The organism is Arthrobacter melezitosi, from assembly GCF_054511055.1.
In genome coordinates this window covers 165,916-223,586 of sequence record NZ_JBTNDJ010000001.1, presented here as the reverse complement: position 1 = coordinate 223,586, position 57,671 = coordinate 165,916, and the positions used below count along the sequence as shown (strand labels likewise).

Genomic DNA, 57,671 nt, shown 5'->3' with positions numbered 1-57,671 from the left:
GGGGCAAGCGGCGTCAATGGTAACTCAGCAGCCTTCGTGGCTGAGGGAAGAGCGGAGTGGGCTCTCCCGCCTCCTGGCGGGCGTGCGCGACTTCCTAGACGGGTTTGCCAACAGCTCCCCGGCGCGCCTGGCCCTGACCATCTTCGTCGCGGTCATCCTCCTGTTCACGGGCCTGCTGAGCCTTCCCGCGGCCTCGAGCACCGGTGAGGCGACCGCCCTGCACGACGCCTTGTTCACGGCTGTCTCGGCGGTGTGCGTGACGGGGCTGACCGTGGTCTCCACGGCCACGCACTGGTCCTTCCTGGGCCAGCTCATCATCCTGCTGGGCATCTTCATCGGTGGCCTGGGCACCCTCACCCTGGCCTCCCTGCTGGCCCTGGTGGTGAGCCGGCGCCTTGGCGTGCGGGGCAAGCTCATCGCCCAGGAGGCGCTGAACAACGCGGGCAGGCTCGGGGAGATCGGCACCCTGCTGCGCATCGTCATCACCACGTCGGTGGTGATCGAGGTCGTCCTCGCCCTGGCGATGATCCCCCGCTTCGTCGTACTCGGGGAGCCATTCGGCCAGGCGGTGTGGCACGGGATCTTCTACTCCATCTCTGCCTTCAACAACGCCGGGTTCACCCCGCACTCCGACGGACTCGTCCCCTATCAGACCGACCTGTGGATCCTGGTTCCCCTCATGGTGGGGGTGTTCCTCGGCAGCCTCGGCTTCCCGGTCATGATGGTCCTGCTCCAGACCCGCTGGCGGTACCGGAAATGGAACCTCCACACCAAGCTGACAATCACCGTGTCGCTGGTCCTGCTCGTGTTGGGCACCGCCGCCTGGGGCGCCCTGGAGTGGGCCAACGCCGACACCATCGGCGGGCTGAGCACCAGCGACAAGCTGATCCATGCGGTGTTCGCCTCGGTCATGACCCGCTCCGGCGGATTCAACCTGGTCGACCAGGCGGCGATGGACTCCACGACGATGCTGCTGACCGACGCGCTGATGTTCGCCGGCGGGGGTTCGGCCTCCACGGCGGGCGGTATCCGGGTGACGACCATCGCCGTGATGTTCCTGGCCATTGTGGCCGAGGCCCGGGGCGACTCGGACGTGCGGGCCTGGGGGCGCACCATCCCCCAGGGCACGCTGCGGGTGGCGATCTCGGTCATCTTCATGGGCGCCACGCTGGTCCTGGTGGGCTCCGGCGTGATCCTGGCCATTTCCGGCGAGGGCCTGAACCGGGTGCTGTTCGAGGTGATCTCGGCCTTCGCGACGTGCGGCCTGAGCACCAACCTCAGCGCCGAACTGCCCCCGTCGGGCAAGTACGTGCTCGCGGCTTTGATGTTCGCGGGCCGGATGGGCACAATTACCCTTGCCTCAGCCCTGGCCCTGCGCCAGCGCAGCACCCTGTACCACTACCCCGAGGAAAGGCCCATCATTGGCTGACAGACCAGCACACAACGCCCCGGTCCTGGTGATCGGTCTTGGCCGGTTTGGTGCCGCAACAGCCGAACAGCTCGTCAAGCAGGGACGCGAGGTCCTGGCGATCGAACGGGACGGACAGCTGGTGCAGAAGTTCGCCGGCACCCTGACCCACGTCGTGGAGGCGGACGCGACGAACCTCGATGCGCTGCGCCAGCTCGGCGCCCAGGAGTTCACGGCCGCCGTCGTCGGCGTTGGCACCTCCATCGAGTCGAGCGTGCTGATCACAGCGAACCTGGTGGACCTGGGCATCGACCACCTGTGGGTGAAGGCGATCACCCCCTCGCACGGGAAGATCCTCAAGCGCATCGGCGCCAACCACGTCATCTATCCCGAGGCCGACGCCGGGCAGCGCGCCGCGCACCTGGTGGGCGGCCGGATGCTCGACTTCATCGAGTTCGACGACGGCTTCGCGATCGTGAAGATGTACCCGCCGAAGGAGACGCAGGGGTTCACCCTCGCCGAGTCCTCCGTGCGCTCCAAGTACGGGGTCACCATCGTGGGAGTGAAATCCCCGGGTGAGGACTTCACCTACGCGCAGGCCGATACGAAGGTCTCCGGGCGGGACATGCTGATCGTGTCGGGCCACGTGGACCTGTTGGAGCGCTTCGCCGCCCGCCCGTAGCTCCCGCGCCGCCGCCCGCGGCGGCCGGAGTGCCGCCGGGCTCAGCTGTCGCCGAGTTCCCGCGTGATCTCGGCGGCGCGCTCGGTGGCCGCGCGGGCGCCGCGCGCCACGATCCCCGCCAGGTCCTCCCGGTCGAAGGCCTCAACGGCGCTCTGCGTGGTCCCGTTGGGGCTGGTGACGGCGCGGCGCAGCGCGGCGGCGTCGGCGCCGTCCTCGGCGAGCATGAATCCGGCGCCGGCGACCGTCTCGTTGGCGATCAGCCGCGCCAGGTCCGCCTCCAGCCCCAGTTCCTCGCCCGCCGCGGCCATCGCCTCGGCAAGGTAGAACGCGTACGCCGGCCCGGAGCCGCTGACCGCCGAGAGCGCGTCCACCAGCTCCTCGGGGATTTCGACGACGGTCCCGGCGGCGGAGAGGAGGTCCCGGGCGGTGCGCAGGTGGTCCGGCCCCGCGGAGGCGCCGGCGGAGATGGAGAGGACACCCCGGCCCAGGCGTGAGGGGGTGTTGGGCATGGTGCGGATGACGGCCTGCCCGGCCGGCAGCGCCGATTCGATCATGGCCGTGGTCACCGCCGCGGCCACACTGATCACGAGGGCGCCCGGCCGCAGCGAGGGCGCGATCTCCCGTGCCAGGGGCAGCACGCCGGCGGGCTTGACCCCGACGATGACGACGTCCGCCGCCGCAGCAGCGTCCCGGTTGGCATCCGGGCTCTCCCCGGAGGCGAGGACCTCGATGCCGTACCGGCCGCGAAGTTCGCGGGCCCGGTCGGGGCGCCGGACGGTGGCCGTGACCGCGGCGGGGTCGAGCCCCGCGGTGAGCAGTCCGCCGAGGATCGCCTCGTTCATCGATCCGGTGCCGAGGAAGGAAAGGTGCGGGGTAGTGGTGCTCATGGGTCAATCCTGCCACGGAGCACTCCCAGCGTTCTCCCAGCGTATTCGCCGGGGAGTCACATGATGGGCCGGTAGCGTTCTTGGTACCTCATGAAGGTGCGAGTGATGAGGACCGGATTCTCCTGATCCGGTCCGGCGCCGCTGGTAAGCCAAGTGTTCCCCCAGTACTTGGCCACACCGGCGGCGTCACTGCGTTAACCGGGGTTTCCGCGGCCGCTGGCCGGCCGCCGGTGGTGCCGGCGCTCAGCCGCCCAGGTGCTCCCGGGCGAAGGAGAGCGTCTCGGCGAGCCACTGCTCGCGCTCGCCCGCGCCGCGGGCCTTGCGCGTGCTGACCTCCACCGCCACCACGCCGCCCCAGCCGGAATCCCGCAGGTGCTGCAGCGCCTCGGCGCACCGCTGCTCCCCCTGGCCCGGCAGGAGGTGCTCGTCCTTGCCGTTGGCGGTGCCGTCGGTGAGGTGGACGTGGCTGAGCCTGCCGCCCAGGCCCCGCATCTCCGTGAAGGAGTCCATCCCGGCGATCGCGGCATGCGAGAAATCCCAGGTAACGGCGTCGTAGGGTTCGGGAACCGGGTTCCAGTGCGGCAGGTAGGCCTTCGCCTCGCGCCCCCGGACCTTCCACGGGTACATGTTCTCCACGGCGATCTTAATGCCGTACTCGGCGGTGACCCGGCGGATCCCCTCGGCGAAGTTCTCCGCGTAGCCGGTCTGCCAGCGGAACGGCGGATGCACGATGACGGTCTTCGCGCCCACCTCGGCGGCCATCGCCGCCGACATTTCGACCTTCGTCCACGCCCGGCCCCACACCTGCTGGGTGAGCAGCAGCGTCGGGGCGTGGATGGCCAGGATCGGCTGCTCGTATCGGGCGCTGAGGCCGCGCAGGAGGTCCGGGTTCTGGCTGATCGAGTTGTTGGTCACCATCACCTCGACGCCGTCGTAGCCGAGGTCCTGCGCCATCGCGAAGGCGTCGTGCACCGACAGCGGGTACACCGAGGCGCTGGAGAGGGCGACGGGAATGGTGGACCGGGAGTCCTCGGGGGGCGTCATTCCGACCGGCCCTTCCCGCGGGCCGGACCGATGCACGGTGCCCACGCCCGTCTCCAGCCCGCCTCCACGCATTCTTCCGCCATCCGTCGAGCCACTCATCCTGTCCATTGTGGGCACCCGGCGGCACCTCCGTGCCGCTGCGGGCCTACTTCCCCGCCGCTACCTTGCGCTTGGCCGGGGCACGCCGGGTCGTCTTCTTCGGAGCCGGGCCCTTGGCCCGCTTCTCCGCGAGCATGTCGATCGCCTGCTCCCGGCTGAGCTCCTCGAGCGCCATCGAACCCGGAACGGTGATGTTCGTGATGCCGTCGGTGATGTACGGGCCGAAGCGGCCGTCCTTCACGACGATCGCCTTGCCGCTCTCGGGGTCGTCGCCGAATTCGGCCAGCGGCGGGGTCGCGGTGCGTCCGCCGCGCTGCTTGGGCTGGGAGTAGATCTCCAGGGCCTGCTTGAGGGTGATCGTGAAGATCTCCTCCTCGGACCCGATGGAGCGGGAGTCGCTGCCCTTCTTCAGGTACGGCCCGAAGCGCCCGTTCTGGACGGTGATTTCCTTGCCCTCGGCGTCCTCACCGAGGACCCGGGGCAGGTTCATGAGCTTGAGCGCCTCCTCCAGGGTCACCGTCTCGACCGACATCGACTTGAACAGCGAGCCGGTGCGGGGCTTGACCTTGGCGGGCTTCTTGGGCGGCTTCGGCTTGCCGTTCTTGTAGTACTCCACCGGCTGGGCCGCGAGCTCCGCCTCGGTCGGCTCCGGGATCAGTTCGATCACGTAGGGCCCGTAGCGGCCGTCGCGGGCCACGATGGTGCGGCCGGTTTCGGGGTCGACGCCGAGCACGCGCTCCTGGGAGACCGGGGTCTCCATCAGCTCGACGGCCTTCTCGGCCGTCAGTTCATCGGGGGCGAGGTCCTCGGGGACGTTGGCGCGCTGCGGCTCGGTGCCCTCGGGCGCGTCGGCCGGCAGCGGCTTCTCCAGGTAGGGCCCGAACTTGCCCACCCGCAGGGTGATGCCGTCGGCGATCTCCACCGAATTGATGCGGCGGGCGTCGATTTCCCCGAGGTCGTTCACGATGGTGTGGAGCCCGGTGTCCTTGCGGTCCCCGTAGTAGAACCGGTCAAGCCATTCCACCCGGCCGGCCTCGCCGCGTGCGATGCGGTCGAGGTCCTCCTCGAGTTCCGCCGTGAAGTCGTAGTCGACGTAGTCGTTGAAGTGCTCCTCGAGCAGGCGCACCACCGAGAACGCGATCCAGCTCGGCACCAGGGCCTGGCCGCGGACGCGCACGTACCCGCGGTCGACGATCGTGGACATGGTGGCGGCGTAGGTCGAGGGCCGTCCGATGCCGCGCTCCTCGAGGACCTTGACCAGGGACGCCTCGGTGTAGCGCGGCGGCGGTGAGGTCTCGTGTCCGAGGGCCTCGATCGCCTCGGCCCCGAGCGCGTCGCCCTTGGCGACGTTCGGCAGCCGGGTTCCCTGGCCGGCGTCGTCGTCCCCGTCCTGGTTGCGGTCCGCGTCGCGGCCCTCCTCGTACGCGGCGAGGAAGCCGCGGAAGGTGATGACGGTGCCCGAGGCCGAGAATTCGGCGTCGCGCCCATCGGCGCTCACGGCGCCGAGGCGCAGCGAGGCGGTCGAGCCTTTGGCGTCGGCCATCTGCGAGGCGACGGTGCGCTTCCAGATCAGCTCGTAGAGCCGGAACTCATCGCCGCGCAGCGACTTGGCGACCTGCGCCGGGGTCCGGAAGGAGTCACCGGCGGGGCGGATCGCCTCGTGGGCCTCCTGCGCGTTCTTCGACTTGCCCTTGTAGAGGCGCCGGGCCTCGGGCACGTACTCCGCCCCGTACAGCTCCGAGGCCTGCCGGCGGGCGGCGTTGACGGCCTGGTCCGAGAGCGCCGGGGAGTCCGTACGCATATAGGTGATGTAGCCGTTTTCGTAGAGCCGCTGGGCGACCTGCATGGTGGTCTTCGAGGAGAAGCGCAGCTTGCGGGCGGCCTCCTGCTGCAGGGTCGACGTCGTGAACGGCGCGGCGGGGCGGCGGGTGTACGGCTTGGTCTCCACCGAGCGCACGGTGAAGGCCGCGGCCTCAAGGCCTGCCGCGAGCGACCGGGCGGACTGCTCGTCGAGCCGCACGACGCCGGAGGCCTTCAATTCGCCGCGGTCGGTGAAGTCCTTGCCTGAGGCGATGCGGCTGCCGTCGACGGAGACGAGCTTGGCGGGGAAGGCGCCGCCCTTGGCGGCGTCCTCCGGGGTGAAGGTGCCGGTCAGGTCCCAGTAGGAGGCCGCGCGGAAGGCCATGCGTTCGCGTTCGCGCTCCACCACGAGCCGCGTGGCGACGGACTGCACGCGCCCGGCGGACAGTCCGCGGGCCACCTTGCGCCACAGCACCGGCGAAATCTCGTACCCGTAGAGGCGGTCGAGGATCCGGCGGGTCTCCTGGGCGTCGACCATCGGGATGTCGAGGTCGCGCATCTCCAGCAGGGCGCGCTGGACGGCTTCCTTCGTGATTTCGGGGAAGGTCAGCCGGTGCACGGGAACCTTGGGCTTCAGCACCTGGAGCAGGTGCCACGCGATGGCCTCGCCCTCGCGGTCACCGTCGGTTGCGAGATAAAGTTCGTCGGCGTCCTTGAGGGCGGCCTTGAGCTCGGCCACCTTCTTCTTCTTGTCGGAGGACACGACGTAGTACGGCTCGAAGTCCTTGTCGATGTCCACCGCGAACTTGCCCACCGAGCTTTTCTTCATCTCGGCCGGGAGGTCGGAGGGCTGGGGGAGGTCACGGATATGGCCCATCGAGGCGGCGACCTCGAAGCCCTCCCCGAGGTAGCCGGCGATGGTCTTGATCTTGCCGGGTGACTCGACGATGACGAGCTTTTTTCCGTGCTTTTTGTCCGATGCCTTAGTGGGCACTTCTCTCCTCGATACGGGGGTGCTGAGCCAGTCCGTCAATGGCGCCCGGCGGGGGTTCCGCTGCTGGCCCTACCCCACCCAGTATGCGGTATGCGTACCTGCATTAGGGTAGCGGCAGAATTCAGGGGGCCGGAATCAGGAATCCGTCGAGCACGAGCCGGCGGGCCATCGCGAGCAGCTTCGGGACGAATTCCGGGTCGTTTTCGCCGAGGAGCACCGCGAGCGCACCGGCGATCTGGCCTGCCGTGAGATCGCCATCGCAGGCCGAGGCGAACCCGGCCAGTTCGGTACTCAGCAGGGTGGTGCGCCGCAGGCCGGCGCCCTGCCGGAGCAGGATCACGCCGGGGTGCTCGGCCCCGGGCCGCTGGTGGCGCTCCTCGGTGACGTCCCCGGCCACCAGGAGGTATTCCCAGGTCAGGTCCCTGCCGTCGGTCCCGTCCTGGGACGCCGCGGGGGATGCCAGCCAGTCGCCGCGCCCGATGGCCGCCCCGAGGTGGGGGCCCAGGGGCTGCTCGACCTCGTGGGTGATCTCCTCGCACCGCACCTGCGCCGGCGCAGAGTCCGGGGTGCGGCGCAGCCAGATGTAGCCGAAACCGACGGCGTGGACCCCGCGGGAGGCGAAGTCGCCGAGGTAGTCCGCATAGCGCCGCACGTAGCCCGCGCGGTCCCGGTTCTCGGCGGCGTCGCGCAGCCACGTCTCGGCGTACTGCAGCGGGGACTGCACCTCCCGCTGGATGATCCAGGCGTCCGTTCCCTCCGGCAGCCATCCGCGGATCCGCTCGTCCCAGGCCCGGCCGGCGGGGATCTCCCAGTTGCCCAGCAGCTGCGCGGTGCCGCCCTCGGTGAGGATTCCGGGCAGGCCGGCCAGGAGTCCGGAGACAATGTCGTCGCCGGGCAGGCCGCCGTCGCGGTAGGTGAACTGGTCCTCGGGGGACTCCGCCGCCGAGCGCGGTGTGATCACGAACGGCGGGTTGGACACCACGAGGTCGAAGCGTTCCCCGGCCACCGGCTCCAGGAGGCTGCCCAGCCGGAGCGAGACCCGCGCCTCAAGGTCGGCGGGGTCGATCCGCAGCGGCCCGGCGTTGAGCAGCAGGTTGAACCGGGTGAAGGCCAGGGCCCGCGGCGAGATGTCGGTCGCGGTGACGTGTTCGGCGTGGGAGAGCAGGTGGAAGGTCTGGATGCCGCACCCGGTGCCCAGGTCCAGGGCCGTGCGCACCCGGGGACGTACGGTGATCTGCGCCAGGGTGAGGGACGCCCCGCCGATGCCGAGCACGTGGTCGTGGCGCAGGACGCCGGGGCGCTGCAGGGCGCCGAGGTCGCTGGCCACCCACAGGTCGCCGTCGGCGTCGGAGGAATAGGGGCGCAGCTCGACGGCGGCGCGCCGGGGCGTGTCCGGGCCCGGGGCGTCCACGGGCTCGATCAGGCGCAGCGCCTGCAGCCCGTCCGCGCCGGTGCCCGGGAAGGCCGAGTCGAGCTGGTCCTGGGTGGGGGTCCCGCCGGCCAGCCACAGCAGGATGGGAACCACCAGCGGCGAGGGGGCCCCGGTGCGCAGCACCTCCTCGCAGGCCAGGAGCACCGGCACCAGCTGGTCGCGGTTCAGCGCCGCGTAGGCCTCCTCGCCGACGAAGTCCGCCACTCCGCCGACCGTGTAGTCCAGGGCGGCGAGGTCGGTGGCCAACGACTCGAGCAGGCCCGGGTGCAGCGCCGAGGGCGCATCCGCCACGTCCTTGTCGAAGCTGCCCACTATGCCGCCCCGGCCGCGGTCGCCTCCGCCTCGTCCGTCTCGCAGCCCTGCGGGCAGCGGAGCGTTTCGGGGCGCGATGCGCAGTCCGCGCAGTACAGGGTGAGGTTGCGGCAGGCGGAGTTCGAGCAGTTCTCGAACTTGTTCGTCGCGGCCGTGCAGCGCGCGCATTTGCCGATGGTCACGGCGTCGCTGCTGAATTCGAGGTGCATCCGCTTGTCGAAGACGTAGAGCGATCCCTCCCACAGGCCCTTGTCGCCGTAGGTCTCCCCGTAGCGCACGATGCCGCCCTTGAGCTGGTAGACCTCGGAGAACCCACGGTTGACCATCAGGCTGGAGAGGACCTCGCAGCGGATTCCGCCGGTGCAGTAGGTGACGACAGGTTTGTCCTTCAGGTCGTCGTACTTGCCCGATTCGAGTTCCGCCACGAAGTCGTGGGTCGTCGAGACGTCGGGCACGATGGCGCCCTTGAAACGGCCGATCTGCGCCTCGAGGGCGTTGCGCCCGTCAAAGAACACGACCTCCTCGCCCTGGCTGCGCTTGGTGTCGATCAGTTCGTGGAGTTCCTCCGGCCGCAGGTGCGTCCCGCCGCCGATCACCCCGTCCGGTCCGACCTTCAGTTCACCGGGTGCGCCGAAGGAGACGATCTCGTCGCGGACCTTCACGCTGAGCCGCGGGAAGTCCTCCGCCCCGCCCTCGGACCATTTGATGTCCATGGTTTTGAAGGCCGGATACTCGCGGGTGGCCTTCACATACCGCTTCACGGCGTCGAGGCTCCCGCCGACAGTGCCGTTGATGCCGTCCTTCGAGATCAGGATGCGCCCGCGCAGCCCCAGGCTTTCGCACAGGCTCCGCTGCCACAGCCGGACCGCGTCCGGGTCCGGCAGGGGAGTGAAGGCGTAGTAAAGGACGATCCGGTTCAAAGGCACGGGTTAAAGGGTACGTTGTGTCTCAAAATCGTCACTGTCCTCCGGCGCTGTGTTTTTTGGCCCCTCCTCCATCTATCGTCAGTGCATGGGCACACAAGGAAGCAACGATCTCCTCTCCACCTGGATCACCGGGTGGGCCGCCTGCCGCGGCTACGACCGGCAGGATGACGGGCGCACCACCTCGGTGGTGCTCACGGACAAGGACGGGCGGGACGAGCATTTCCTCTACGAGCCGTCCGAGGAGCTCCTGCTTCAGGTGGCCGCGGAGACCAAGGCCGACCCGAACCGGGTGCTGACCGTCGCCACCAACCGCATGGAGGAGCTGATCGCGGTGACCCAACCGCTGGAGCTGCGCGTGGTGGACCGGGCGCAGTGCCTGATGAGTGCCGAAATGGCCGACCAGGACGTCGAGGACCCGAAGGCCCCCGATGGGTACGTCCTGGTGCGCCGCGACGAGCCGGGCTGCCGCCGCGTGGAGGTCACCTTCGAGGGCCGGCCCGCGGCCCGCGGCGCTGTCTCGGTCGTCGGTGACTTCGCGGTGTATGACGGCATCGCAACCGAACAGGAATTCCGCCGCCGCGGCCTGGCGAGCTTCGTCATGCGCGCCCTCACCGCGGCCGTGCTCGAGGACGACGTGCGGATCGGCCTGCTGATGGCCACGGCCGACGGGCGCGAGCTCTACCAGTTTCTGGGCTGGCAGCAGCTGGCCGACGTGTTCGTCCTAAGGGGATAACCGCCGCCCGCGTGCCGTCCCCGGCGGGCGGGTGGAAGAATTGTGGGGTGGCACTGCACGATTCCCTCATCCCGCTGCTCGGCGGAGGAGCACACCCGGAGCAGCTGCTGCATGTCCGCGAGATTCCGGCGCGCCGGGCCGGGCACGAACCGTGGCCGGGCTGGGCGCACCCCGACGTCGTGGACGCCTACGCCTCCCTCGGCGTGCACGAGCCGTGGCGCCACCAGGTCCGCGGGGCCGACCTGGCGCACTCCGGGGCGCACACCATCATCGCCACGGGCACGGCCTCGGGAAAGTCCCTGAGCTACCAGCTGCCGGTGCTCGATGAGATCCACCGCAGCGAACTCGCTGACCAGTCGACCCTCGCCCCCGCCGGGTCCGTGGCGCTGTACCTGGCGCCGACCAAGGCCCTCGCCGCCGACCAGCTCTCCGCGGTCGAGGCGCTGAAGCTTCCGACCCTCCGGGCGGCGACCTACGACGGCGACACCGATTCCGGGGCCCGCCGGTGGATCCGCGACCACGCCAACTTGGTGCTGGCCAACCCGGACATGCTCCACTACGGCGTCCTGCCCAACCACACCGCCTGGGCACGCTTCTTCCGCAGGCTCAAGTACGTCATCATCGACGAGGCGCACAGCTACCGCGGGGTCTTCGGCTCACACGTGGCCAACCTCCTGCGCCGCCTGCGGCGGATCTGCGCCAGCTACGGGTCCTCCCCCGTGTTCATCGGCGCCTCGGCGACCTCGGCCGAACCCGCGGCGTCGTTCGGCAGGCTCATCGGCGCCCCGGCGCAGGCTGTCACCGAGGACTCCTCCCCGCACGGCTCCACCACCGTCGCCTTCTGGGAGCCGCAGCTCACCGAACTCCGCGGCGAGAACGGCGCCCGGTCGCGCCGCACCGTGATCGCCGAGACCTCGGACCTGCTGGCAAACCTCGTCTCGGCGCAGGTCCGCACCATTGCCTTCATCAAGTCCCGCCGGGGCGCCGAGAGCATCGCCGCGACCTCGCGGCGGCTGCTCGAGGAGGTCCATCCCAGCCTGCCGGGCCGGGTGGCGGCGTACCGCTCCGGCTATCTCCCGGAGGAACGCCGGGCGCTCGAGGCCTCCCTGCGCAGCGGCGAGCTCCTGGGCGTGGCCAGTACGTCGGCCTTGGAACTGGGCATCGACATCTCGGGGCTGGACGCGGTGCTCGTGGCCGGCTGGCCCGGCACGAGGGCGTCCCTGATGCAGCAGATCGGCCGCGCCGGGCGCTCCGGGCAGGACGCCCTGGCAGCGTTCGTCGCCAGCGACGACCCGCTCGACACCTATCTGGTGCACCACCCCGAGGCGGTGTTCGACGTCGCCGTCGAGGCGACGGTGTTCGACCCGTCCAACCCCTACGTGCTGGGCCCGCACCTGTGCGCCGCGGCCGCCGAACTGCCCCTGACCGACGCCGACCTGGGGTTGTTCGGGCCGTCCTCCTTCGGCCTGCTCGGGCAGCTGACGGCCCAGGGCTACCTGCGCCGCAGGCCGGCCGGCTGGTTCTGGACCCACCCGCAGAGCGCCGCGGGGATGGTCAATCTCCGGGCGGACGGCGGTGGGCCGATTAGCATCGTGGAGTCGGGCACCGGAGCCCTGCTGGGCACGATGGATTCCCCGCAGAGCCACTATCAGGCCCACCCGGGCGCCGTGTATGTGCACCAGGGGCGCACCTACGTGGTGGAGAGCCTCAACGAGCAGGACCACTGCGCGGTGGTCTCCCGCGCCAGCCCCGACTACTACACCCAGGCCCGTGATGTCACCCAGATCGAGGTGCTTGACCGCGGCGAAGCCGAGCAGTGGGGGGACGTGCTGGTGAACTTCGGGGACGTGTTGGTGACGACCCAGGTGGTGTCCTTCCAGCGCAAGGCGTTCGCCTCCAACGAGATCCTGGGCGAGGAACCGCTGGAGCTCGGCGCCCGCGACCTGTTCACCAAGAGTGTCTGGTTCGAGATCGACAACGAGCTGCTGCAGAAGGGCGGCATCTCCGCCGAGGAGCTCCCCGGTGCGCTGCACGCCGCCGAACACGCCGCGATCGGCCTGCTGCCCCTCGTCGCCTCGAGCGACCGCTGGGACATCGGCGGGGTGTCCACGGCCCTCCACGCCGACACCGGGCTGCCGACGATCTTCGTCTACGACGGCCATCCCGGCGGGGCCGGGTTTTCCGAGCGCGGATTCCAGGCCGCACGGGTGTGGCTGACGGCGACCCGCGACGCCATCGCCGCCTGCGAATGCTCCGACGGATGCCCTTCCTGCGTGCAGTCCCCGAAGTGCGGCAACCGCAACAACCCGTTGAGCAAGGCCGGTGCCGTGACGCTGCTGACCCTGATCCTGGCCGGGTCGGCCGCGGCGCCGGTGGAGGCCCGGGCGGCGGCCCACCCCGGACGCTCCGGCTAGACCCGCGAGGCGGACTTCCGCGGCGGACGCCGGCTGCACGCCGCCCCGCCGCGCGGCCGTAGACGACGGATCCGCCACCGCCCGGGGCGCCCGCTGGCGGACAGGCCACCTACGGCGGCTGACCGACCCGCTGCGGCGGCGGGCCGATCCGCTGTGGCGGCGGGCCGGCCCTCGCGGCCCCCGAGGCCGCCGGCAGGACGCCCGGGGTCTCCACCGAGGTGCGCACCGTGATGATCACTCCTCCCGGTCCGGACCGGGAACAGTGCACCAGCTCCGCCCGGTGCCGGTGTGCCGTCTCGCGGGCGACCCCGCAGGGCTCTCCATCCCTGAGGCCCCGGGCGGCGTCCGCGCCGGCCAGTGCCGCAAGGTCCGCGGCAGCCGCCGCCCGGGCGCCTCCGACGGCAGCCTGCACCAGGAGGACGAGCGCCGCAAGGATCAGGATGAGGACCGCGGCCAGGCCCGCGGCAAGCACCGTACCGCTCCCCCGCTCCCGATGGAGGCCGTCATCGGGCATGTTCGGACCACCCGGAGGCCGTTGCCGAGAGCCGGACCTCCATCAGGTCGAGGAAGGGACCGTGGACCTTCGAGCTCACGGTGACCGAGGTCCAGCGGCCGTCCCCGGCCAGCTCCACGTCGGCGCCCGGACCGGCCAGGCTGCGCACCGTCGCCGCGACCGAACCTGCGGCCTCCCCGCGCACCACCTCCCGCGCGCCGGCCCGGGCCGCCTCCTCGAGGCGAAGCTGGACGACCCCGATGGACGCGGCACCCAGAAACGCCCCAAGGAGCAGGACGAGCGCCGGCAGGGCCACCGCCAGCTCGGCGGTGACCGCTCCCCGTTCGGGCGCCCGTCCACTCCGCAGGTGCCGGCTCACGCCCTCACCCGAAACTGAGGGCGCTGCTGATCAGGGCCGTGAGCATTTCACGGATCTCGCCGCTGGAAAGGACAGCCACCAGCAGCGCAGCGAACCCGACCGCGGCCAGGGTCACGATCGCGTATTCGGCCGTGGCCAGACCGGCTTCGCGCATCCCTGCGGAAACACGGCCCGCCAGCGGGTGCCCGGACCGTCCGGTGCCGGTGCCCGGATGCGCGGTCCCGTCACCGGAGGATGGCCCGGCGCCGGAGAATGGCGCGTCGCCTGAGGACGACCCGTCGGTCGGGGGCAGGCCTCCGGCGCTGGACCCGGCCTCCGCGGTGAGGCCCGCCGCCGGGCCGGGGGCGCCGGTGGAACCGGGCCCCGAGGGCCCGGAGTCCTTGGCCTCCGGCTTCAGCCCGCCGGACGGTGGGCCGGGGTGGACGGGCGCGGTGCGCGGCGCGGTGGTGCAGCGGCAGGATCCGACGGCCGCTTGAGTGGCCCGCCCTTGGTGCCGGACTGCAGGGGACAGAATGGTTCTCGCCATGGGGGTTCTCCTCGGTTTCTCGTCCCGCCGATACCCGGCGGGACCGGGGTGGATGCCGCGGCTGCGGCGTAGTCCGACTCTCCCGCCCGCGGCGGCCCCGTGGGCCCGCCAGGGTCCCTAAGTGGATAAGCCGGGCAGGTGTACCGCTCACCCTGCGGGCAGGAGTGCAAGGACGACCGGCACAACGCCCAGGCAGGCGAAGGCCGGCAGTGCACACACTCCGAGCGGAACGACGAGCCGGACGCCCAGGGCGGCCGCCCGCCGCTCCAGCTCGCGGTTCTGCCGCCGGCGCAGCTGCGCCGCACGGGCGTGGACGAGTGCGGCCGACGGCGCCCCCGTCACCGCGGCAAACCCGAGTGCGGTCCGGAGCTCCTCCACCGCCGTCCGGTCGGCACGGCTGAGGGGAACGGGACCGGCTTCCCAGGCCGTCTTCCACGCCGCGCCCAGCTCCAGTGCGCCCCGGACGCCGCGAAGCTTGAGCGCCACTGGCGCTGCACACGAGTCGGCCAGCACCCCCAGCGCATAAGTTACCGGAGCTCCGGCAGTCAGCATCGCGCCGATCAGGTCGAGCATCAGCGGGACATCGGTGATGCCGGTCGGCGACCCGCGGGGATCCCCGGTCCGGGCGCTCAGGTGCGGGACGGGCCGGGTGGCCCCGAGCACCGCCAGCGCTGCGAGCAGAAGGAGTGCAACGCCGACCCCGGCCGGTATCACGGACCCCTCACCGCGGCGGCCACCAGCCGGCTCGACCACACCCGCCCGGCGAGCATCAGGCCCAGGCCGAGCAGGAGCACCAGGACGCCGAGGGAAGACCCGAAGAGGACCCCCAGGGGATTGACGCCCATGAGGTAGCCGAGCAGGACCCCAACGACCGGCAGCCAGCCGAGCAGCGTGACGGTGGCCCTCGGTCCTGCCAGTGCCGTCTCCCGCGCGGCCTGCGCATCCACCGCCGCCTCCAGCTGCCCCGCGTACCGGGTCAGCACCTCCGCCAGCGGCGCGCCGCTGCGCTCGGCGACCGAGAAACACGCCGCCAGGTCCGTCCACAGAGTCGGAGCCGGATTGCCCGGTGCCGAGCGCGGCCCCACCCGGACGCGGACAGTGGTGCCGGCGGTGTTGCCGGCCGCGCGGAGCACCTCGGGAACGCCCAGGCCCAGGGACGCGCTGCGCCCGGCCGCCCGGAGCACGGGGAGGCTCCGCACGGCAAAGACGGACCCGCCATCGGCGGCGTCGGCGTAAAGGGCCTCAAGGTCGTTCCACAACAGCAGCGGTGACCGTCCGGCCCGGAGAAGTCCGGTGACCTGGTGCACCAGGAGGGCCGGTTCATGTGCCTGCCCCGCCGGCTCCCGGCGGAAGAACCCCATGAAGTTCCGGCGGTCGGCGGCGCGGGTGCCGGCGGCGGACAGTGCCGGCCGCGCGGGGATCCCCGGCGGCAGCGGCGGGGTGGACTGGAGCACCAGGACCGCCAGCGCAAGCATCAGACCGACCAGCAGCCCGGTCACGGCGGAGCCTCCCCCGGAACCAGGCGGGCGGCGAGCGCCGCCCAGGCCTCCCCGCGCGTACATCCGGAGCCGGTGGAGGTCAACGCCGGCCGGACGACGAGCCGGCTGCCGCCCAGCCCGACCACGGCGATCTGCTCCACCCGCCGGCCCCGGGCGCCGCGGACCAGATGGATGACCACATCCAGCGCGCTGGCGGCCTGCACGGCGAGCGCCTGCGGAGCCAGCCCGGCCAGGGCTCCCAGTGCCGTTAACCGGGCCGGGACGCTGACGGCGGAGTTCGCATGGACCGTCCCTCCGGCGCCGTCGTGCCCGGTGTTCATCGCCGCGAGCAGTTCGCGGACCTCCGCACCCCGGCACTCACCGACGACCAGCCGGTCCGGGCGCATCCGCAGGGCCTGCCGCACCAGTTCCCCCAGGTCCACCGCGCCGGCCCCCTCGACGTTCCCGTGGCGGGCCTGGAGCCCGACGGCGTGGGGGTGCAGGGGGTTCAGTTCCGCGGCGTCCTCCACCAGGACGAGGCGTTCGGCCGGGCTGCTCAGGCCCAGCAGGGTCGAGAGGAGCGTGGTTTTCCCCGTGCCCGTCGCCCCGCTGATGAGGAAGTTCAGCCGCCTGCGGACCACCTGTGTGAGGACGGCGGCCATATCGGCCGGAACGGTGCCCGCGGCGCACAGCTCGGAAAGGGTGAAGACCCGCTCCCGGCGGATGCGGATGGACAGCAGCGTTCCCCCTGTCGAGAGCGGCGGAAGCACAGCATGCACCCGAAAGTCATGAAGACGCACGTCGACGCAGGGGTTGGCGTCGTCGAGCCGCCTGCCTCCGGCCGCGACCAGCCGGGAGGCAAGGGCCCGGACCTCGGCGTCGCCGGCGAAGCGCAGCGGGACGCGCCGCAGGCCAGCCTCCCCATCCACCCAGACCTCCCCCGGGCCGTTCACCAGGATGTCCGTGACCGTTCGGTCCTGGACGAGGGGATGCAGCGGCCCGAGCCCCTGCAGTTCGGCCCGGATCCCGTCGACGGCGGCGAGGGTCCCTTCCGAGCCGAGGAGCCTGCCCGTGGTGCGGACGGCGTCGGCCAGCCCGGCACCGGTCACCGGAGCCGAATCGGCGATCACCTTCTGACGGACCAGCGCCACCATGTCCAAGTCGGGCCCGGCGGCCCGGTTCCGGCCCGGCCCCCGACCATCCCGGCGGGACCGGGCACCGGGCTGCTCCTCCGTCATGCCGCGGACCGGGCATCGAGGACGGTACCAAGGAGACCACGGCACAGCCTGCGGACCCGGCGCTCCCGTCCCCGGTCCAGGAGCCGTCCCTGGGCTTCGGCGGCGGGCACTCCCGGCAGATGCGGCAGGACGGAAGGTTCGGGCACCTCCAGCATCTCCGCCACCCGGTGCGGAAGGAGTCCGCCCCGCACCGGTCCGCGCAGCACGACGGTCACCGGTGCGGGTGCGAGCCCGGGGAGCAGCGCGGCGGCCGCCGCGACCGGGCGCAGCCGGGCCGGCACCAGGAGCACCACACCGGCGCAGGAGCCCAGCATCGCATCGTCCAGACCCGCCCCCGCCCCGAGGTCGACCACGGTCAGCTGGAAAGCCTGGCGGGCGGCGTCCAGGACGGGGCCGGCGGCGGAGCTCCCGCCGGGCGTCGGCGGCAACGGACCATGGGAGAGCACGGAAAATCCGGCGTACCGCGGAAGGGCGGCAGCGAACTGTGCGGGATTGAGTGCCCCACGCACGCCGTCCAGATCCTGCCACCGCAGCCCGGCGGCGGCGGCGTCCCCCAGCGCCAGCTCGAGGCCCCCGCCCAGGGGGTTTCCGTCCACCAGCAGGGTCGCCGACCCCGCGGACGCCGCGCAGTCGGCAAGCCAGCAGCTGAGCGTGCTCGCCCCGGACCCGCCCGCCGCGCCGACCACCCCGAGCACCGGCCCCGCCGCGGCGGCGCGGGCCCGGCCCAGGTGCTCGGCGAGCCATCCGGCGGCCTGCGGCAGGATCGCCACCTTTCCGGCACCCCACTTCGCCGCCGCTGACCACGCCGCGTCCTCCTCGTCCCGCAGTCCAACCACTATCGCCGGGCACTCCTGTGGAAGTTTTTCCCCATCTGCACCCGGGGCGAGGAGCACCACGGAGGGGTGATGCCTGAGGGCCTCGGGGAGCCCTGCGGCCAGGATCAGCCCGACCCCGGCCGCCGCCGCGACCCGCGCGGCTTCATCCTGCAGGGCCTGCGCCGCCCCGACAAGCACCACGCGCTGCTCCTCCGCGCCGGCCGGGGTCCAGGAACGCCGCTCAGTCATGCCCCAAGGGTGCGCGGCCGCCGATCCCGCGTGGTGCCGGCGGGCCGGTATGTGGACAACACTCCGGGCCCGAAGGATCCGTGCGGGCCCGGTGCTGCGCATCTCCCGGGCCGGGGGCGGGCAGAATGGGGACATGTATGTCGCCGTGGCGCACCCGCCCAGCACGGACCGGGACACCGCCGCCGTCTTCCAGCCCCTCGACGCCGCCGGCACGCCGTCGGGACCGGCCGTCGGTGCAGCCGCCGCCGACCTGCACAGCACCTTCGCCCGCTTCGAGGCCGGAGCGCCCCGCTGGGTCTGGGACGGCACCCGCGCCTGGTATCCGGGGCTGCTCGCCGCCGGCATCAGCGTGGAGCGCTGCCACGATCTTGCGCTCGCGCGCGCCATCCTCGCCCTCTCGCCCTACTGTGCCCCCTCGCCCTACACCGAGGAACTGCGCTCGCGCCTGGCGGACGGCGAGGAGCCGGCCCTTCCCCGCCAGGTCATGCCGCCCCCGCCGGCGCCCAACCAGAGCAGCCTGTTCGACGAGGCGCCCACGTCATCGGGGCCCGGCATCGACGCCGTCACCTCGGAGTTCCGGGCCCAACTGCAGGCCGTCGCCGGATCCACCCATCAACGCAGGCTCGCCCTGCTGCTGGCCGCCGAGTCGGCCGGGGCCCTGCTGGCCGCCGAGATGGAAGCCACCGGGCTTCCCTGGCGGCGCGACATCCACGAGGAGCTGCTTGAGCGGCTGCTCGGGTCCCGCCCGCCGGAGGGGCAGCGCCCGCCGGCCCTTGAGCGGCTCGCCGCCGAACTCCGGGAGGCGCTGGGCAACCCGACGCTCAATCCGGATTCGCCGCAGGAACTCATCCGGGCGCTGCACCGGGCGGGCATCGAGGTGGCGACCACCCGGTCGTGGGAGCTCGAACAGCAGAAGCACCCGGCGATCGAGCCGCTGCTCGCCTACAAGAAACTCTCGAGGCTCCTGACGGCCAACGGCTGGACCTGGCTGGACACCTGGGTGGACAGGGGCCGCTTCCGCCCCGAGTACGTCGTCGGCGGGGTGGTGTCCGGACGGTGGGCCTCCCGCGGCGGTGGTGCGCTGCAGATCCCGAAGATGGTGAGGGATGCGGTCCGCCCCGACCCGGGCCATGTGCTGATCGTCGCCGACGCCGCACAGCTGGAGCCGCGAGTCCTGGCCGCCCTGGCGCAGGACTCCGCCCTGGCCGCCGCCGCGCGCGGAAAGGACCTGTACCAGGGCATCGCCGAACAGGGTTTCGGCGGGGACCGGGCCAAGGCCAAGCTCGCGATGCTCGGCGCCATGTATGGGGCCACGACCGGCGAGTCGGGGCGCCTGATGCCCCAGCTGGCCCGCACCTACCCCCGGGCCATCGGCGTCGTCGAATCGGCCGCCCGGATCGGGGAGTCCGGCGGAACGGTCGGCAGCTACCTCGGCCGCGGGTGCCCTCCGGCCTCGGAGCGGTGGCGGGCCGCCCAGCGGACCACCACGGCGGAGGAGCAGCGCCGCGCCGACGCCGCCGCCCGGTCCCGGGGACGCTTCACCAGGAACTTCGTGGTGCAGTCCACTGCCGCCGAATGGGCGCTGTGCTGGCTCGCGGAGGTCCGGCGCAGGCTCCGGCAGCTGGGCGGTCCCGCTGCCGTGAACGGCGTCGTTTTCTTCCTGCACGACGAGGTCATGCTGCATGTTCCCGAGGAACGCGCCGGCGAGGTGAGCCGGCTCATCGAGGAGGCCGCTGCGGCGGCCACGGACCTGATGTTCGGCACGATTCCGATCGAGTTCGCCGTCAACATCCTGGTGGTCCGCTCCTACGCCGACGCGAAGTAGCGCCGACCCCGCCGCCGCCCCTCCCCCGTCGAGACTGCACATCACCACCCCAAAGCGCCTCCAGAAGGGGGTTAGCTGCACACTCGATGGGAGAGGGCAACCCAGAGGGGGTTAGCTGCACACTCGGCGGAGACCGGCAGCCAAGGACGACGGCGGCGCCCCGGATCCGGAGCTGCGGCTAGACCGGCGGAGGGATGACCTTCGACTCGTCCCACGGCTCGGTCCAGCCCAGGGCGTCGAACAGGGAACTGACGACCATCCCGGTGAACCCCCACACCGTCGCCTCGGGAAGAACGAACGCCGGGCTCCTGCTGGTGAAGCCGGCGCGCTCGACCACCACGGTCCTGCGGTTGGCCGGATTGAGCAGGTCCCGGACCGGAGCCCGGAAGACCTGGGCGGACTCGCCCTCGTCCACCACGCCGACCGGGGTGGGCAGGATCCACCAGCCGAGCACGGGCGTCACGAGGAAGTTGCTGTAGGGAAGCCCGATCTCCGGCAGCGCCCCAAGCACCTCCACCCCGGAGGGTTCAAGGCCCGTTTCCTCCTGCGCCTCCCGCAGCGCAGCCGCCCGTTCGTCGGCGTCACCGGGATCGATGGTGCCGCCGGGAAACGCCACCTGCCCGGGGTGGTGGTTCAGGGAGTCGGCCCGCTGGACCAGCAGGAGGTCCAGGTCGGCCGCCGCGGAGGCCGGGTGACCGGGTGCCAGATGGTCATCGGCGGTCCCGAAGAGGATCAGCACAGCGGCCCGCCGAGCCTTCTTGGGGTTGAGGATGCGCAGGTGCCAGCTGGTCGGCAGGTCCAGCGTCTCGGCGTCCTTCATGACCTCGGCGTAGTCCCGCAGGGACTGGTAGGCGCTCACGTTCCGAGGGTGTAGCCGGCGGCGCGGAGCTCGTCGCGGGTCTGCCCGCTGCGCATCAGCTCCAGCAGTTCCTCGCGGCCCGGCGCCAGTTCGTACTTCAGCAGCTTGGCCGCCTTCGCCGGGTCCACCTCCCCGTCGCCGTAGGAGGGGCAGAGCGCGGCGACCGGGCAGGCACCGCAGGCCGGCTTCTTGGCGTGGCAGATCCGGCGCCCGTGGAAGACCAGCCGGTGGGACAGGTCCGTCCAGTCCCGCGGCTCGAAGAGGGCCGCGACGTCCATTTCCACCTTGACCGGGTCCTCCGACGCGCTCCAGCCGAAGCGGCGCGCGAGCCGGCCGAAGTGGGTGTCGACGGTGATGCCCGGAATGCCGAAGACATTGCCCAGCACCACGTTGGCCGTCTTCCGTCCCACCCCGGGCAGGGTGACCAGATCCTCGAGCCGGGCCGGCACCTCCCCGTCGTACTCGTCGACGAGGCGGTTCGAGAGGGCCAGCAGGCTGTTCGCCTTGGCCCGGAAGAACCCGGTGGGCCGGATCAGTTCCTGCAGTTCCTCCGGGTCGGCCTCGGCGAGCGCCCGAGCGTCCGGGTAGCGCTCGAAGAGGACGGGCGTCGTCAGGTTCACCCGCACGTCGGTCGTCTGGGCCGAGAGGACCGTGGCCACGAGGAGTTCGAAGGCGTTCCGGAAGTCCAGTTCGGCGTGGGCGTACGGGTAGAGCTCGCCGAGCACCCGGTTGATCCGCCGGGCGCGCCGCTTGAGGGCCGTGGCCGATACGGCCTCCTTGGTCTGCGCCTTCATGAACCGGCCTCCCGTGCCTGGTGTCCTGGAGCCCGCCGGGGATTACTCCCGCGGGGCCCGTTCGATATTGGTGAGGTTGCGCATGACGCCGATCTGGCCGGTCCGCTTGTCCTGCACGAGGAACTCGGTGCCCCGGTCCTCGATGCCCACTTCCCAGTCGCCGGGGTGCACCACGAAGAGCTGGCGGCCCGTCTGTTCGTCCACGACGGGCCGGGGCGTGCCGACCGCGAACCAGAACGCCTCGACGACCTGGTCCTCGTCGGCGCTGCGGGTTGCCGAGATGGTCTCCTGCTGCCGGGGGCCCGCCTCGGCCACTGGGTGCACGCGGGTCTGCGCCTCCGACGCCGCTCCGGCGCCGGCCGTGGCCTGATGCGCCGCGGTCTCCCCGGCACCCGTCTGCCCCGCCGGCTCCGCCTTCGCGGCGCCCTGGCCCGCGGTCCGGTCGCCGGAGGGCTGGCCGGCCACCGCAGCGGACTGCTGATCGGCACCGAGGGCCGTCGCTCCGGCGGCGGCCGCAGCGGCAGTGGCCCCGGCTCCGGCCTGTGCCACCGGCGTCGACGCGGCGGTGGAAGACCCGGAGGACGCGGCGGTGGCGGACGCGGCAGTGGAGGCTGCGGCGGACCGTTCGTCCGTGCCCGCAATCGGAACCTCAACAGAGTGCTGCTTGACCTTCTCCTGCTTGGCCTTCTCCGGCTTGGCGGGTTTCGGTTCCTTGGCCGGCTTCGGCCGGGTCGGCAGGATGCCACGGGCCACCGGGTGCGCCGGAGCCTCGGAGCGCTCGGTGAAGTCCTTCGCGAAGAACGGCAGGTGCGGCCCAAGCACCGTTGCCGCCAGCATGCCCAGGGCGCCGATGAGCGAAACCAGCGGCCCGATGTGGAAGGCGGTCATGGTCTGGAGGAAGAAGAACGCGGCGGCGAGTACCGCAGCGATGGAGGCGAACTGGTCGACCGAGAGCGACCCGACCCGCAGGCCCGAGGCGCCCCGCCTCCGCCCGAGGACGAGGGCCGCGGCGGCGACCGGGAGCAGGATGCCGATGCCCACGAAGAACAGGGGCAGGGTGTTCCAGAAGTTCGCGTAGCGGACCTCTCCCCGGAAGAAGGGCAGCAGCGTTCCGAGGAAGATCACGACGGCGGAGGCCAGCAGGACCACCTCGCGGAGCGTGAACGGCCCGGCCACGGCCTTGCTCGAGCTGTACGGGCCGTCGATGGCGGGCCCGCGGCGCACGGCGGCGCCGGACGGATTTTCCCCCGCCCCGGCGGAGCTTCCGGCGGAACCTCCGGCCGGAGCCCCGCGGTCGGACTGCACGACGGCGGTGTCTCCGGCGGCCCGGCCGCCGGCGGTGTCAGCGCCGCGTCCGACCGCCGTGGCGGCGTCCGCGGGCTCGGCCGGCCCGCCCACGCCGGCCGTCCGGTTCTTGGAATCTTCGGTCATCGTTGTTCTCCCGTTCGTGGCGGCGGCACCGGGCCGCGCGGGAGCAGCCGGCGCGGGACCGGCTGCTCATGTCCTTCCTCCACAGTAGCCACCCGCCATCCCCTTTCTCTAGCACGCCCGGTGCGGGGGCGGGGCGGCGGAACCACTCAACGCACAAAGACGGCCTTTCACATCTCCTGTGTGATCGCCAACACACGACCGGCGAACTGGCCGATAATGTCAGGGGAAGTGCGGCGGCGCAGCGGAGCGCTGCGCCGCCGAGGAGTTCACCCAGGATTGGATCGAGCCGCAGAGGGGAAAGAAATGTCCGAAAGCGCCCAGAGGCACGGCGACGCGTTCGAAAACCTGCTTCACGAGGAACGCCGTTTCCCGCCCAGTGAGGAATTCGCCGCGCAGGCCGTCGCCCAGCCCTCGCTCTATGAGGAGGCCCGCAGCAGGGGGCCCGAGTTCTGGGCGGACCAGGCCCGGGCCTGCCTGTCCTGGGAGACCGACTTCACCCAGACCCTCGACTGGTCGGAGGCTCCCTTCGCGAAGTGGTTCGTCGGCGGGAAGCTCAACGCCGCGTACAACGCGCTCGACCGGCACGTCGAGGAGGGGCGCGGCGACCGCGTCGCGATCCACTTCGAGGGCGAGCCCGGCGACACCCGCAGCTACACATACGCCGAGCTCACCGAGTCGGTGAAGAAGGCCGCCAACGCCTTCGAATCCCTCGGCGTGGCCAAGGGCGACCGGGTGGCCGTGTACCTGCCGATGATCCCCGAGGCAGTCATCACCATGCTGGCATGCGCCCGCATTGGAGCGGTGCACTCGGTGGTGTTCGGCGGTTTCTCCGCCGACGCGCTGCGCAGCCGGATCGACGATGCCGAGGCCAAGCTCGTCGTCACCGCCGACGGCACCTACCGGCGGGGCAAGCCCAGCGCGCTCAAGCCCGCCGTCGACGCCGCCCTCGAAAAGGAGGGATCGACCATCACCCACGTGGTGGTGGTGCGGCGCAACAACGAACCGGTCGAGTGGACCGAGGGACGGGACGTCTGGTGGGACGACGTCGTCGACTCCGCCCCCAACGAGCACACCGCCGTGGCGCACGACTCCGAACATCCGCTGTTCATCCTCTACACCTCCGGCACCACCGGCAAACCCAAGGGCATCCTCCACACCACCGGCGGCTTCCTCACCCAGACGGCCTTCACCCACAAGTACACCTTCGACCTGCGCCCGGAGACCGATGTCTTCTGGTGCACCGCCGACATCGGCTGGGTGACCGGGCACAGCTACGTCGCCTACGCCCCGCTGATCAACGGTGCCACGCAGCTGATGTACGAAGGCACCCCGGACACCCCTCACCAGGGCCGGTGGTGGGAGCTGATCGAGAAGTACAAGGTCTCGATCCTCTACACCGCCCCCACGGCCATCCGCACCTTCATGAAGTGGGGACGGGACATCCCGAAGAAGTACGACCTCTCCTCGATCCGGGTCCTGGGCTCCGTGGGGGAACCCATCAACCCCGAGGCATGGATGTGGTACCGGGAGATCATCGGCGGCGGGAAGGCCCCCATCGTCGACACGTGGTGGCAGACCGAGACCGGCGCCCACATGATCGCTCCCCTGCCCGGCGTGACCAGCACCAAGCCCGGCTCCGCCCAGGTGGCCATGCCCGGCATCGCCGTCGATGTCGTCGATGAGATGGGCGAATCGGTGCCCAACGGCGCCGGCGGCTACCTCGTGATCCGGGAGCCGTGGCCGGCGATGCTGCGCGGCATCTGGGGCGACCCGGAGCGCTTCAAGCAGACGTACTGGTCGCGGTTCGACAATATGTACTTCGCCGGCGATGGAGCGAAGAAGGACGAGGACGGGGACATCTGGCTGCTCGGCCGGGTCGACGACGTCATGAACATCTCCGGGCACCGGCTGTCCACCACCGAGATCGAATCGGCCCTGGTGAGCCACCCGTCGGTGGCCGAGGCCGCCGTCGTCGGGGCGAAGGATGAGACCACCGGCGAAGCGGTGGTGGCCTTCGTGATCCTGCGCGGCTCAGCCAAGGACGACGACGACATCGTCACCACCCTGCGCAACCATGTGGGCAAGGAGATCGGCCCGATCGCCAAGCCGCGCAACATCCTCGTGGTGCCGGAGCTGCCCAAGACCCGCAGCGGAAAGATCATGCGGCGCCTGCTCAAGGACGTCGCCGAGGGGCGGGAGGTGGGGGACGCGACGACGCTGGCGGACAACACCGTGATGCAGCAGATCGCGGCCTCACTGCGGAAGTAGGCCCCCGCTGGTCCGCCCGCTCACCCGCCGCCCTGCGGCGGATAAGCGGGCGGATCTGTGAGATTGGACTCAAACGTTGGTAACCGCGCCGCAGGCGGGTGGACAATCGTCAGCGTGTCAAGTTCACTCGCCGCCGCGCCCGCCCCCACCACCCGTCCCCGGATGGCCCGCCGCGCCGCCGGCGCCTCCTTCGTGGGAACGGCCCTTGAGTCCTACGACTTCTACGTCTTCGGAACGGCCGCCGCGCTGGTCTTCAATGAAGTGTTCTTCACCCAGCAGGACCCCCTGGCCGGGACCCTCTACGCTTTCCTGATCTTCGCGATGGGCTTCGTCGCCCGTCCGCTGGGCGCCATCCTCTTCGGGCACCTCGGTGACCGCATCGGCCGCAAGAAGACCCTGATCTGGACCATCACCCTCATGGGCCTGGCCACCGGCACGGTCGGGCTGCTCCCCGACTACAACACCATCGGCGTGTGGGCGCCGATCCTCCTCACGGTGCTGCGCCTGCTCCAGGGGCTCTCGCTGGGCGGCGAGTGGGGCGGCTCCATCCTCATCGCCACCGAGCACGCCGAACCCCGCCGTCGCGCCCTCTACGCCTCGATCCCCCAGCTTGGTTCGCCGGTGGGCACCATGCTCATCTCCCTCATCTTCCTGATCCTGACGGTCGCCGCGCCCGACGTCATGGCGTCGTGGGGCTGGCGCATCCCGTTCCTGCTGGCCTTCCCCTTCCTCGCCGTGGCGATCTACCTGCGCCTTGCCATCGACGAGACCCCGGTCTTTCGGGACGCGGCGACCTCCAACTCGCTTGCCCGCATCCCCTTCCTGGAGATGATCCGCTCGCAGCCGGTGGCCATCGTGGTGGCCGCGGCCTCCGCGGTGCTCGGCATCGGCTCCTACTTCCTCATGGTGTCCTACACCCAGGCCTACGGCACCGAACGGCTGGGCCTGAGCGAGGCGACGGTCCTCAACGCCGCCCTGGTCGGGTCGCTGCTCCAGCTCGTCACCATCCCCGCCTTCGGCTACCTCGCCATGCGGATCGGATCGGCCAAGGTCGTCGCCGGCGGCGCCCTGGGCACGGCCCTGATTGCCTTCCCGCTCTACTGGGTCATCAGCATCTCCACGGCGCCGACCTACATCGCCGCGATCCTCATCGGCGGCATCCTGCCGACCGCCACCTGGGCGGCCCTCGGCGGACTCATGGCGGACATCTTCAACCCCCGCACCGCCTTCACGGCGCTGTCCTTCGCCTACAGCCTCGCGGCGATCGCCGCCGGCTTCGTCCCCTCAATCACCCAGGCCTTCGGGCAGGCCACCGACGGCGCCTGGTGGCACCCGGGCATCGTGCTGGCGGTGCTCAGCCTGGTCACCTTCGTCGGGGCGCTTCTGGCGGTCCGCCTCCGCGCGCGCCAGCAGGCCGCCGCCTCCGCGCTGTAGGCGGCGGGCTGGGGCATAGTTAAGCCATGACCGCGGCCCCCTCACCCAGCATCCTCCTGCTCAACGGCCCCAACCTGAACCTGTTGGGGACGCGGGAGCCGGAGATCTACGGCACCTCCACCCTCGCCGACGTCGAGGAAACGGCCCGCGCGGCCGCGGCCGCGCGGGGTTGCACGCTGCGGGCCTTCCAGTCCAACCACGAAGGCGCCCTCATCGACGCCATCCACGGCGCGGTGGGCACCGCCGGCGGGATCGTCATCAACGCCGGCGCCTACACGCACACCTCGGTCGCCCTCGCCGACGCGCTGGCCGCCGTGGACCTGCCCGTGGTGGAGGTCCACCTGAGCAACGTCCACCGGCGCGAAGCGTTCCGGCACACCTCCTATATCTCCGCCGTCGCCGACGCCGTGATCGTGGGGGCGGGGGTCGAGGGATACCGCTTCGCGGTGGAGCACCTCGCGGCGCGGCTGGGGGCCGCGGCGGGAGCGAGTCCGAAAAGTTAGCTCCCGCACGGAAGGTCGCCTTACGCGAAAAGCGCACCTGTGGTGCACCATAGTTCCATGACGGATATCACTCCCGCCGGTACGGCGGCCAGCGACGCGCCCCTGCTCGAAGTCCGGGACCTCGCGATCAGCTTCCGCACCACCCACGGTGAGGTACGCGCCGTCGAGAACGCCAGCTTCACCCTTCGACGCGGAGCCACCCTGGCCATCGTTGGGGAATCCGGCTCCGGCAAGTCGACGACCGCCATGGCCTGCATCGGCCTGCTTCCGGGCAACGGCAAGGTCACCTCGGGCAGCATCCTCTTCGAAGGCCAGAACCTCGTGAGCCTGCCCGAATCCAAGATGCGCTCCATCCGGGGGCGGGCCATCGGCCTCGTGCCGCAGGACCCGATGTCCAACCTGAACCCCGTCACGAAGATCGGCACCCAGGTCGCCGAGACGCTGCTGGTCCACGGGATGGCCACCAAGAACAACGTCAAGCAGAAGGTGATCGAGGTCCTCTCCGCCGCAGGCCTGCCCGACGCCGGCGAACGGGCCAAGCAGTACCCCCACGAGTTCTCCGGCGGCATGCGCCAGCGCGCCCTGATCGCCATCGGCCTCGCCTGCCAGCCGCGCCTGCTGATCGCCGATGAGCCGACGAGCGCCCTCGACGTCACCGTCCAGCGCACCATCCTGGACCAGATCGACACCATGACCGACCAGCTCGGCACCTCAGTGCTGCTGATCACCCACGATCTGGGGCTCGCGGCCGAGCGCGCCTCCGACCTCGTGGTGATGCACCGCGGCAGGGTCGTCGAGACCGGCCCCGCCCAGCAGCTGCTCAACGACCCCCAGCACCCCTACACCCAGTCGCTGGTACGCGCCGCCCCGTCCGTCGCGGCGGTCCGCCTGCGCCCCGGCGCCTACAACGACGACGCCGCCAAGCGGGCGAAGCTCGCCGAGGCCGTCTTCGCCGAGCACGAGAGCGGCAAGGTCGCGCCCCCGGCGAACATCGTGGAGATCCGCGACCTCACCAAGGTCTACAAGCGCCGCGGCAGCTCCGAGGACTTCTATGCGGCGAAGAATGTCACCCTCGACGTGCCCCGGGGCCAGACCGTGGCCATCGTCGGGGAGTCCGGCTCCGGTAAAACCACAACAGCCCGGATGCTCCTGAAACTCATCGAGCCCACCTCGGGCACCATGACCTTCGACGGCATGGACGTCGCCACCCTCGACAAGGCCCAGCTCAACGACTTCCGGCAGCGGGTCCAGCCGATCTTCCAGGACCCCTACTCCTCACTGAACCCGATGTTCACCATCGAACGCATCGTCGAGGAGCCGCTCAACGCCTACAAGCGCGGCTCCAAGAAGGAACGCGCCGCCCGCGTGCGGGAACTGATGGACCAGGTCGCCCTGCCCCAGAACGCCCTGCGCCGCTACCCCTCGGAGCTCTCCGGCGGTCAGCGCCAGCGCGTGGCCATCGCCCGGGCGCTGGCCCTGAAGCCCGAACTGCTTGTCTGCGACGAGCCCGTCTCGGCACTCGATGTGCTCGTGCAGGCGCAGATCCTCAAGCTCCTTGGGGACCTGCAGGCCGAGCTCGGCCTGAGCTACCTGTTCATCTCCCACGACCTCGCCGTGGTGCGCCTGATCTCCGACTATGTGTGCGTCATGAAGGACGGCGAACTCGTGGAGGCCGCGAGCTCCGAAGAGGTTTTCCAGAACGCGCGCCACCCCTACACGCGCCGGCTGCTCGCCTCAATCCCAGGCAACGAGCTGCGGATCGAGGGCGGCATCGCCTCCTGAGGCCCCCGGGCCGGCAACTCCCGGCGTCCCGTGGACATCCTCCGCGGGAGGATGTCCACTCCCAAATGCGCGCGGGCCGGGGCCGAAAATAGCCGCGGCCTCCGGGTAGCCGCGTGGGTATTGTGGGTGCATGAGTGCCGTAGCCGGAATCACTGCAACCCTGGACGGCCGCTTCGCGCGGGAACTGCCGGAGCTGGCCATCCCCTGGCGGGCGGAGGAGGCACCGGAGCCGCGGCTGCTGGTGCTCAACGAGCCGCTGGCCCTCACCCTGGGCCTCGACCCGGAGGCCCTGCGCACGCCCGAGGGGATTTCCTTCCTGACCGGCACCTCGCTGCCCGCCGGCGCCACCCCCGTGGCCCAGGCCTACGCAGGGCACCAGTTCGGCGGCTACAACCCCCGCCTCGGCGACGGCCGCGCACTGCTGCTGGGTGAGCTCACCGACGACGACGGCCGGCTGCGCGACCTCCACCTCAAGGGCTCGGGGCGCACACCGTTCGCCCGCGGCGGGGACGGCCTGGCGGCCGTGGGCCCGATGCTGCGCGAGTACCTCATCAGCGAGTCCATGCACGCCCTGGGCATCCCCACCACCCGCTCGCTGGCCGTGGTGGCCACCGGAAGGCCGGTGCGCCGGGAGACGGTGCTGCCCGGAGCCGTGCTGGCCCGGGTGGCGGCCAGCCACCTGAGGGTCGGCAGCTTCCAGTACGCCGCGGCCGGCGGGGACGTGGCGCTGCTGCGCCGCCTCGCCGACCATGCGATCGCCCGGCACTATCCGCAGGCCGCGCAGGCGGAATCGCCCTACCTCGCCCTGTTCGAGTCGGTGGTCTCCGCCCAGGCCTCCCTGCTGGCCCGGTGGATGCTCACCGGCTTCATCCACGGCGTGATGAACACCGACAACATGACGATTTCGGGCGAGACGATCGACTACGGTCCCTGCGCCTTCCTTGACGCCTTCGACCCCGCCACCGTGTACAGCTCGATCGACTCCGGGGGCCGCTACGCCTTCGGCAACCAGCCGCTGGTGGCGGAGTGGAACCTCGCCCGGCTGGCCGAGTCCCTGCTGCCCCTGATCAATGAGGACCAGGAGCGGGCGGTGGAGCTCGCCGTGGCGGTCCTCGAGGGGTTCCGCGGCCGGTACAGCGCCGCCTGGCTGGCCGGGATGAAGGCCAAGCTGGGCCTGGCCGACACGGTGTCCGACGGCGAGGCCACCGGGCTGGCGGACGACCTGCTGGCCCTGCTGCAGGCCAGCCGTGTCGATTACACCTCGTTCTTCCGCAACCTCGGCCGGGCCGCCCGCGGGGACGCCGGCCCGGCCCGGAGCCGCGTCGCCGACCCGGCGGCCTTCGACGCGTGGGCGCAGCGATGGCTCGCCCTGGGCCCGGACGCTGCGGCGATGGACCGGGTCAACCCCGCCTACATTCCCCGCAACCACCTCGTCGAGGAGGCCCTGACGGCGGCCACGAACGACGATCTGGGCCCGCTCGCGGGCCTCCTCGAAGCCGTGACGGCCCCCTACGATGAGCGGCCCGGCCTTGAGCGCTACGCCGTCGGCGCCCCGGAGGACTTCGGCCCGTACCGGACCTTCTGCGGCACTTAACGCCGACGCCCCGCCGCTTGGACAGCGGCGGGGCGGATTCGAGGAGGTGGATTCGACGAGGCGGCGGGAGCAGGCTCCCGCCGGGCTACTTCTTCCGGGTCTTCGGGTCCATGGCCTCCCGGAGGGACTCGCCCAGGAGGGTGAAGCCGAGGGCGGTGATGGCGATGCACGCACCGGGCAGGAACGCCAGCTGCGGGGCGACACCAAGCTCCGCCTGGGCGTAGGTCAGCATGCGGCCCCATTCCGCGGTTTGCGGCAGTCCGCCGCCGAGGCCGAGGAAGGACAGCGCCGCGGCGTCAATCACCGCTGTGGCCAGGGTGAGGGTCGCCTGGACGATCACCGGGCCCATGCTGTTGGGCAGCAGGTGGCTCATGGTGATGGTTCCCCGGCTCAGCCCGAGGGTCTGCGCGGCCAGGATGTAGTCGGATCCGCGCTGCGACAGCATTGAGGAACGGAGCAGCCGCGCGAAGATCGGGATCTGGGAGACACCGATGGCGATCATGATCGCGTACGGGCTCTGGCCGAGGATGGCCGCGATGCTGACGGCGAGCAACAGGTGGGGAACCGACAGCAGGATGTCGACGAAGCGCATGATGACGCTGTCGACCCACCCGCCGAAGCCGCCGGCAAGGACGCCGAGGAGCATTCCGCCGGCGAGCCCCAGGGAGGTCGACACCACACCGATGAGCAGGGACGCCTGGGCGCCCCAGATCAGCTTGCTCAGCAGGTCCCCGCCGAACCGGTCAAGCCCGAGCGGGAAGCCGTCGATCTCGCCCGGCCCTGGGATGGTGGTGGGGGTGATTTCGGTGCGGCCGGGCAGCTCGTTGCCGCCGTAGGGGGCCAGGATCGGCGCGAGGAGCGCCACGAGCAGGAACAGACCGATGATGACGGCGCCGGTGATGGCCTGAGGGTTGCGCCGCAGGCGGAGGAACGCGTCTTTCCAGAAGCCCGTTCCACCTCCGGTTTCGATCGCGGGATCGGTTGGGGCTGCTGATCCGCCGACGGCGGGGGGCAAAATTGCACTCACTGCACACGCACTCTCGGGTCGATGATGCTGTAGGAAATGTCAACCAGGAGGTTGATGATCGCGTAGAGGATGGCGATGAAGATGATGAACCCCTGCAGGACCGGGTAGTCGAGGCCGAAGATGGCATCGCGCAGGAACCGTCCGATGCCATTGAATGCGAAGACCGTCTCGGTGAGCACGGCGCCCGAGATGAGCAGGCCCAGCTGCAGGCCGATCGTGGTGACCACCGGAAGCATGGCGTTGCGCAGGATGAAGCGGCCGCGGATGGTGCGCTCCATCAGGCCCTTGGCCCGGGCGGTGCGCACGTAGTCGGCGTTCTGCACCTCAAGCACCGAGGCCCGCGTGATGCGCACGATGATGGCCAGCGGGATGGTGCCCAGGGCCAGGCCGGGCAGGATCAGGTGCAGGAAGGCGTCCCAGGCGGCGTCCCACTCCCCGGTGAGCAGCCCGTCCAGGACGTAGAAGTCGGTGAAGTGGGTCGCGTTGATGCGCGGGTTCTGCCGGCCGTCGGGCGGCAGGATGGACCACTGGATGGCGAAGAGGTATTTGAAGATGAAGGCGAGGAAGAACACCGGCACGGTGATGCCGATCAGGCTCAGCACCACGGAGCTGTGGTCGATGAAGCGCCCGTAGTGGCGGGCCGCGGCGTACCCCAGGGGCACGCCGACGCCGATGGCGAAGATCAGGGCCACGATGGTGAGTTCGACGGTCGCCGGGAAGCGGGTCGCGAATTCCTCCAAAACGGGACGCCCGGTGTTGATGGAGACCCCGAAGTCGCCCTGCAGCAGCTTGCCCATGTAGGTGAAGTACTGGGTCAGGAGGGGCCGGTCGAACCCGTAGAGCTCGTTCACCCGGGCGACCGCCTCGGGGGTTGCCTTCTCGCCGAGCAGCGCCGTCGCCGGGCCCCCGGGAAGGCTTCGAACCCAGAGGAAAAGCAGGACCGACAGCCCGAACAACGTGGGGATGAGCAGGGCAATTCGCTTGCCTATGACGCGTAACACAGTGTCCTCTCGGGGGTGAAGCAGGATGTGCTCTCCAACACAGTGGAGCCGGACCTATCGTACGGGTCCGGCTCCACTGGACGTGCTGGTCTTACTTGCTGAGCTCGATTTCGCTGAAGACTTCGTCGTTGACCGGGCTGGCCGGGTAGGACGTGACGCGCTCGTTGAACGCCAGCGACGGCGCCGGGTGCGCCAGCGGGATGGCCGGGATGAACTCGGCGATCTGCTGGTTGATCTCCTCGTACGCCTTCGTCTGCTCCTCGCGGTCTGTCATGCCCCGCGCCTCGTTGAGGGCGGCGAACAGCTCGGGGTTGTCGAAGCCGAACTCGGGCTTCTGCTGGCCGAAGAAGACGCCGATGAAGTTGTCGGTGTCGTTGTAATCGCCGGTCCAGCCGAGCAGGTGCAGACCGTGGTCCTCGGTGCCCTGGACCTGGTCCAGGTAGTCGGGCGACCAGGCGGCCGGTGCCGGGGTGACGGTGATGCCGACGTCGGCAAGCTGCGCCTGCAGGTTGGTGAAGACCTGCTCCGGGGTCGGCATGTACGGACGCGAGACGTTCGTCGGGTAGTTGAACTGGAGCTCGAAACCGTCCGGGTAGCCGGCCTCGGCAAGGAGTTCCTTGGCCTTCTCGGGATCGAAGTCGTAGGTGGTGACGTCCTCGTTGTAGCCGTCGACGACCTCGGGGATGAACTGGCTCGCAACCTTGGTGCCCTCGGGAAGGGTCTGGCTGACCAGCGCCTCCTTGTCGATGGCGTGGGCGATGGCTTCGCGGACCAGCGGGTCGGCGAGCTGCTCCACCTTGTGGTTGAAGCCCAGGTACAGGATGGTGAACGGGTCGCGGGCCACGACGTTGTAGCCGGCTTCCTTCAGCGAATCCACATCGGCGGGGGCGACCAGGTCGTACCCGTCGATCGTCCCGGCCTCGAGGGCCTGGCGGCGGGCCTGCGGGTCGTCGATGATGCGGAAGATCGTCTCGGTGATCTGGCCCTTTTCGCCCCAGTAGTCCTCGAAGCTCGACAGCTCAAGCTGCTGCCCGACGTCCCAGGACTCGAACTTGAACGGGCCGGTGCCCACCGGGTTGCCCAGGGCGTACTCGCTGAGCTTCGGGGATTCCTCGGAACCGCCGATCTCGTCGGCCTTGAACTTCTCGAGGGCGGTCGGGCTCTGCATGGCGAACGCCGGCAGGGAGAGTGCCGGGACGAATCCGGCGAACGGCTTGGCCAGGTTGACGGTGACCTCGTTGTCGCCGTTGACCTCGCAGGATTCGTAGACGGCTTCGTCAGGCTGGTCCTTGAAGCCGCGGAACAGCGAGTTGTAGTAGTAGGAGACGGTCTCCGCCTGCTGGAGTCCGGTCCAGTTGAACCAGCGGTCGAAGTTGAAGCAGACGGCGTCGGCGTTGAAATCGGTTCCGTCGTGGAACTTCACGCCCTCCTTCAGCTGGAAGGTCGTCGACAGTCCGTCCTCGGCGGTTTCCCACGACTCGGCCAGCAGGGGCGCGGGATCCGCGGTGCCCTTCTCGACGCCCACGAGGCCCTCGAAGATCTGGCGGCTGACCCGGAAGGACTCGCCATCGCTGGCGAACGCCGGGTCGAGGGACTTCGGGTCCGAGGAGGCGGCGAAGACGAAGGTCGAATTGACCGAATCCCCCGTACCCTCCGCGCCGGCGCCCTCTTCGCGCTCGCTCTGGACGCAGCCGGTCATGAGCAGCGCGCCGATGGAAATTCCCGCGGTGAACGCAGCACGTTTCCTGGTGAGATGGTACCTGCGCACAGAAGTGTCGCGTGTAGACATTATGAGCTCCTGTTGAACGAGTGATTCTGGCCGGACAACCCTGCTATCCGCGGGACCGGAACGCTCCTGGGCGCTCTGTCCGTGTGACGAGCCTAACTTCTAACGCCGCCCGTTTGCGTATTTCCCGCATCCATCCGGTCACGATTTGGTCTCGCGGGGCCAAGTGCGGCCCTCCGGCGACCGGCGGCGTGCGTGCAGGCGCAGGCGCACCCAATGCCTCACCATGCGGGCTCCCACGTGCGCCGGGGTGTCCCTGGGGCTGACGTAGCAGCGCGGCAGGGTGAACCGGTCGCCCGGCTCGTAGTCGCCGGTGACGCACCCATGGTCGTAGCCTGCGGCCTGCACGGCATCCGCGGCGGCGTCGTCGAATTCGCCATACGGATAGCAGAAGCTGCGGATGTCGGTCTGCAGGAGGTCCTGCAAAATCTTCCGGCTGCCGCCGATTTCCGCGGCCAGCAGGTCGGCGCCGGCGCCCGCCAGGTGCGGATGGGTCAGGGTGTGGCTGCCGATCTCCTGCCCCGCGGCCGCGACCATCCGCAGCTGGTCGGCGTCCATCAGGGTGAGCCGGGGGCCGTCGTCCCACTCGTTGCTGCCTCCGATACGGCCGGCGACCGCGTACAGCGTGCTGGTCATCCCATGCCGCTGCAGCACCGGCAGGGCATGCTCCACATAGTCGCTGTAGCCGTCATCAAACGTGAGCCCCACGAGGCGGCCCGCCCTGCCCTGGTCCTGGGCCCGCAGCAGCTCCGACAGGGAAACCCCGCGCAGACCCAACCGCCGCAGCGACCGCAGGTGCCGGTCCAACCGGTCCGGGTGGACCCGCAACCGGTGCGGATCCGGTGAGTCCGACGCGCTGACGGAGTGGTACATGAACACCGGCGGCGTGCCGGTCCGGACCCGCCCGGCACGGGCGGCTGATCCGTTGGACATGGAGTGCCCCCTGGGCCGAAGGACGGGTCGTGCGCTGAAGCCTACCAGCGGGCCCGGTCAGCGGCGCGTGCACGCTCCGGAATCGACGGCGGCGGCGTAGCCGGGGGCGCGCTCGGCGATCGGACGCAGCTCGGCCAGGGACAGCGCGTAGCCGACGGGGGCCTCGGCCGTCGACTTGGCGAAGACCACTCCGGCCACCCGGCCGCTGAGGTCCAGCAGCGGTCCGCCCGAATTGCCCTGCTGGACGTTCGCGGCGAGGCTGTACACCTCGAGCAGCTGAGGGTCGGATCCGTAGATGTTCTGGACCATCACCGGGGAGAGGTTCTGCACGCTTGCCGGCTGGATCCGGTAGGGCCCGCCGGCCGGGTAGCCGGCGAAGGCCGCCGTCGTGCCCCGGGGCAGTTCCTCCCCCAGCGGCAGGGCCTCCCGGTCGAGGTCCTCCACGGCGAGGACGGCGATGTCGCGCGCCGCATCGAAGTGGACGACCCGTCCCGGCAGCGCCCCTCCGCCAAGGACCTGGACGACGGGCTCGCCGACTCCCGCCACGACATGCGCGTTGGTGATGATCCGGCCGGGCGCCACGATGAAGCCGGTGCCGGTCTGGTTCTGCCCGCACTGGAAGGCGGTGCCGGCGATGCGCACCACCGACGCGGCGGCCTGGGCGAGTTCCGGGGTGTCCACCGACTCGTCGGGCACCTCCGCTGTCAGCGGCGGCGCCACCGTGTCGAGGATCGTGGGAATGCCGTCGTCGACGGCGATGGTGCGCAGCTGCGCCAGCCAGGTCCGCACCGGCGCCGGGGTTGCGCCGTCAATGCCGCGGATGACCTGGGACGCGGCCAGATGCTGGGACAGGAAGGGTACCCCGAGCGTTCCCACGCTGAAGGCGAGCATCGACATCACCATCGCCGCCACCACGGTGTTGACCACGCCGCCGAGCAGCCGGTCGACCGTCCGCAGGGGCCGGGCCTTCAGCCAGCGCCGGATCGCGGAGCCCAGCCCGGCACCGAGCGCCTGGCCCACGACGACGAGGATGAGGGCGGTGGCGATGACGGCGGGGAGGCGCCAGCCGTTGTCCGGGACCGCCCCGCTGACCAGCGGGATGGCGAAGAAGGCGGCGACCGCCCCCGCAATGAACCCGACGATGCCCCCCAGGGTCACGAACAGCCCGTTGCGCAGCCCGGCAAGAAGGTACCCGAGCAGCACGATCAGCAATACGATGTCGAGGGCCGTGAAGTCCGGCATTTCCGCTCTCCCAGTGTGCTTCGTCCGGAAGCCGCGCACCTCCATCACTGAATCCCGATTCTATCGCCGGGACCGGCACGTCCGCGGCGCGGGTGTTGCGCGGACCGCTTAACACCCCCGGAATGGCGTGTATCGGCTGTCCCATAATGCCCGGGTACGGCAAGATGGGACGGTAGAAGCCACGCGGGACCGCCGCACCACCCAAACTCAACAGGAGAATCCATGGATATCGAGGTACTGCGCCGGGCGCCGCTCTTCGCTTCGCTGGGAGACGATGTCTTCGCCGCCCTCACTGATGAGTTGACCGAAGTTGACCTTTCGCGCGGATCATCGGTGTTCCGTGAGGGAGACCAGGGTGACCAGCTGTACTTCATCGTCTCGGGCAAGATCAAGCTCGGACGCACCGCGCAGGACGGCCGGGAGAACCTGCTGGCCATCCTCGGCCCGGGCGAACTCTTCGGCGAGATGGCGCTGTTCGACCCCAGCCCGCGCACCGCGACGGCCACGGCCGTGTCCGAGACCCGGCTGGCGGGGCTGAAGAACGAGAACCTCCGGGTGCTGCTCGAGACCCGCCCCGAGGTGTCCGCCCAGCTGCTCCAGGCGCTCGCCCGCCGACTGCGCCGCACCAACGAGTCCCTGGCCGACCTTGTCTTTTCGGATGTTCCGGGCCGTGTCGCGAAGGCCCTGCTCGATCTGGCCGACCGTTTCGGCAGGCCCGCGACCGACGGCGTGCTGGTGGCCCACGAGCTCACGCAGGAGGAGCTGGCCCAGCTGGTCGGCGCTTCACGTGAAACCGTCAATAAGGCCCTCGCGGAGTTCGTGCAGCGCGGCTGGCTGCGCCTCGAGGCCCGCGCCGTGGTCATCCTCGACATCCAGCGGCTGCGGCAGCGCAGCCGCTGACCCAGGCTCCACGCGCGGCCCGGTGGCGCGGCGCCGGGCCGCGCGTCTGTCCGCTTACCGGCCCCGCTGGGCCGAGCCGCCCTCGGTCAGCACCGGGCAGGCAACTTCGAGCATCAGGTCCCCGTCGCGCTCGGCGAGCCGGGGGTAGTAGAGCGTGATCGCCCGTTTGTGGGAAAGATAGGCGATGCAGCCGCGTGACGAGCCGATCTTCTCGAGGATCAGCTCCACTGCAGGCACGGTGAGCTCGCTCAGGGTCCGGCCCACGGTATTCGGGCGGCCCACCTCGTCGCCGAGCGCCGTGGTGTGGCGGCGCTCGATCTCCTGCGCGGCGCACCGCCAGTCCCCCCACAGTCCCTTGCCCTCCAGGAGGGTGGGCCGCTGGTTCACCGGCTGGGCCACCGCGAAATAGTGGGTGTCGAAGCGGCGGTGGGCAAAGTCCGGGGTCAACCAGTGCGCCAGGGGTTTGATGAGGTCGGACCGGACGGCGAGGCCGCGGCGGTTGAGGAACTCGGCGAAGGAGCAGTCCTGCTGCACGACCGACTCGCGCGCCTTCATCCATTCCCGGCCGCGGGGACGTTCCACCAGGCTCGTCGGATCGGGCCCGGCCAGCAGCACGCCGGTTTCCTCGAACAGTTCGCGGACGGCGGCCAACACGTGGCGCCGGGCCATGTGGTGGTCCTCAGCCCCCAGCGCCTTGGCCCACACCATGGGGCTGGGCCCGCACCAGTCGACCGGGTCGTCGTCGGATTCCTCGACGAGCCCGCCCGGGAAGCCGACGATGCCCAGCGGCGACTCGCCCGGGCGGCAGGAAAGGTAGGTCTGCGGTCCCGACGGGCTGTCGCGCAGCAGGACGACCGAGGACGCCGGGCGGGCCTTCAGTGGGGTGCGGGCACCGTGTTCCACCCAGCCCCGGGCTGCGCCGAGCTCCTCGGGGTGGAGTGGAAATGTACGGTTGCGTAGGCGGTCCACGGGATCAGACGAACTCCACGATGATCTCGACCTCGACCGGTGCATCAAGGGGAAGCACGGCGACGCCGACGGCGGAACGGGCATGGATGCCGGCATCCCCGAAAACCTCGCCCAGCAGGTTGGAGGCGCCGTTGATGACGGCCGGCTGGCCGGTGAAGGCCGGATCGGAGGCCACGAAGCCGACCACCTTGACGATCCTGGTCACCCGGTCCAAGTCCCCGATCTGCTCCTTCACCGCGGCAAGGGCGTTGACGGCGCAGGTGGCGGCCAGGGACTGGGCGGTCTCGGGGTCGACTGCGGCCCCGACCTTCCCGGCGGCCGGAAGCTTCCCGTCGATGAAGGGAAGCTGCCCGGAGGTGTACACGAAGGAGCCCGAAATCACCGCAGGCACATAGGTGGCCACCGGAGCGGCGACGGCGGGCAGGGTGATGCCCAGTTCGGCAAGCCGCGCCTCGACCGCCGAGGGTGCCGTCTCGGTGCCCGTCACGCCTGGCCCTTCTCGCGCTTGAGGTACGCCACGAGGCCGGTGCCGTCGGGCCCGGGAACCACCTGCACGAGCTCCCAGCCGTCCTCTCCCCACTGATCCAGGATCTGCTTGGTAGCGTGGATGATAAGCGGAATCGTGGAGTACTCCCATTTGGTCATGCCTCAAAGCCTAGCGCGTGCTTGTAAACTGCAGTACATGGCTGCTCGTACCTCTCCTCTCTTTGACACGGCAACCACCCTTGGGAAGATCGTTGCATTCCTCGGAATCAGCGGACTCAGCGGTGTGCTCGCCGCCGGATTGCTCGTGCCTGTCGCCGCCGCGGCCGGTGCCGGTGCGTCGGCCTCGATCCAGTTTTTCGAAGAACTTCCGGCGGAACTGGAGCGCGACGCGCTCGCCCAGCCGACCAAGATCCTCGCGGCGGACGATTCGCTGATCGCCACCCTGTACGAGGAGAACCGCCAGCCGGTCACGATCGACCAGGTCTCCCCCAACATGACCAACGCCCTGCTGGCGATCGAGGACAACCGCTTCTACGAGCACGGCGGTGTCGACCTCCAGGGCATCCTCGGTGCGGTCGCCAACAACATCAGCAGCGATACCACCCGCGGCGCCTCGACGCTCACCCAGCAGTTCGTGACGAACGTGCTGATCGACACCGCCCGCCAGAACGGCGGGGAGGCGGTCTTCAGCGGCAGCAAGACCATCGGAGACAAGCTGCGCGAGGCGAAGCTCGCGATCGCCGTCGAGAAGGAGCTCACCAAGGAGGAGATCCTCGAGGGCTACCTCAATATCGTGCCGTTCACCGGCACCACCTACGGCGTGCAGGCGGCGTCGAAGTACTTCTTCAACGTGGACGCCAAGGACCTGAACATCCCGCAGAGCGCGCTCCTGGCCGGCGTCGTCAACGGCACCACCTATTACAGCCCGGAGCTGAACCCGGAGCGGTCGCTTGAGCGGCGCAACCTCGTGCTCGGCGCGATGCTCAAGACCGGGAAGATCACCCAGGAAGAACACGACGCCGCCGTCGCGACCGACCTTGGCCTCACCATCACCCCGACGCTCAACGGCTGTGCGGGCGCCGCCCAGGCGCCGTACTTCTGCGACTACGTCACCCACCTGATCCTCAACGACCCGGCCTACGGCGAAACCCAGAAGGACCGCGAGAAGGTCCTCTACCGCTCCGGGCTCACGATCAAGACCACGCTGGATCCGCGGGTCCAGCAGGCCGCGCAGACCGCGGTCAACGAGACGGCCAACCCCGACACCACCGACGGCGCGGTCGGGCACTCCCTCGTCAGCGTCGACCCGAAGACCGGCGACATCGTCTCCATGGCCCAGAACACCCGGTACCGGCCGGGCGACGCGGCCGGCGATTCGGTCCTGAACTTCAATGTCGACCAGTACGCCGACGGGGATCCCGAGAAGAGCCTCGGCGGTATCGGCGGTTTCCAGCCGGGCTCGACCTACAAGCCCTTCACCGTCGCCGCATGGGTGGACGCCGGAAAGTCGCTGAACACGGTCCTGGACGGCAGCAAGAAGCGCTACCCGGAGAACGACCGGTGGCAGGCGAGCTGCCTTGAAGGAGGCGCCTACCGGGTACAGAGCGAGGACGGCATCAGCGGGTATTTCCCCCAGAACTATGGCGACACCAACTACGGTCCGGCCACCGTCCTGCGCGGCCTCGCGCAGTCGCTGAACACCATCACCATGGCCTCGGCCAAGCAGCTCGACCTCTGCCGCATCCAGGACATCGCCTTCAACATGGGCGTCCACAACGGCAAGAGCAAATCGGGTGAGCCCGAGCGCCTCACCGTGGCGCCCTCGGCCCTCATCGGCGGCGTCGAGGACGTCTCCCCCCTGTCGATGGTCACCGCCTTCGCCGGCTTCGGCGCCGAGGGCAGCGTGTGCGAGCCCCGCGCCCTCCGCGAGGTGACGGCCGCCGACGGCACGAGCTACCCGGTCCCCGCCTCCTCCTGCGAGCAGGTCATTCCCAAGGAAACCGCCCGCGGCGTGAACTACGCGACGCAGGAGGTCATGAAGTCCGGTTCGGGCTCGCAGCTCGAGTACGGCGGCATCCCGATGGCCGGCAAGACCGGCACCAACGACCAGCGCTCGCAGACCTGGTTCATGGGCTACAACTCCGGCCTGGCCACGGCGAGCTGGATCGGCAACTGGAAGGAGGGGAACACCTCGCTCAGCGGCCTGCAGATCGGCGGCCAGGTCTACCCCGAGATCGACGGTTCGCTGATCGCCGGGCCGTCCTGGGCCCGCTTCATGCAGCAGATCCCCGGCCTGTACGTCCCTGAGCCCTTCCAGAACCCGCCGGCCAACATCATCAACGGCCGCCAGAGCGTCCCGTTCTTCGGCAACGGCCAGAATGGCAATGGGCAGAACGGCGTTGGCCAGAACGGCCCCGGTGGGCTTCCCGGCCTCCCCGGTGGCATACTCGGTGGACCGGCCCAGCCCGGCAACAACGGAAACTCGGGCAACGGCAACAACGGCAACGGCGGCGAACAGGACGGCTGAACGTGGAATCATCGAGGACGCGCGGCGTAGGGACAGCGCTCGCATGGAGCACCGGGCTCACGGCACTTGCCGGGGCCGCGACCCTGGGCTACGCCTCGGTGATCGAAAGGACCCTCTTTTCGCTCCGTGAGGAGACGGTGCGGATCCTTCCCCCCGGCGCCCGGCCCCTGCGGGTCCTTCATCTTTCCGACATCCACATGGAGCCCCACCAGAAGTCGAAGCGGGACTGGCTGCAGGGCCTCGCCCGGCTTGAACCGGACCTGGTGGTCAACACCGGCGACAACCTCGGCCACCGCAAGGCGGTGGGCCCCCTGCTGGAGGCCCTCGGGCCGCTGCTGCGCTTCCCCGGGGTCTTCGTCCCGGGCTCGAACGATTACTACGAACCGACCCTGAAGAACCCGTTCCGGTACCTGTCCGGGCCCTCCTCGGCGCCGGTCCGCCCGCCCCGGGACCTGCCCTGGGCGGAGATGTTCACGGCCTTCGGCGGCGCCGGCTGGATCGACCTCACCAACCGGAGCCAGTCCATCGGGATGCGCGGCATGCGCCTCGACTTCACCGGTGTCGACGATCCCCACCTGGACCGCGACCGGTACGCCGGGTACCCGGCCGGCAGCAGCACCTCGGCCGAAGCCCCGCACGTGCGCATCGCCGTCGCCCACGCCCCCTACCAGCGGGTGCTCGACTACTTCACCGACGGCGGCGCCGAACTGATCCTCGCCGGCCACACCCACGGGGGCCAGGTGTGCGTTCCCGGCTACGGGGCGTTGGTGACCAACAGCGACCTTCCCACCTGGCGGGCCCGCGGGCTCACCGAGTGGGAACACCGGGGGCGCCGCGTCCCGTTGAACGTCTCGGCGGGCATCGGCACGTCCCGGTTCGCTCCGGTGCGTTTCGCCTGCCGTCCCGAGGCCGTCCTGCTCACCCTGACCACGCGGGATGCCGCCTAGGACATATGCCGCAGAGGACAAGTTCCCGGCCACCGTTCATTGAACGGAGAGCCTGTCCGCCGGACCGCTCCAGATGGGCCGCCCCGGCCCGCGCGTAACCGAGCACCGAAGAGGTGGAATGAAACCGGCACCGACGCTGCGCGAATCGATGAGGCGCCTGTACCCGCATGTGCGCCCCATCGCCCCGAGGTTGCTGCTGGGACTGCTGAGCGCCCTGGCCGCAAGCGTCCTGGCCCTGGCGATCCCCCAGGTGCTCCGCGTGCTCGTCAATGACTCCCTCACCCGCGGGGGGTCCGCCGCCAGCATCTGGTGGGCGGCCGGCCTGGTGCTGCTGCTCGGCGTCCTCGAGGCTGCACTGATCGCCCTGCGGCGCCAGTTCGTCATCGGCCCGGCCACCTCCGTCGAGACGGACATGCGGACCTCCTTCTACCGGCACCTGCAGGAACTCCCGGTGGAGTTCCACGACCGCTGGGGCAGCGGCCAACTGCTCTCCCGCGCCATGTCGGACCTGAACCTGATGCGCCGGTGGATGGCGTTCGGCCTCATCATGCTGTTGGTGACCTCGCTGACCGTGGGCATCGGCGTCGTCGTGATGTTCCTGACCAACTGGGTCCTGGCCCTGATCTTCCTCGCCGCCGCGGTGCCCATCATGGTCTACGGATTCCGCTTCCGCACCTCCTACAGCCGGGTTTCGAGGAAGAGCCAGGACCAGGCGGGCGACCTGGCCACTGCCGTCGAGGAGTCGGTGCACGGCATCCGCGTCCTGAAGGCCTTTGGGCGCAGCGGTGAGGCCCTCGATGCGTTCAACGAGCAGGCGGAGCAGCTGCGCCGCACCGAGATCGTGAAGGCGAAGTCGCTCGCCAACTTCACCCTCGTCATCACCCTGCTGCCCGAGCTGGCACTCGGCGCCTCCCTGGTTGTCGGCGTCCTGCTGGCCTCCTCCGGCCAGGTGAGCATCGGCGCCCTCGTCGCGTTCTTCGCCACCGCCGCCGTCGTCGCGGGTCCGGTGGAGTTCATCGGGCCACTGCTGGCCATGACCTTCACCGCCAAGACCGCCATCGACCGCCACTACGAGGTCATGGAGACGCAGAATCCGATCACCTCCCCCGCATCCCCGGCGCAGCCCGGCGAGCCGCGTGGGGACCTGGCCTTCGAGGACGTGAGCTTCCGGTATCCGGACGCCCAGGACGGCGCCGGAGACCTCCTGCCCGGGGTGGACCTGGTGCTGCGGGCCGGCGAAACGATGGCCCTCGTGGGCGTCACCGGCAGCGGCAAGACCACCCTGGTGCAGCTGGTTCCGCGCCTCTACGACGTGACCGGGGGGCGCATCACCCTGGACGGCACCGACGTGCGCGACTTCGACCTTGCCGACCTGCGCACCCTGGTGGCGGTCGCCTTCGAGGACACCACACTGTTTTCAAGCTCGGTCCGCGACAACGTGCTGATGGGCGCCCGCCCCGCCGGGGAGGCCGACGCCGAGGCGCTGCTGGCCGAGGCGCTCGAGGTGGCCCAGGCTCAGTTCGTCTTCTCCCTCCCGCGCGGCGTCGACACGCTCATCGGAGAGGAGGGGCTGAGCCTCTCGGGCGGCCAGCGCCAGCGCCTCGCCCTCGCCCGGGCGATCGCCGCCAAGCCCCGCGTACTGGTGCTCGATGATCCCCTTTCCGCCCTCGACGTGCGCACCGAGGAACTCGTCGAGGAGCGGCTCCGGGAGGTGCTGCGCGGCACCACGACGCTCGTCGTCGCCCACCGGCCCTCGACCGTCGCCCTGGCCGACCGGGTGGCGCTGCTGCAGGACGGGCGGATCACCGACGTCGGCACCCACATCGAACTGCTCTCCCGCAACGACCACTACCGCTACGTCATCGCGAGCCTGACGGAGGAACCCGTGGACCTCGACAGCGGGTACGACGACGAGGAGGCGATCGCGTGACGAAGGCGGCAGGGCGGCCGGACCGGAAATCCGCGCCCGCGGCATCGCCCGGGGCCACCTCCGCGGGTGCCACCTCCGCGGGCGCCCCCTCCGCGGGCGCCCCCTCGGCCGGCGTCAGCAACGAGGACGAGGTCCTGCTGGACCGGGAGCAGAACCGGTCGGTGCGGGCCCGCTCCTTCCGCCTGCTCGGGGCGCTGATCCGGCCCAACCGCAGGCAGTTCGCCTGGACCATCTCCCTGGTCATCATCTCCCAGGCCGCCCGGGTGGCCGGTCCCGCGATCATCGCGTTCGGCATCGACTCCGCACTGCCCGCCCTGCTCGCCGGGAGCCCGGTGCAGCTGGTGCTGGCCGGGGGCGCCTACCTTGCCGCCGCCGTCCTGGGCGCCGTCCTCACCGCCGGCTACGTGCGGGCGACGGCGCGGCTGAGCCAGGCCATGCTGCTCGACCTGCGCCTGTGGGTGTTCCGGCACACCCAGCGGCTGAGCCTCGAGTTCCACGAGAAGTACACCTCGGGCCGGATCATCTCCCGGCAGACCTCGGACCTGGAGGCGCTGCGGGAACTCCTCGATTCGGGCATCAGCTCCCTGGCCTCCGGCGTGATGTTCATGCTCTTCACGGCCGTCACCATCTTCGCCCTCGACTGGCGGACCGGCCTGATCATCCTCGCCGCAGGGGTCCCCATGGTCCTGCTGGCCCGGTGGTACCAGAAGCACTCGCAGATCGCCTTCCGGTCCTCGCGGGTGGTCTCCGCGAAACTCATCGTGCACTTCATCGAGACGATGACCGGGATCCGCGCGGTGAAGGCCTTCCGTCGGGAGCCTGCCAACGCCGCCCGCTACGACGAGCTTGCCGAGGACTACCGCACGGCCACCATCCGCTCGATCAACCTCAACGGCATCTTCCAGCCCGGCCTTGTGCTGATCGGCAACATCACCGTGGCCGTGGTGCTCGCCGCCGGTGGCTTCCGGGTCCTCGAGGGGTCGCTGGAGGTGGGGGCCCTGCTGGCCCTGCTGCTCTACAGCAAGCGCTTCTTCCAGCCGGTCGACCAGATGGCCCTGTTCTACAACTCCTTCCAGTCCGCGTCGGCGGCGCTGGAGAAGGTTTCGGGGCTGCTCGAGGAGGTTCCCACGGTCCGCCCGCCCCGGAATCCGGTGGCGCTGCCGGAGGCCCGGGGAACCGTCGAGTTCCGGGACGTCGAGTTCGGCTACGCGGACGGCCCGCGGGTCATCCCCTCCCTGAACCTGGCCATCCCGGCGGGCCAGACGGTGGCCCTGGTGGGGCAGACCGGTGCCGGCAAATCCACCCTCGCCAAGCTGATCGCCCGCTTCTACGACGTCTCGGCCGGGAGCATCACCCTGGACGGGGTGGACCTGCGCGAGGTTGATGCGAAGGACCTGAGGCGCTCGGTGGTCATGGTGACCCAGGAGGCGTTCCTGTTCAGCGGCTCGGTCGCCGACAATATTGCCCTCGGCCGGCCCGATGCGTCCCGGGAGGAGATCGAGGCGGCCGCCCAAGCCGTGGGCGCCGATGCGTTCATCCGTGAGCTGCCGGAGGGCTACGACACCGATGTCAACAAGCGCGGGGGCCGGGTGTCCTCCGGGCAGCGGCAGCTCATCAGCTTCGCCCGCGCGTTCCTGGCCGACCCGGCGGTGCTGATCCTCGATGAGGCAACCTCGTCCCTCGACATACCCAGCGAGCGGCTCGTGCAGGAGGGCCTCCAGCGGCTGCTGGGGCAGCGCACGGCCCTGATCATCGCCCACCGGCTCTCCACCGTGGCCATCGCCGACCGGGTGCTGGTGGTGCACGACGGCGAGGTGGTGGAGGACGGAAAACCGGCGGACCTGATCGGCGGAACCGGCCGGTTCGCGGCTCTGCACGCGGCCTGGAAGGACTCCCTGGTGTAGGAACTCCGGCCGTGCCGGCCGGGTTTCGCCTCCCGGGCCTTCACGGGGTATTCTTGAAAAGTTGGTTTTGCCGCAGATCCTGCGGTGGGAACAATGCACCGGGGTGTGGCGCAGCTTGGTAGCGCGCGTCGTTCGGGACGACGAGGCCGCAGGTTCAAATCCTGTCACCCCGACTACAAAAGTTCGTGCGAGGGATCGGGCGCAACCACGAACTCCAGGATGAATCACAGGAGGGGCACCGGGATTCCTCGGTGCCCCTCCTGCTGTTATCCGCAAATGGGGACAGCCCCTCCTCCCCAAGCCTCCCCACCCCTTGACACCTCAGCAGAACCCCAATGCGGCTGGCCCGGCAGGAGACTGCAGCCTTGAACACCACGCTTGGCTCTTTCCACGCTGCCTCGCTGCCACGGTTGAAGATTCGCCCTCTCGTGTCGTCCCTCAGCCACGGCATTTCAGGCTTACTGTCGATGGGAGCCAATAAGACCAAGGAAGTGAATCAGTGCTGAAATGGAAGCGACGACTTCGGACGGAAATGTTCAGGACCTGGTCGCGAACGAAGCGGTACCGGTGGGTTATCCTGAGCACCATTCTCGCCGCAGTGGGCGTGGTCTCAATATTCGTCCGGATACATCCAGCCTTGACGATAGCGTTGGCCTTGGTATCGGTCCTCCTGGTGTACCTCGAATTCTTCAATAAGAAACGCGATCTCAATTCGACGGAGTTCACGCCGAGGTCTGCGGACAGTTTCTCTGACGTTGCACACAGGATCGACTCCGACCCCCGATTCAGGATCTACAAGTATCCCAACGGCACCTTGGTTCATGACGTCAACTTCAGCGACGCTATTCGCCGGGGCGACGTCCGCGCCCACTTGGCAGATACGGAGTACTCTCTGCCGCCGGAGATTCGGGCGGTCGGGGAGTTGTACCGTGAAAGAGAGGTGGACAGGAACAAGAGCCTCTTCGACGATCCCATGCTCGGGTGGGATACGAATATCCAGGGCGCCCCCGGCAACTCACTTCCTGCCCTCGTCACAATGACTCCGGGCACTTACTTCCAGCACATCGCCTCTGATGGTCTCGCTACTGTCGACGTGCGCCAGCAACGTCACCCAAGAACGGATCTGGGCCGAAGCCTGTTTATCGACAAGCACGGCCGACTCCGTGATCTGGGCTCGTCCTGGCTATTCAACGGCATCGGGACCTCAGTCCTCGCCTTTTCAAGTGATGCCAAACTGCTGATCGTTCGGCAGTCTGCTCGTAACGCAAACAGTCCAGGCTTGCTCGCTCCAAGCGGTTCAGGATCGCTGGAACCAAAAGATTTCATGGGTACATCGCCTATCCCGCTGAGTCAGCTCGCAGCGAACGGAGCGAACCGGGAGCTGTTTGAGGAAGGCTCAGTAGCACCGCATGAGGTGATCCAAAGCTCCTTCCTGGGGTTCGGGCGTTGGCTGGAGAAAGCCGCCCGCCCCGAGCTTTTCACGCTTTCTTTCCTCTCAGTCCATTCGGACGAACTGCAGCGTCGGGGGATTACTAGTGCGGAGAAATCCTTCGTGACCGGTCGGGAAACTGAGAGGCTGGTTGGAGGGCCCGAGGTGTGGGACGCGCGCAAACCCGAGACCATGCTTCCTTCCAATGTGCGCGGCGCGGTCTCCGTGCCTCTCGCTGCCGGCCTATCCCTTCTGGCGGACCTGGCTCGGGATTCCGACAGTCCGTTCATGGAGCACTTCGGCGGTACCTAAGGGTGGGGCGGGGTGTTGGGCTGTCCGCGGTGAACGTGCCCGGTGTGGTGCCGCTGACGCCCACACAGCGCAGCGTCCTTCCTGGTGGACAGGTCCCGGCCGGAAATCGGGAATCGGTGTGTTGCGCATGGATTGGCCGGAGAATGCGGTTGGATTAAAGGCAAGCAAACCCCCAGCGCCGGAAGAGGCACCCGAACTATGCACAACGCGGCGCAGGTCGTTTCACGGTTCGGCCCCGTCCTGGACCGGGTGGCCGGGCTCATCGACGCCGCCGCACGGAAGGCCGTCGTGCACTTCCTGAGCGAGTACCAACCCGAGGAGTTCGCCCGCCGCGAGATCTACCGGCACGCCACCCGCGATCGGGTGTGGAACCTGCTGCTGGGCAACCCCGTCTTCGCGGACACCGGCGTCACCGCGGTGCCCAGCAACAAGGGCGGCTACCTGTCCGCCGAAGGCATCGGCAGGATTCACATCCTCACCCGCCCGCCGGGCGTCACCCTGCTTCCGGGCACCGACCCGGAGCAGCAGGCGCTCTTCGACCTCCCCGACGCCGGGGACGGCTTCCTGCCCTCCCCCGCCCTCTGGAGTGTCCGGGCCCTGCAGACGGCGATCTACTGGGACCCCACCACCACCGGATCCCTGCGCCGGGCGACCCTGAGCGTGGGCTACGACCTGGCGAAGATCGACGCCGTCGTGCTCTCCGAGGCCCTCCTGACGCCCCGCAGTCCCGGAGCGCCGGGCCCCCGCCTGCCAAGCCACACCGAAATCCCCCTCGAGGGCTTCGACGAACTCCTCACGGCCGGCCGGCCGGGCTCGCCGGAACAGGACGGCTGACGGCCGGCGCCCCGTACCCCGGACCGGGTCGGCGCAGCCCTACTGCTCGACCTGGGAGAACAGCCCGGTGAAGGTGCCACCCATGCCGCCCAGCTTCTGGAAGAACTGCCCGGCCTGCGGCACGCTGACGGCCTGCGAGGCCGCGTCGTAGCTTTCGAAGTAGAAATCGAAGGTGCGGTAGGCGGGCGTCGGCGTCCCGTCCTCCTTCGGCCACACCTTGGCGGACTCGAGGCGGAGCTGGCCGGGCAGTGACTGCGCGATCGTCAGCAGCTCTGGAAATTCGCGTTCAAAGGCCTCGGGGTCGGCCGGGTTGTCGATGATGACGGTGATCTTCGTCTGCATTCGGAACTCCTCCTCGGAACGGGCTGCTTCGGGGTCCGGCCGGCGCTGCGGCCGCCATCCAATGTCGGAGCCAGGGCCGGCTGCGAAATTGTGAGGGAAGTCTAACGCCGGCCCCGCGGCGCTCCACGGGATCGGTCGAAAGTGTCGGTTTCATGACGGACACCGCCGCCGAACCCCCGGGGCGCGGGGCGGAGCCTCAGGCGAAGGCGCGTCCGGTCAGCCGCTCGTAGGCCTCGATGTAGCGCCCGCGGGTCCGTTCCACGACGTCGGCGGGCAGGGCCGGCGGCGCCGACGCCCGGTCCCAGCCGGAAGCGTCGGAGGTGAGCCAGTCGCGCACGAACTGCTTGTCGAAGGAGGGCTGCGCACGCCCCGGGGAGTACTGCGAGGCGTCCCAGAACCGTGAGGAGTCGGGGGTCAGCACCTCGTCGCCGAGCGTGATGCGCCCGGCGAGCGGGTCGAGGCCGAATTCCACCTTGGTGTCTGCGAGGATGATCCCGCGCTCCCGGGCGATCGCCTCGGCCCGGGAGTAGATGTCGAGGGTCAGGGAGCGCAGCTGCGCCGCGGCGTCGTCGCCCACTGTCATGACGACGGCGTCATAGGTGATGTTCTCGTCGTGCTCGCCCACCTCGGCCTTGGCCGACGGCGTGAACAGCAGCGGTTCGAGCCGGGACCCGTCCTGGAGCCCGGCCGGCAGCGGCAGCGAGCAGACGGTGCCGGAGGCGCGGTATTCGGCCAGGCCGCTGCCGGTCAGGTAGCCGCGGGCGATGCACTCGATCGGGTACATCTCCAGGCGCCGGCAGATCATGGCGCGGCCGGCGACGGCGGCCGGGACCCCGCCGGCCTCGTCGGCGGCCAGCACGTGGTTCGGGACCCCGGTGAGGCGTTCGAACCACCACAGGCTCAGCTGGGTGAGGACCCGGCCCTTGTCGGGGATCTCCGTGGCGAGCACATGGTCGAAGGCGCTGATGCGGTCGCTGGCCACGACGAGGACCTGGTCCGGGTCGCCGTCCTCCGGCTCGTACAGGTCTCGGACCTTCCCCGAGTACACGTGCCTCCACCCGGGCAGCTCGGGGTGCGGAGGGGCGAAAACGCTCACCGGCCCGCCGCCGACGCGGCGACCGGCGCCACCTGGATCTCCCCGCGGGCGGCCTTCAGGCCGATGTCGGTGCGGAACTGCCCGCCCTCGAGTTCAAGCTGGGCCAGGGTCTCGTACGCCTTGCCCCGGGCGCCGTCGAGGTCGTCGCCGAGCCCCACGACCGCGAGCACGCGGCCCCCGGAGCTGACGACCTTCCCGTCCTTCTCCGCCGTGCCCGCATGGAGCACGTGCACATCGTCGGACTTCGCGGCCTTCTTCAGGCCGCGGATCCGCCCGCCGGTCCGGGGCTGGTCGGGGTAGTTCTCGGCGGCGAGCACCACCGCCACCGCGGTCCGCGGGGACCAGTGGAGGCTGCCGAGGCGGTCCAGGCCGCCCTTCGCCGCCGCCAGCAGCACCCCGCCGAGGGGAGTCCGCAGGCGGGCCAGCACGGCCTGGGTCTCGGGGTCGCCGAAGCGGGCGTTGAATTCGATGACGCGCATCCCGCGCGAGGTCAGGGCCAGCCCGCAGTACAGCACGCCCACGAACGGCGTCCCGCGGTTGGCCATCTCGTCGACGACCGGCTGGGCCACGCGCGTGATCACCTCGTCGACCAGTCCGGCCGGCGCCCAGTCCAGCGGCGAGTAGGCGCCCATCCCGCCGGTGTTCGGGCCCTCGTCGCCGTCGTGGATCCGCTTGAAGTCCTGGGCCGGGGCCAGCGGAACCACGCTGCACCCGTCCGAGAGCACGAAGAGGGACACCTCGGGGCCATCGAGGAATTCCTCGATGACCACGCTGCCCCCGGCGTCGAAGCAGCTCTGGGCGTGGGCCAGCGCCTCGGCGCGGTCGGAGGTCACCACGACCCCCTTGCCTGCCGCCAGGCCGTCGTCCTTCACCACGTACGGTGCGCCGAAAGTATCGAGGGCCTCCTCGGCAGCCGCGGCGGTCGAGGCGACCCGGGCCATGGCCGTCGGGACACCGGCCGCCGCCATGACCTGCTTGGCGAAGGCCTTGGAGGCCTCGAGCTGCGCGGCCTCGCGGGAGGGGCCGAAGACCGGGATCCCGGCCTCGGTGAGCGCGTTGGCCACGCCGGCGGCCAGGGGCGCCTCGGGGCCGATCACCACGAGGTCCGAACCGAGCCGCTGCGCCAGCTGCGTCACCTCCGCCGGATCGTTCGCGTTGATGCTGTGCGTGGGAACCACCGCGGCGATGCCGGCGTTGCCCGGGGCCGCATGGACCTCCCGGACGAACGGATCGGCGAGCAGTGCACGGACGATGGCGTGTTCGCGGCCACCGGGGCCAATCACAAGAACCTTCACAGTAGATCAGCGTACTGGGTGCGCCCCGCCCCACGAAGCCCGCTCCCCCTGTGACGGCCCTGCCGGCCACCCATACCTTGCACCGGCATCTCCGAATACCGGGTATGGACATTCCTAGGAAAGGCGCCCGCTCAACGACACTGCCCGCAGCACTGGCGGGGATCGTCGCGGCGGCGCTGCTCCTCGGGGTGGCCGAACTCACGGCGGCGTTCTTCACCGCACGCGCCACCCCGGTCATCGCCCTCGGCTCGACCTTCATCGACTTCACCCCCGCGTGGCTGAAGGACTTCGCCATCGCCACCTTCGGCACCAAGGACAAGACGGCCCTGTTCGTCGGCATGGGCCTGGCCATCACCGCCCTCGCCGCGGCCCTCGGCGTCACGGCCTTCCACCGGTGGGTGCTTGGCGCCCTGGGCGTCACCGCTGCTGGCCTGATCATCGTGGCCTGCGTCCTCTCCCGGGCCGGCGCCTCAGCCTACGATGCCCTCCCCTCACTGATCGGCACCGCCGCCGGACTGCTGGCCCTTCGGCTGATGATGAGCCGGCTGCACGCCGCCCGGCCGGCGGCCCCCGATCCGTCCGCCGCTTCGGCGGGCCGGGCCGTGCCCGCCGGGTCCTCGCGCCGTTCGTTCTTCGCCACCGCCGGAGTGACCGCCATGGCGGCGGTCGCCGCCGCGGCGGGCGGGCGGGCACTGGCCGGCGTACGCAACCGGGTCGAAGCGGTCCGGCGCAGCCTCCGGCTGCCGGCCCCCGCCAGCGCCGCTCCGGCCCTGCCCGCCGGGCTGCAGGCCCCGGTGGACGGCATCACCCCGTGGATCACCCCCAACCCCGACTTCTACCGCATCGACACCGCGCTCAGCGTGCCCCAGCTCGACATCGACGCCTGGGAGTTGAGGGTCCACGGCATGGTCGAGGAGGAATTCACCCTTTCCTTTCAGGACCTCCTCGCAGAAGACCTCATCGAGCGGCACATCACCCTGACGTGCGTCTCCAACCCGGTCGGCGGCAACCTCGTGGGCAACGCCAAGTGGCTGGGCTATCCGCTGCGGGAGCTGCTGCGGCGGGCCCGGCCGCTGGCGGGCGCGGACATGGTCCTGAGCACGAGCAGCGACGGTTTCAGCGCCTCCACGCCGCTGCCCGTGCTCCAGGACGGGCGCGACGCGATGCTGGCGGTCGCCATGAACGGGGAGCCACTGCCCCTCGAGCATGGCTACCCGGTGCGCATGGTGGTTCCCGGGCTGTACGGCTACGTTTCCGCCACCAAGTGGATCGTCGATCTGGAGGTCACCCGCTTCGCCGACCGGACCGCCTACTGGACCGACCGCGGCTGGTCCGAGAAGGGCCCGATCAAGACCATGGCCCGGGTCGAGGTGCCCCGGTCCTTCGGGAAGGTCGCGGCGGGAACGGTCCGGATCGGCGGCACGGCCTGGTCGCAGACCCGCGGAATCACGCGGGTCGAGGTGTCGGTCGACGACGGCGCCTGGGAGGAAGCAACCCTCGCCGCGGAGGCCTCGGTCGACACCTGGCGCCAGTGGTGGCACGAGATCCGCGTGGAGCCGGGCTCCCACACGCTGCGGGCCCGCGCCACCGACCCCGTGGACGGCCCGCAGACCGAGAAACGCGCCGACCCGGTCCCCAACGGCGCCTCGGGCTGGCAGTCCGTCCAGTTCACGGCCGGCTGACCCCTGCGGCCCCTGCAGGCAGCGCGCGACGCCGCGGGCCCACCCGGTGCAAAACCGCCCGCCCCGGTGGGCGGCGGCGCGAGCGGGAAGGCGCCGCGGAAGCGGACGGCCGATAGGCAATACTTGTTCCATGCTTTCAACCTTCAGCTCCGCCGACGCCGTTGATCTCGCCGTCCTCGAGCGCAGCGGCCTGATCGAGTCCCGCCATGTGGGTTCGGCCGTCGTGCTCGCCGCCGACGGCTCGGTCGTCACGGCGCTGGGCAATGTCGAGGCGCCGATCTACCCGCGCTCGACCCTCAAGCCGTTCCAGGCCCTTGCCACCATGAAGGCCGGGGTGCCCCTGCGCGGGCCGCAGGTTGCCCTCGCCGCGGCCAGCCATGTGGGCAGCGCCGAGCACATGGACGTGGTGAAGACAATGCTCAACGCCGCCGGTGTGGGCGAGGAGCACCTCCAGTGCCCCGAGGACTGGCCGCAGGACGAGGCCGCCCGGAACCAGCTCGTCACCTCCGGCAGGGGCAAGCAGCGCATCGCGTTCAACTGCTCCGGGAAGCACGCGGGATTCCTGTGGGCGTGCACCGAGAACAACTGGGACCACGGCACCTACCTGGACCGCGCCCACCCGCTGCAGCAGAGCATCGCCGAGGTCATCGAGGAGTACACCGGGGAGGCACCAGCGCACTGGGGCGTTGACGGCTGCGGCGCCCCGGTGGCCGCGGTGTCCCTCACGGGCCTGGCCCGCGGCATCGGCCGGATCGCGAAGGCCCCCTCCGACAAGCACGCCGACGCCCGCGCCGCGACGGTGGCCACCGCGATGCTCGACTACCCCTGGGCCGTGCACGGGCGCGGCCAGGACAACTCGGTGGTGATGGAGGAGCTGAACATCCTCGCCAAGAGCGGCGCCGAGGGTGTCCTGGTCCTGGCCGCCCCGACCGGCGCCTCCCTGGCCCTGAAGGTCCTCGACGGGAACCTGCGGGCCGCCACCCTGGTGGGCCTGAGCCTGTTCGCGGCCTCCGGTGCCATCGACGCCGCGGAGGTCGGTGCGGTGCTTGACCGGGTGGTTCCGCGCGTCCTCGGCGGCGGACGCCCGGTGGGCAGCCTGCGCCTGGCCGCTCCCGTCCTGGCCCAGCTGGACGCCGGCTCGCTCAGCTGAGCCCGGGCATGCCTCCCCGGGGAGCCCCGGCGGGCGGCACCGGACGGCAGGATCGGCACCGAAAGGGACGCTATGGCACGCAGACGCATCAGCACCGAGGCAGGGCGGGCAGCCCTGCGGGCGGCGCCGGGAGGCGCCCGGGCCGACCTGGCCGCGGCCGTCCGGTTCTGCCTTGAGGAACTCTCCGAACGGGCCCCGGGCAACAGCGTTGAAGTGCGGGTGCCGCCCTTCGGGGTGACCCAGTGCGTCGAGGGACCCCGCCACACCCGGGGCACCCCGCCCAATGTCGTCGAGACCGATCCGCAGACCTGGCTGCAGCTTGCCACCGGCGCCCTGTCCTGGGGCAGCGCCGTCGCCGCGGGGAAGGTGGCGGCCTCCGGGCAGCGGGCCGACCTCGCCGCGTGGCTGCCGCTGTTCCCGCAGGGCTCCGGCGCAGCGGGCCCGGGAAGCGCCGGTCCGGGCTCCGGCACCCCGGAGGGCTGACCATGGCGCACCCCGCACCGGCACCGTCCCGGCGCCCCGGCAGGGCGGCATCCCGCCGGCGGGTTCCGTGGCGTGCGGGCAGCGTCTCCGCGGTCCGCGGCGCCGTCCGCCGCCAGCCGGGCGGGGCCTGGCTGGCCGCCGGCGCCGTCACTATCCTGTACTGCGCCTACTCCACCGCACAGTGGCACCGGCTCGAGTCGCCGTCATGGGACCTGGGGATCTTCACCCAGCTGGCCAAGGCCTACGCGGGGCTCGATGCCCCCGTCGTGCCGATCAAGGGCGAGTCCTTCAACCTGCTGGGCGATCACTTCCACCCGCTGCTGGTCCTGCTCGGGCCCGTCTACCTGCTGTTCCCTTCGGCCTTCGTCCTCCTGGTGGTGCAGAACCTGCTGTTCGGGCTCTCGGCCTTCGTGGTCGCCCGCACCGGCATCCGGGAACTCGGCCGCGCCGCCGGAACCGCCGTCGGGCTGGCCTACGGCCTGTCCTGGGGGCTGCAGTCCGCCGTCGGGGCGCAGTTCCATGAGGTGGCCTTCGCCGTCCCGCTGCTCGCCCTGAGCTGCGAGGCGGTGATCCGCCGGCGGCCCGCCGCCGCCGTCGCCTGGGGATCGCTGCTGGTGTTCGTGAAGGAGGACCTGGGCCTGACGGTCATCGCGCTCGGCCTTGTCGTTGCGGTGCGGTTCCGGCACCAGGCCGGAGCGTGGCTCGCGGCCTGGGGCGCCCTGTGGCTGCTTTTGTCCGTGAAGGTGATCCTGCCGGGCCTGAACACCGCCGGGTCCTACGACTATGCCGGCCGCGTGGACGCAGCGGCGATGCTCGCCGACCCCCTGCAGGCGGCGGCCGACTTCTTCTCCGGGGCGCCCAAGTACGAGACGGTCCTCCTGCTGCTGGCGGCCGGCGGGATCATCTTCCTGCGCTCCCCGCTGGCGCTGGTCCTGCTGCCGACCCTGCTCTGGCGCTTCGCCTCCACCGAGGAGGGTTACTGGGGACCGGGCTGGCACTACAGCGCCGTCCTCATGCCCGTCCTCTTCCTGGCCCTGGTCGACGCCGCCGCCGCGCTCCGGCGCGGCAGGCGTGCCCTGCCGCGGTTCCTCGCCGCCGCCGGACCCGCCTGCGCCGCGGCCGCCGCACTGGCCATCCTGCCCGGCCAGGCCCTGGCCGAACTCGCCGATCCGCACACGTACCGGCAGTCTCCGCGCTGGGAGGCCGCGCACCGGGTCATCGACGCCGTGCCGGGCGGGGCCAGCGTGGAAACCGGCGTGGGGCTGATGGCCTACCTCGTGCCGCGGGCCGAGGTGTACTGGATCGGCAACAGCAACCCGGCCCCCGACTTCCTCCTCGTCGACGCCCAGGACTGGAGCTGGGGTGCCGCTCCCCCGGCCGACGCCGTCGCCCATGCCGAGGAAACCTACCCCGGCTCCGCCTACACCCTGGTGTTCGATGAGGACGGATATCAGTTGGTCGAACGGACCCGCTGATCGCCGGTAGCCTTAATCCATGAGCTCCGACACCCCGCCGTCCGCCAGCCCTTCCGGGGGCCCCGCCAAGCGCCGCGAGGTGAGCGTGCGCCGCGCGCCCCGGTTCGCTCCGTTCATGCTGATCGGGGCGGTAGCCGGCTTCACCGCCGCGCTCATCATCGCCTACACGAGCCCACCCGACCCCACCCTCACCCGGGAATCGGTCCTCGGATTCTTCACCGTCGTCCTGGCCCTGCCGGGGCTGCTGCTCGGCGCCCTCGTGGTCCTCGTCCTGGACCGGCGCAGCGTGCGCCGGGCCCGCCGCTTCCAGGCCCAACTGCTGGACGACGACGCCTGAACCCGCACCCCGCCGGTGCGGGTTTCCTCCCCGTGACGCACAGGCGTACGCTGTACTCCTATTGGAGTGACCGATGAGTGCGGGAGGCGGGTTGCGACGATGACCGACACTCTTCCGGCCGGACGGCGCGAGCGCCTCAACCGGACGCGGGTGCTGCAGGCCGCGGTGTCCCTTGCCGATGAGATCGGCATCGACTCCCTCAGCATGCGCCGGCTCGCCCAGGAACTCCAGGTCGTGCCGATGGCCCTCTACAAGCACGTCGCCAACAAGGAGGAACTCCTCGACGGCATGGTCGACGTCATCGTCGGCGAGATCGAACCACCGGCGCCCGAGGCCACCTGGAAGAGCGGAGTGCGCTCGCGGGTCCTCTCGGCGCGGCGCGCCCTGCAGCGGCACCCGTGGGCGCGGCGGGCAATCGAGACCCGCACGGGCATGACCCCCGCCGTGCTGGACTACCTGGAGTCCTTTATCGGTGCGTTCCTGGCCGGGGGCTTCTCCCTTGACCTCACCCACCACGCGATGCACGCCCTCGGCGGACGCATGTGGGGGTTCACCCAGGAGCTGTTCGAGGACCCCGCCGCCCCGGCGGCTGCCACGACGGACGCCGAGCGGGCCGAGATGCTCCGGCAGGCGGCCCAGCGCTATCCGAACGTGGTGGCGATCGCGTCGGCGGTGACCCACGACGAAGGGTCCGTGGTCGGGCACGGCTGCGACGACCAGTTCGAGTTCGAATTCGCCCTTGACCTGCTGCTCGACGGCTTCGAGCGCCTCCACGCGCGCGGCTGGAGTTCCCAGGGCGCGAAGACCCGGGAGGCGGCAGCCCAGGGCACGGAAACCCAGGGCGCGGCAGCGGCCCCCTGACGCACCGCCCGGCTTGCCGCCGGAGCAGGCACTCCCCGCGGCCGGATTGCCGTCGGCGCCGGCCATCCTCGCCGCCGAAGGCGGGCCGGACGGCGGAACGGCGGGGGCCGCGCCAATGGCACAGCCCCCGCCGGTTACCTGCCCGCCGGGACGTTCCCGGCGGGTGTGCCGCGAATCAGGCGGGCACCCGATCGCCGGGGGTCCGCGCTGCCCCCAGCGCCGCTACGGCCGGGGCCCGGAAGCCCCGCGCGATCAGGTAGACGGCAAGGGACACCTCCCAGGCGAACACCGGCAGGGCTGCCACCGCCGCCCACACCGAGACCT

50 protein-coding genes and 1 tRNA gene (1 of these 51 running past the window's edge) are annotated in these 57,671 nt (G+C 70.5%); 24 read left to right on the top strand and 27 right to left on the bottom strand.

Translation table 11 applies throughout. The features are described 5' to 3' along the window. The first annotated feature begins 16 nt into the window (after positions 1-16). Entirely contained in the window at positions 17-1,429 is a 1,413-nt protein-coding gene (locus ACX80W_RS01075) for a TrkH family potassium uptake protein (protein WP_459279630.1), read from the top strand. Continuing rightward, on the top strand, positions 1,422-2,090 hold the full coding sequence (locus ACX80W_RS01070) for a potassium channel family protein (RefSeq protein ID WP_294568425.1): 669 nt from the start codon (positions 1,422-1,424) through the stop codon (positions 2,088-2,090). Before ACX80W_RS01075 ends, ACX80W_RS01070 begins: the two co-directional genes overlap by 8 nt. 41 nt (positions 2,091-2,131) lie before the next feature. Here the strand turns inward: ACX80W_RS01070 and proC are convergent, their stop codons facing one another. The 5 genes from proC to trhO form a co-directional block, all read right to left on the bottom strand. Continuing rightward, complete coding sequence (gene proC / locus ACX80W_RS01065; RefSeq protein WP_459279627.1) at positions 2,132-2,977, bottom strand: pyrroline-5-carboxylate reductase; 846 nt, start codon at positions 2,975-2,977, stop codon at positions 2,132-2,134. Positions 2,978-3,220: 243 nt separating this feature from the next. Next, positions 3,221-4,021: a sugar phosphate isomerase/epimerase family protein gene (locus ACX80W_RS01060; protein WP_459279626.1), complete on the bottom strand. Its 801-nt coding sequence runs from the start codon at positions 4,019-4,021 to the stop codon at positions 3,221-3,223. A 145-nt stretch (positions 4,022-4,166) separates the two neighbouring features. Then, the gene (gene topA / locus ACX80W_RS01055) at positions 4,167-6,914 is read right to left on the bottom strand and encodes a type I DNA topoisomerase (protein WP_459279624.1); all 2,748 of its coding nucleotides are present in this window, start codon (positions 6,912-6,914) and stop codon (positions 4,167-4,169) included. A gap of 121 nt (positions 6,915-7,035) precedes the next feature. Then, a complete protein-coding gene (locus tag ACX80W_RS01050) occupies positions 7,036-8,658 on the bottom strand; it encodes a DUF7059 domain-containing protein (RefSeq protein ID WP_459279622.1) in 1,623 nt (540 codons plus the stop codon). Further along, on the bottom strand, positions 8,658-9,584 hold the full coding sequence (gene trhO / locus ACX80W_RS01045; RefSeq protein WP_459279620.1) for an oxygen-dependent tRNA uridine(34) hydroxylase TrhO: 927 nt from the start codon (positions 9,582-9,584) through the stop codon (positions 8,658-8,660). Before trhO ends, ACX80W_RS01050 begins: the two co-directional genes overlap by 1 nt. Positions 9,585-9,669: 85 nt before the next feature. On the opposite strand from trhO, the gene ACX80W_RS01040 reads away from it, so the two are divergent. Together ACX80W_RS01040 and sftH are read left to right on the top strand one after the other, a co-directional pair. Next, positions 9,670-10,317: a GNAT family N-acetyltransferase gene (locus ACX80W_RS01040; protein ID WP_459279618.1), complete on the top strand. Its 648-nt coding sequence runs from the start codon at positions 9,670-9,672 to the stop codon at positions 10,315-10,317. A gap of 47 nt (positions 10,318-10,364) precedes the next feature. Continuing rightward, complete coding sequence (gene sftH / locus ACX80W_RS01035; protein ID WP_459279616.1) at positions 10,365-12,731, top strand: DNA 3'-5' helicase SftH; 2,367 nt, start codon at positions 10,365-10,367, stop codon at positions 12,729-12,731. A 109-nt stretch (positions 12,732-12,840) separates the two neighbouring features. Here the strand turns inward: sftH and ACX80W_RS01030 are convergent, their stop codons facing one another. From ACX80W_RS01030 to ssd, 7 genes are all read right to left on the bottom strand, one after another. Further along, positions 12,841-13,245 (bottom strand): Rv3654c family TadE-like protein, encoded by a 405-nt coding sequence (locus ACX80W_RS01030; RefSeq protein ID WP_459279614.1) that lies wholly within the window; start codon positions 13,243-13,245, stop codon positions 12,841-12,843. Next, the gene (locus ACX80W_RS01025; protein WP_459279612.1) at positions 13,235-13,603 is read right to left on the bottom strand and encodes a TadE family type IV pilus minor pilin; all 369 of its coding nucleotides are present in this window, start codon (positions 13,601-13,603) and stop codon (positions 13,235-13,237) included. The genes ACX80W_RS01030 and ACX80W_RS01025 overlap by 11 nt, the downstream gene beginning before the upstream one ends. Before the next feature lie 4 nt (positions 13,604-13,607). Next, positions 13,608-14,129 (bottom strand): DUF4244 domain-containing protein, encoded by a 522-nt coding sequence (locus ACX80W_RS01020; protein WP_459279610.1) that lies wholly within the window; start codon positions 14,127-14,129, stop codon positions 13,608-13,610. A gap of 147 nt (positions 14,130-14,276) precedes the next feature. Continuing rightward, a complete protein-coding gene (locus tag ACX80W_RS01015; RefSeq protein ID WP_459279608.1) occupies positions 14,277-14,843 on the bottom strand; it encodes a type II secretion system F family protein in 567 nt (188 codons plus the stop codon). Beyond that, positions 14,840-15,628 (bottom strand): type II secretion system F family protein, encoded by a 789-nt coding sequence (locus ACX80W_RS01010; protein WP_459279607.1) that lies wholly within the window; start codon positions 15,626-15,628, stop codon positions 14,840-14,842. The genes ACX80W_RS01015 and ACX80W_RS01010 overlap by 4 nt, the downstream gene beginning before the upstream one ends. Next, the gene (locus ACX80W_RS01005; protein WP_459279605.1) at positions 15,625-16,761 is read right to left on the bottom strand and encodes a TadA family conjugal transfer-associated ATPase; all 1,137 of its coding nucleotides are present in this window, start codon (positions 16,759-16,761) and stop codon (positions 15,625-15,627) included. Before ACX80W_RS01005 ends, ACX80W_RS01010 begins: the two co-directional genes overlap by 4 nt. Before the next feature lie 80 nt (positions 16,762-16,841). After that, positions 16,842-17,909: a septum site-determining protein Ssd gene (gene ssd / locus ACX80W_RS01000; protein ID WP_459279603.1), complete on the bottom strand. Its 1,068-nt coding sequence runs from the start codon at positions 17,907-17,909 to the stop codon at positions 16,842-16,844. A gap of 133 nt (positions 17,910-18,042) precedes the next feature. On the opposite strand from ssd, the gene ACX80W_RS00995 reads away from it, so the two are divergent. Beyond that, positions 18,043-19,734 (top strand): bifunctional 3'-5' exonuclease/DNA polymerase, encoded by a 1,692-nt coding sequence (locus tag ACX80W_RS00995; RefSeq protein ID WP_459279601.1) that lies wholly within the window; start codon positions 18,043-18,045, stop codon positions 19,732-19,734. 178 nt (positions 19,735-19,912) lie between these two features. On the opposite strand, the gene ACX80W_RS00990 is transcribed toward ACX80W_RS00995, so the two are convergent. From ACX80W_RS00990 to ACX80W_RS00980, 3 genes are read right to left on the bottom strand one after another with little or no spacing between them, the layout of a single operon-like run. After that, complete coding sequence (locus ACX80W_RS00990) at positions 19,913-20,593, bottom strand: NUDIX hydrolase (RefSeq protein WP_459279599.1); 681 nt, start codon at positions 20,591-20,593, stop codon at positions 19,913-19,915. Continuing rightward, positions 20,590-21,387: an endonuclease III gene (nth, locus tag ACX80W_RS00985; protein ID WP_459279597.1), complete on the bottom strand. Its 798-nt coding sequence runs from the start codon at positions 21,385-21,387 to the stop codon at positions 20,590-20,592. The genes ACX80W_RS00990 and nth overlap by 4 nt, the downstream gene beginning before the upstream one ends. A 42-nt stretch (positions 21,388-21,429) precedes the next feature. Next, positions 21,430-22,818, bottom strand: a complete 1,389-nt coding sequence (locus ACX80W_RS00980; RefSeq protein WP_459279595.1) for a hypothetical protein — start codon at positions 22,816-22,818, stop codon at positions 21,430-21,432. Positions 22,819-23,121: 303 nt separating this feature from the next. Here ACX80W_RS00980 and acs point away from each other — a divergent pair, with 303 nt between their 5' ends. The 5 genes from acs to ACX80W_RS00955 all read left to right on the top strand — a co-directional run bounded on the left by acs (position 23,122) and on the right by ACX80W_RS00955 (position 30,399). Then, positions 23,122-25,086 (top strand): acetate--CoA ligase, encoded by a 1,965-nt coding sequence (acs, locus tag ACX80W_RS00975; RefSeq protein WP_459279593.1) that lies wholly within the window; start codon positions 23,122-23,124, stop codon positions 25,084-25,086. A gap of 114 nt (positions 25,087-25,200) precedes the next feature. Next, complete coding sequence (locus ACX80W_RS00970) at positions 25,201-26,520, top strand: MFS transporter (protein ID WP_459279591.1); 1,320 nt, start codon at positions 25,201-25,203, stop codon at positions 26,518-26,520. Between the two features lie 26 nt (positions 26,521-26,546). After that, positions 26,547-27,023 (top strand): type II 3-dehydroquinate dehydratase, encoded by a 477-nt coding sequence (aroQ, locus tag ACX80W_RS00965; protein ID WP_459279590.1) that lies wholly within the window; start codon positions 26,547-26,549, stop codon positions 27,021-27,023. A 57-nt stretch (positions 27,024-27,080) separates the two neighbouring features. Next, entirely contained in the window at positions 27,081-28,805 is a 1,725-nt protein-coding gene (locus ACX80W_RS00960; protein WP_459279588.1) for a dipeptide ABC transporter ATP-binding protein, read from the top strand. A 130-nt stretch (positions 28,806-28,935) separates the two neighbouring features. After that, positions 28,936-30,399 (top strand): protein adenylyltransferase SelO, encoded by a 1,464-nt coding sequence (locus ACX80W_RS00955; protein WP_459279586.1) that lies wholly within the window; start codon positions 28,936-28,938, stop codon positions 30,397-30,399. A gap of 85 nt (positions 30,400-30,484) precedes the next feature. Here ACX80W_RS00955 and ACX80W_RS00950 read toward each other — a convergent pair whose 3' ends face one another. The 5 genes from ACX80W_RS00950 to ACX80W_RS00930 form a co-directional block, all read right to left on the bottom strand. Beyond that, a complete protein-coding gene (locus tag ACX80W_RS00950; protein WP_459280182.1) occupies positions 30,485-31,414 on the bottom strand; it encodes an ABC transporter permease in 930 nt (309 codons plus the stop codon). A gap of 8 nt (positions 31,415-31,422) precedes the next feature. Next, positions 31,423-32,427, bottom strand: coding sequence for an ABC transporter permease (locus ACX80W_RS00945; protein ID WP_459279584.1), 1,005 nt, complete (start codon positions 32,425-32,427; stop codon positions 31,423-31,425). Between the two features lie 91 nt (positions 32,428-32,518). Continuing rightward, a complete protein-coding gene (locus tag ACX80W_RS00940) occupies positions 32,519-34,216 on the bottom strand; it encodes an ABC transporter substrate-binding protein (RefSeq protein WP_459279582.1) in 1,698 nt (565 codons plus the stop codon). A 138-nt stretch (positions 34,217-34,354) separates the two neighbouring features. Beyond that, on the bottom strand, positions 34,355-35,146 hold the full coding sequence (locus tag ACX80W_RS00935; RefSeq protein WP_459279580.1) for a polysaccharide deacetylase family protein: 792 nt from the start codon (positions 35,144-35,146) through the stop codon (positions 34,355-34,357). Positions 35,147-35,203: 57 nt separating this feature from the next. After that, on the bottom strand, positions 35,204-36,388 hold the full coding sequence (locus ACX80W_RS00930) for a MarP family serine protease (RefSeq protein WP_459279578.1): 1,185 nt from the start codon (positions 36,386-36,388) through the stop codon (positions 35,204-35,206). A 222-nt stretch (positions 36,389-36,610) separates the two neighbouring features. Here ACX80W_RS00930 and ACX80W_RS00925 point away from each other — a divergent pair, with 222 nt between their 5' ends. Further along, complete coding sequence (locus tag ACX80W_RS00925; RefSeq protein WP_120167713.1) at positions 36,611-37,288, top strand: Crp/Fnr family transcriptional regulator; 678 nt, start codon at positions 36,611-36,613, stop codon at positions 37,286-37,288. Positions 37,289-37,342: 54 nt separating this feature from the next. Here ACX80W_RS00925 and ACX80W_RS00920 read toward each other — a convergent pair whose 3' ends face one another. The 3 genes from ACX80W_RS00920 to sp36 are packed head-to-tail and all read right to left on the bottom strand — an operon-like array spanning position 37,343 to position 38,902. Then, positions 37,343-38,257, bottom strand: a complete 915-nt coding sequence (locus ACX80W_RS00920) for an NUDIX hydrolase (RefSeq protein ID WP_459279576.1) — start codon at positions 38,255-38,257, stop codon at positions 37,343-37,345. A gap of 4 nt (positions 38,258-38,261) precedes the next feature. Beyond that, positions 38,262-38,744 (bottom strand): RidA family protein, encoded by a 483-nt coding sequence (locus ACX80W_RS00915; protein ID WP_459279574.1) that lies wholly within the window; start codon positions 38,742-38,744, stop codon positions 38,262-38,264. Then, on the bottom strand, positions 38,741-38,902 hold the full coding sequence (gene sp36, locus ACX80W_RS00910) for a Sp36 family protein (protein WP_459279572.1): 162 nt from the start codon (positions 38,900-38,902) through the stop codon (positions 38,741-38,743). The genes ACX80W_RS00915 and sp36 overlap by 4 nt, the downstream gene beginning before the upstream one ends. 37 nt (positions 38,903-38,939) lie before the next feature. Between sp36 and ACX80W_RS00905 the strand changes: the two genes are divergently transcribed. The 7 genes from ACX80W_RS00905 to ACX80W_RS00875 all read left to right on the top strand — a co-directional run bounded on the left by ACX80W_RS00905 (position 38,940) and on the right by ACX80W_RS00875 (position 48,626). Then, a complete protein-coding gene (locus ACX80W_RS00905) occupies positions 38,940-41,270 on the top strand; it encodes a transglycosylase domain-containing protein (RefSeq protein WP_459279570.1) in 2,331 nt (776 codons plus the stop codon). Beyond that, the gene (locus ACX80W_RS00900; RefSeq protein WP_459280180.1) at positions 41,267-42,217 is read left to right on the top strand and encodes a metallophosphoesterase; all 951 of its coding nucleotides are present in this window, start codon (positions 41,267-41,269) and stop codon (positions 42,215-42,217) included. The genes ACX80W_RS00905 and ACX80W_RS00900 overlap by 4 nt, the downstream gene beginning before the upstream one ends. A 118-nt stretch (positions 42,218-42,335) precedes the next feature. Then, positions 42,336-44,147 (top strand): ABC transporter ATP-binding protein, encoded by a 1,812-nt coding sequence (locus tag ACX80W_RS00895; RefSeq protein ID WP_459279568.1) that lies wholly within the window; start codon positions 42,336-42,338, stop codon positions 44,145-44,147. 134 nt (positions 44,148-44,281) lie between these two features. Further along, entirely contained in the window at positions 44,282-46,051 is a 1,770-nt protein-coding gene (locus tag ACX80W_RS00890; RefSeq protein WP_459280178.1) for an ABC transporter ATP-binding protein, read from the top strand. A 99-nt stretch (positions 46,052-46,150) separates the two neighbouring features. Further along, positions 46,151-46,224 (top strand) — tRNA-Pro (locus ACX80W_RS00885). 326 nt (positions 46,225-46,550) lie between these two features. Next, the gene (locus ACX80W_RS00880) at positions 46,551-47,792 is read left to right on the top strand and encodes a hypothetical protein (protein WP_459279566.1); all 1,242 of its coding nucleotides are present in this window, start codon (positions 46,551-46,553) and stop codon (positions 47,790-47,792) included. Between the two features lie 198 nt (positions 47,793-47,990). Further along, complete coding sequence (locus ACX80W_RS00875) at positions 47,991-48,626, top strand: hypothetical protein (RefSeq protein WP_459279564.1); 636 nt, start codon at positions 47,991-47,993, stop codon at positions 48,624-48,626. A gap of 39 nt (positions 48,627-48,665) precedes the next feature. Here ACX80W_RS00875 and ACX80W_RS00870 read toward each other — a convergent pair whose 3' ends face one another. The 3 genes from ACX80W_RS00870 to purD form a co-directional block, all read right to left on the bottom strand. Then, complete coding sequence (locus ACX80W_RS00870) at positions 48,666-48,968, bottom strand: EthD domain-containing protein (protein ID WP_459279562.1); 303 nt, start codon at positions 48,966-48,968, stop codon at positions 48,666-48,668. Positions 48,969-49,164: 196 nt separating this feature from the next. Next, on the bottom strand, positions 49,165-50,064 hold the full coding sequence (locus ACX80W_RS00865; protein WP_459279560.1) for a phosphoribosylaminoimidazolesuccinocarboxamide synthase: 900 nt from the start codon (positions 50,062-50,064) through the stop codon (positions 49,165-49,167). Continuing rightward, complete coding sequence (gene purD / locus ACX80W_RS00860; protein WP_459279558.1) at positions 50,061-51,359, bottom strand: phosphoribosylamine--glycine ligase; 1,299 nt, start codon at positions 51,357-51,359, stop codon at positions 50,061-50,063. Before purD ends, ACX80W_RS00865 begins: the two co-directional genes overlap by 4 nt. Positions 51,360-51,463: 104 nt before the next feature. On the opposite strand from purD, the gene ACX80W_RS00855 reads away from it, so the two are divergent. The 6 genes from ACX80W_RS00855 to ACX80W_RS00830 all read left to right on the top strand — a co-directional run bounded on the left by ACX80W_RS00855 (position 51,464) and on the right by ACX80W_RS00830 (position 57,347). Beyond that, on the top strand, positions 51,464-53,041 hold the full coding sequence (locus tag ACX80W_RS00855) for a molybdopterin-dependent oxidoreductase (protein ID WP_459279556.1): 1,578 nt from the start codon (positions 51,464-51,466) through the stop codon (positions 53,039-53,041). A 130-nt stretch (positions 53,042-53,171) separates the two neighbouring features. Beyond that, entirely contained in the window at positions 53,172-54,191 is a 1,020-nt protein-coding gene (locus tag ACX80W_RS00850) for an asparaginase (RefSeq protein ID WP_459279554.1), read from the top strand. Positions 54,192-54,263: 72 nt separating this feature from the next. Next, complete coding sequence (locus ACX80W_RS00845; RefSeq protein WP_459279552.1) at positions 54,264-54,674, top strand: sterol carrier family protein; 411 nt, start codon at positions 54,264-54,266, stop codon at positions 54,672-54,674. A gap of 2 nt (positions 54,675-54,676) precedes the next feature. Then, positions 54,677-56,149 carry a DUF2079 domain-containing protein gene (locus ACX80W_RS00840; protein ID WP_459279550.1) on the top strand — a complete coding sequence of 491 codons (1,473 nt, stop codon included), beginning with the start codon at positions 54,677-54,679 and terminating at the stop codon, positions 56,147-56,149. A gap of 19 nt (positions 56,150-56,168) precedes the next feature. Then, complete coding sequence (locus tag ACX80W_RS00835; RefSeq protein WP_459279548.1) at positions 56,169-56,486, top strand: hypothetical protein; 318 nt, start codon at positions 56,169-56,171, stop codon at positions 56,484-56,486. A gap of 99 nt (positions 56,487-56,585) precedes the next feature. Further along, positions 56,586-57,347 carry a TetR/AcrR family transcriptional regulator C-terminal domain-containing protein gene (locus ACX80W_RS00830; protein ID WP_459279546.1) on the top strand — a complete coding sequence of 254 codons (762 nt, stop codon included), beginning with the start codon at positions 56,586-56,588 and terminating at the stop codon, positions 57,345-57,347. Between the two features lie 175 nt (positions 57,348-57,522). Here the strand turns inward: ACX80W_RS00830 and ACX80W_RS00825 are convergent, their stop codons facing one another. Continuing rightward, a protein-coding gene (locus tag ACX80W_RS00825; protein WP_459279544.1) for a DUF4386 domain-containing protein crosses the window boundary here: on the bottom strand, positions 57,523-57,671 show its 3' end. Its footprint extends 562 nt past the window's final position; 149 of the gene's 711 nt are visible here — the last part of the coding sequence; its start codon lies off the right edge, out of view; the stop codon is at positions 57,523-57,525.

Bases quoted from the DNA above. Each gene is read 5' to 3' on its own strand.
- ACX80W_RS01075 (WP_459279630.1), top strand. From the start codon at position 17: ATGGTAACTCAGCAGCCTTCGTGGCTGAGGGAAGAGCGGAGTGGGCTC.
- proC (WP_459279627.1), bottom strand. From the start codon at position 2,977: ATGAGCACCACTACCCCGCACCTTTCCTTCCTCGGCACCGGATCGATG.
- ACX80W_RS01060 (WP_459279626.1), bottom strand. From the start codon at position 4,021: ATGACGCCCCCCGAGGACTCCCGGTCCACCATTCCCGTCGCCCTCTCC.
- ACX80W_RS01040 (WP_459279618.1), top strand. From the start codon at position 9,670: ATGGGCACACAAGGAAGCAACGATCTCCTCTCCACCTGGATCACCGGG.
- ACX80W_RS01030 (WP_459279614.1), bottom strand. From the start codon at position 13,245: ATGCCCGATGACGGCCTCCATCGGGAGCGGGGGAGCGGTACGGTGCTT.
- ACX80W_RS01020 (WP_459279610.1), bottom strand. From the start codon at position 14,129: ATGGCGAGAACCATTCTGTCCCCTGCAGTCCGGCACCAAGGGCGGGCC.
- ACX80W_RS01005 (WP_459279605.1), bottom strand. From the start codon at position 16,761: ATGGTGGCGCTGGTCCGTCAGAAGGTGATCGCCGATTCGGCTCCGGTG.
- ssd (WP_459279603.1), bottom strand. From the start codon at position 17,909: ATGACTGAGCGGCGTTCCTGGACCCCGGCCGGCGCGGAGGAGCAGCGC.
- ACX80W_RS00995 (WP_459279601.1), top strand. From the start codon at position 18,043: ATGTATGTCGCCGTGGCGCACCCGCCCAGCACGGACCGGGACACCGCC.
- nth (WP_459279597.1), bottom strand. From the start codon at position 21,387: ATGAAGGCGCAGACCAAGGAGGCCGTATCGGCCACGGCCCTCAAGCGG.
- ACX80W_RS00980 (WP_459279595.1), bottom strand. From the start codon at position 22,818: ATGACCGAAGATTCCAAGAACCGGACGGCCGGCGTGGGCGGGCCGGCC.
- acs (WP_459279593.1), top strand. From the start codon at position 23,122: ATGTCCGAAAGCGCCCAGAGGCACGGCGACGCGTTCGAAAACCTGCTT.
- aroQ (WP_459279590.1), top strand. From the start codon at position 26,547: ATGACCGCGGCCCCCTCACCCAGCATCCTCCTGCTCAACGGCCCCAAC.
- ACX80W_RS00960 (WP_459279588.1), top strand. From the start codon at position 27,081: ATGACGGATATCACTCCCGCCGGTACGGCGGCCAGCGACGCGCCCCTG.
- ACX80W_RS00955 (WP_459279586.1), top strand. From the start codon at position 28,936: ATGAGTGCCGTAGCCGGAATCACTGCAACCCTGGACGGCCGCTTCGCG.
- ACX80W_RS00940 (WP_459279582.1), bottom strand. From the start codon at position 34,216: ATGTCTACACGCGACACTTCTGTGCGCAGGTACCATCTCACCAGGAAA.
- ACX80W_RS00935 (WP_459279580.1), bottom strand. From the start codon at position 35,146: ATGTCCAACGGATCAGCCGCCCGTGCCGGGCGGGTCCGGACCGGCACG.
- ACX80W_RS00930 (WP_459279578.1), bottom strand. From the start codon at position 36,388: ATGCCGGACTTCACGGCCCTCGACATCGTATTGCTGATCGTGCTGCTC.
- ACX80W_RS00925 (WP_120167713.1), top strand. From the start codon at position 36,611: ATGGATATCGAGGTACTGCGCCGGGCGCCGCTCTTCGCTTCGCTGGGA.
- sp36 (WP_459279572.1), bottom strand. From the start codon at position 38,902: ATGACCAAATGGGAGTACTCCACGATTCCGCTTATCATCCACGCTACC.
- ACX80W_RS00905 (WP_459279570.1), top strand. From the start codon at position 38,940: ATGGCTGCTCGTACCTCTCCTCTCTTTGACACGGCAACCACCCTTGGG.
- ACX80W_RS00895 (WP_459279568.1), top strand. From the start codon at position 42,336: ATGAAACCGGCACCGACGCTGCGCGAATCGATGAGGCGCCTGTACCCG.
- ACX80W_RS00875 (WP_459279564.1), top strand. From the start codon at position 47,991: ATGCACAACGCGGCGCAGGTCGTTTCACGGTTCGGCCCCGTCCTGGAC.
- ACX80W_RS00870 (WP_459279562.1), bottom strand. From the start codon at position 48,968: ATGCAGACGAAGATCACCGTCATCATCGACAACCCGGCCGACCCCGAG.
- ACX80W_RS00855 (WP_459279556.1), top strand. From the start codon at position 51,464: ATGGACATTCCTAGGAAAGGCGCCCGCTCAACGACACTGCCCGCAGCA.
- ACX80W_RS00850 (WP_459279554.1), top strand. From the start codon at position 53,172: ATGCTTTCAACCTTCAGCTCCGCCGACGCCGTTGATCTCGCCGTCCTC.
- ACX80W_RS00845 (WP_459279552.1), top strand. From the start codon at position 54,264: ATGGCACGCAGACGCATCAGCACCGAGGCAGGGCGGGCAGCCCTGCGG.
- ACX80W_RS00840 (WP_459279550.1), top strand. From the start codon at position 54,677: ATGGCGCACCCCGCACCGGCACCGTCCCGGCGCCCCGGCAGGGCGGCA.
- ACX80W_RS00835 (WP_459279548.1), top strand. From the start codon at position 56,169: ATGAGCTCCGACACCCCGCCGTCCGCCAGCCCTTCCGGGGGCCCCGCC.
- ACX80W_RS00830 (WP_459279546.1), top strand. From the start codon at position 56,586: ATGACCGACACTCTTCCGGCCGGACGGCGCGAGCGCCTCAACCGGACG.